Annotated in this window: 48 protein-coding genes, 1 tRNA gene and 1 pseudogene; 40 read left to right on the top strand and 10 right to left on the bottom strand. The window is 41.9% G+C overall.

The genetic code is table 11. From position 1 onward, the window contains the following. The first annotated feature begins 195 nt into the window (after window positions 1-195). Window positions 196-1,218, top strand: a complete 1,023-nt coding sequence (locus I1A59_RS02965) for a hypothetical protein (protein WP_196091329.1) — start codon at window positions 196-198, stop codon at window positions 1,216-1,218. Between the two features lie 71 nt (window positions 1,219-1,289). Here the strand turns inward: I1A59_RS02965 and I1A59_RS02960 are convergent. The 4 genes from I1A59_RS02960 to I1A59_RS02945 form a co-directional block, all read right to left on the bottom strand. Continuing rightward, window positions 1,290-1,362: transfer RNA gene (locus I1A59_RS02960), tRNA-Thr, on the bottom strand. A 68-nt stretch (window positions 1,363-1,430) separates the two neighbouring features. Then, complete coding sequence (locus I1A59_RS02955; protein WP_196091328.1) at window positions 1,431-2,636, bottom strand: ferric reductase-like transmembrane domain-containing protein; 1,206 nt, start codon at window positions 2,634-2,636, stop codon at window positions 1,431-1,433. A 90-nt stretch (window positions 2,637-2,726) separates the two neighbouring features. Next, window positions 2,727-3,830 carry an Mbeg1-like protein gene (locus tag I1A59_RS02950; RefSeq protein ID WP_196091327.1) on the bottom strand — a complete coding sequence of 368 codons (1,104 nt, stop codon included), beginning with the start codon at window positions 3,828-3,830 and terminating at the stop codon, window positions 2,727-2,729. Beyond that, window positions 3,827-4,693 (bottom strand): sulfite exporter TauE/SafE family protein, encoded by an 867-nt coding sequence (locus I1A59_RS02945; RefSeq protein WP_210766431.1) that lies wholly within the window; start codon window positions 4,691-4,693, stop codon window positions 3,827-3,829. The genes I1A59_RS02950 and I1A59_RS02945 overlap by 4 nt, the downstream gene beginning before the upstream one ends. A 270-nt stretch (window positions 4,694-4,963) precedes the next feature. Here I1A59_RS02945 and I1A59_RS02940 point away from each other — a divergent pair, with 270 nt between their 5' ends. The 3 genes from I1A59_RS02940 (at window position 4,964) to smc (ending at window position 10,693) form a co-directional block, all read left to right on the top strand. Next, window positions 4,964-6,355, top strand: a complete 1,392-nt coding sequence (locus I1A59_RS02940; protein ID WP_196091326.1) for an amino acid permease — start codon at window positions 4,964-4,966, stop codon at window positions 6,353-6,355. Between the two features lie 122 nt (window positions 6,356-6,477). Further along, entirely contained in the window at window positions 6,478-7,185 is a 708-nt protein-coding gene (rnc, locus tag I1A59_RS02935; RefSeq protein WP_196091325.1) for a ribonuclease III, read from the top strand. Next, window positions 7,166-10,693, top strand: a complete 3,528-nt coding sequence (gene smc, locus I1A59_RS02930; RefSeq protein WP_196091324.1) for a chromosome segregation protein SMC — start codon at window positions 7,166-7,168, stop codon at window positions 10,691-10,693. Before rnc ends, smc begins: the two co-directional genes overlap by 20 nt. Window positions 10,694-10,730: 37 nt before the next feature. Here the strand turns inward: smc and I1A59_RS02925 are convergent, their stop codons facing one another. Both I1A59_RS02925 and I1A59_RS02920 read right to left on the bottom strand, forming a co-directional pair. Beyond that, a complete protein-coding gene (locus I1A59_RS02925) occupies window positions 10,731-11,141 on the bottom strand; it encodes a DUF4430 domain-containing protein (protein WP_196091323.1) in 411 nt (136 codons plus the stop codon). 10 nt (window positions 11,142-11,151) lie between these two features. Then, window positions 11,152-11,691: an ECF transporter S component gene (locus I1A59_RS02920; protein WP_196091322.1), complete on the bottom strand. Its 540-nt coding sequence runs from the start codon at window positions 11,689-11,691 to the stop codon at window positions 11,152-11,154. 135 nt (window positions 11,692-11,826) lie between these two features. On the opposite strand from I1A59_RS02920, the gene I1A59_RS02915 reads away from it, so the two are divergent. From I1A59_RS02915 to I1A59_RS02890, 6 genes are all read left to right on the top strand, one after another. Beyond that, window positions 11,827-14,196 (top strand): pullulanase, encoded by a 2,370-nt coding sequence (locus I1A59_RS02915; RefSeq protein WP_196091321.1) that lies wholly within the window; start codon window positions 11,827-11,829, stop codon window positions 14,194-14,196. A gap of 43 nt (window positions 14,197-14,239) precedes the next feature. Continuing rightward, on the top strand, window positions 14,240-15,316 hold the full coding sequence (proB, locus tag I1A59_RS02910; protein WP_196091320.1) for a glutamate 5-kinase: 1,077 nt from the start codon (window positions 14,240-14,242) through the stop codon (window positions 15,314-15,316). Between the two features lie 8 nt (window positions 15,317-15,324). Beyond that, complete coding sequence (locus I1A59_RS02905; protein WP_196091319.1) at window positions 15,325-16,563, top strand: glutamate-5-semialdehyde dehydrogenase; 1,239 nt, start codon at window positions 15,325-15,327, stop codon at window positions 16,561-16,563. Window positions 16,564-16,572: 9 nt separating this feature from the next. Then, a complete protein-coding gene (gene proC / locus I1A59_RS02900; protein ID WP_196091318.1) occupies window positions 16,573-17,349 on the top strand; it encodes a pyrroline-5-carboxylate reductase in 777 nt (258 codons plus the stop codon). A gap of 4 nt (window positions 17,350-17,353) precedes the next feature. Further along, window positions 17,354-17,749: a DUF1801 domain-containing protein gene (locus I1A59_RS02895; RefSeq protein ID WP_196091317.1), complete on the top strand. Its 396-nt coding sequence runs from the start codon at window positions 17,354-17,356 to the stop codon at window positions 17,747-17,749. A gap of 243 nt (window positions 17,750-17,992) precedes the next feature. Further along, window positions 17,993-18,499, top strand: a complete 507-nt coding sequence (locus tag I1A59_RS02890; protein ID WP_196091316.1) for a type III toxin-antitoxin system ToxN/AbiQ family toxin — start codon at window positions 17,993-17,995, stop codon at window positions 18,497-18,499. Between the two features lie 414 nt (window positions 18,500-18,913). Here I1A59_RS02890 and I1A59_RS09765 read toward each other — a convergent pair whose 3' ends face one another. After that, complete coding sequence (locus tag I1A59_RS09765) at window positions 18,914-19,213, bottom strand: DUF3021 family protein (protein ID WP_196091314.1); 300 nt, start codon at window positions 19,211-19,213, stop codon at window positions 18,914-18,916. Beyond that, on the bottom strand, window positions 19,210-19,653 hold the full coding sequence (locus I1A59_RS02875) for a LytTR family DNA-binding domain-containing protein (protein ID WP_196091313.1): 444 nt from the start codon (window positions 19,651-19,653) through the stop codon (window positions 19,210-19,212). Before I1A59_RS02875 ends, I1A59_RS09765 begins: the two co-directional genes overlap by 4 nt. 352 nt (window positions 19,654-20,005) lie before the next feature. On the opposite strand from I1A59_RS02875, the gene I1A59_RS02870 reads away from it, so the two are divergent. The 4 genes from I1A59_RS02870 to I1A59_RS02855 all read left to right on the top strand — a co-directional run bounded on the left by I1A59_RS02870 (window position 20,006) and on the right by I1A59_RS02855 (window position 23,523). Continuing rightward, window positions 20,006-20,797, top strand: a complete 792-nt coding sequence (locus tag I1A59_RS02870; RefSeq protein ID WP_196091312.1) for an HAD family hydrolase — start codon at window positions 20,006-20,008, stop codon at window positions 20,795-20,797. Further along, on the top strand, window positions 20,797-21,627 hold the full coding sequence (locus I1A59_RS02865; protein WP_196091311.1) for a Cof-type HAD-IIB family hydrolase: 831 nt from the start codon (window positions 20,797-20,799) through the stop codon (window positions 21,625-21,627). The genes I1A59_RS02870 and I1A59_RS02865 overlap by 1 nt, the downstream gene beginning before the upstream one ends. Beyond that, window positions 21,614-22,900, top strand: coding sequence for a signal recognition particle-docking protein FtsY (gene ftsY / locus I1A59_RS02860; protein ID WP_196091310.1), 1,287 nt, complete (start codon window positions 21,614-21,616; stop codon window positions 22,898-22,900). The genes I1A59_RS02865 and ftsY overlap by 14 nt, the downstream gene beginning before the upstream one ends. A gap of 95 nt (window positions 22,901-22,995) precedes the next feature. Continuing rightward, a complete protein-coding gene (locus I1A59_RS02855; protein ID WP_196091309.1) occupies window positions 22,996-23,523 on the top strand; it encodes a hypothetical protein in 528 nt (175 codons plus the stop codon). 139 nt (window positions 23,524-23,662) lie between these two features. Here I1A59_RS02855 and I1A59_RS02850 read toward each other — a convergent pair whose 3' ends face one another. Both I1A59_RS02850 and zwf read right to left on the bottom strand, forming a co-directional pair. Next, window positions 23,663-24,040 (bottom strand): hypothetical protein, encoded by a 378-nt coding sequence (locus I1A59_RS02850; protein WP_210766433.1) that lies wholly within the window; start codon window positions 24,038-24,040, stop codon window positions 23,663-23,665. After that, window positions 24,028-25,452, bottom strand: a complete 1,425-nt coding sequence (zwf, locus tag I1A59_RS02845) for a glucose-6-phosphate dehydrogenase (RefSeq protein ID WP_196091308.1) — start codon at window positions 25,450-25,452, stop codon at window positions 24,028-24,030. Before zwf ends, I1A59_RS02850 begins: the two co-directional genes overlap by 13 nt. Before the next feature lie 183 nt (window positions 25,453-25,635). Here zwf and I1A59_RS02840 point away from each other — a divergent pair, with 183 nt between their 5' ends. From I1A59_RS02840 to I1A59_RS02715, 26 genes and pseudogenes are all read left to right on the top strand, one after another. Next, complete coding sequence (locus tag I1A59_RS02840) at window positions 25,636-25,920, top strand: hypothetical protein (protein WP_196091307.1); 285 nt, start codon at window positions 25,636-25,638, stop codon at window positions 25,918-25,920. Continuing rightward, window positions 25,913-26,188: a DUF6036 family nucleotidyltransferase gene (locus I1A59_RS02835; RefSeq protein ID WP_196091306.1), complete on the top strand. Its 276-nt coding sequence runs from the start codon at window positions 25,913-25,915 to the stop codon at window positions 26,186-26,188. The genes I1A59_RS02840 and I1A59_RS02835 overlap by 8 nt, the downstream gene beginning before the upstream one ends. A gap of 66 nt (window positions 26,189-26,254) precedes the next feature. Further along, window positions 26,255-26,470, top strand: coding sequence for a hypothetical protein (locus I1A59_RS02830; protein WP_210766430.1), 216 nt, complete (start codon window positions 26,255-26,257; stop codon window positions 26,468-26,470). Window positions 26,471-26,538: 68 nt separating this feature from the next. Next, the gene (locus I1A59_RS02825) at window positions 26,539-28,668 is read left to right on the top strand and encodes a Tex family protein (protein WP_196091304.1); all 2,130 of its coding nucleotides are present in this window, start codon (window positions 26,539-26,541) and stop codon (window positions 28,666-28,668) included. Continuing rightward, a complete protein-coding gene (locus I1A59_RS02820) occupies window positions 28,655-29,098 on the top strand; it encodes a SprT family protein (protein WP_196091303.1) in 444 nt (147 codons plus the stop codon). Before I1A59_RS02825 ends, I1A59_RS02820 begins: the two co-directional genes overlap by 14 nt. A gap of 50 nt (window positions 29,099-29,148) precedes the next feature. Then, window positions 29,149-29,427, top strand: coding sequence for a PspC domain-containing protein (locus tag I1A59_RS02815; protein WP_196091330.1), 279 nt, complete (start codon window positions 29,149-29,151; stop codon window positions 29,425-29,427). 109 nt (window positions 29,428-29,536) lie between these two features. Next, complete coding sequence (hprK, locus tag I1A59_RS02810) at window positions 29,537-30,490, top strand: HPr(Ser) kinase/phosphatase (protein WP_196091302.1); 954 nt, start codon at window positions 29,537-29,539, stop codon at window positions 30,488-30,490. After that, window positions 30,471-31,253, top strand: coding sequence for a prolipoprotein diacylglyceryl transferase (gene lgt, locus I1A59_RS02805; protein ID WP_196091301.1), 783 nt, complete (start codon window positions 30,471-30,473; stop codon window positions 31,251-31,253). The genes hprK and lgt overlap by 20 nt, the downstream gene beginning before the upstream one ends. 10 nt (window positions 31,254-31,263) lie before the next feature. Beyond that, complete coding sequence (locus I1A59_RS02800) at window positions 31,264-31,662, top strand: DUF948 domain-containing protein (RefSeq protein WP_196091300.1); 399 nt, start codon at window positions 31,264-31,266, stop codon at window positions 31,660-31,662. 2 nt (window positions 31,663-31,664) lie between these two features. Continuing rightward, window positions 31,665-32,159, top strand: a complete 495-nt coding sequence (locus tag I1A59_RS02795; RefSeq protein ID WP_196091299.1) for a YtxH domain-containing protein — start codon at window positions 31,665-31,667, stop codon at window positions 32,157-32,159. Between the two features lie 45 nt (window positions 32,160-32,204). After that, window positions 32,205-33,296: an FAD-dependent oxidoreductase gene (locus tag I1A59_RS02790; RefSeq protein WP_196091298.1), complete on the top strand. Its 1,092-nt coding sequence runs from the start codon at window positions 32,205-32,207 to the stop codon at window positions 33,294-33,296. A gap of 253 nt (window positions 33,297-33,549) precedes the next feature. Further along, window positions 33,550-34,599: a sugar transferase gene (locus I1A59_RS02785; protein ID WP_196091297.1), complete on the top strand. Its 1,050-nt coding sequence runs from the start codon at window positions 33,550-33,552 to the stop codon at window positions 34,597-34,599. Window positions 34,600-34,660: 61 nt separating this feature from the next. Further along, window positions 34,661-36,115, top strand: coding sequence for a flippase (locus I1A59_RS02780; protein ID WP_196091296.1), 1,455 nt, complete (start codon window positions 34,661-34,663; stop codon window positions 36,113-36,115). After that, entirely contained in the window at window positions 36,116-37,225 is a 1,110-nt protein-coding gene (glf, locus tag I1A59_RS02775) for a UDP-galactopyranose mutase (protein WP_196091295.1), read from the top strand. Between the two features lie 21 nt (window positions 37,226-37,246). Next, on the top strand, window positions 37,247-38,038 hold the full coding sequence (locus tag I1A59_RS02770; RefSeq protein ID WP_196091294.1) for a DUF4422 domain-containing protein: 792 nt from the start codon (window positions 37,247-37,249) through the stop codon (window positions 38,036-38,038). A gap of 2 nt (window positions 38,039-38,040) precedes the next feature. Beyond that, a complete protein-coding gene (locus I1A59_RS02765) occupies window positions 38,041-39,027 on the top strand; it encodes a glycosyltransferase family 2 protein (RefSeq protein ID WP_196091293.1) in 987 nt (328 codons plus the stop codon). A gap of 2 nt (window positions 39,028-39,029) precedes the next feature. Then, entirely contained in the window at window positions 39,030-40,169 is a 1,140-nt protein-coding gene (locus I1A59_RS02760) for a CDP-glycerol glycerophosphotransferase family protein (protein ID WP_196091292.1), read from the top strand. Window positions 40,170-40,222: 53 nt separating this feature from the next. Continuing rightward, window positions 40,223-41,095: a capsular polysaccharide synthesis protein gene (locus I1A59_RS02755; protein ID WP_196091291.1), complete on the top strand. Its 873-nt coding sequence runs from the start codon at window positions 40,223-40,225 to the stop codon at window positions 41,093-41,095. Window position 41,096: 1 nt separating this feature from the next. Next, the gene (locus I1A59_RS02750; RefSeq protein ID WP_196091290.1) at window positions 41,097-41,816 is read left to right on the top strand and encodes an IspD/TarI family cytidylyltransferase; all 720 of its coding nucleotides are present in this window, start codon (window positions 41,097-41,099) and stop codon (window positions 41,814-41,816) included. Window positions 41,817-41,819: 3 nt separating this feature from the next. After that, complete coding sequence (locus I1A59_RS02745; protein ID WP_196091289.1) at window positions 41,820-42,917, top strand: galactofuranosyltransferase; 1,098 nt, start codon at window positions 41,820-41,822, stop codon at window positions 42,915-42,917. Next, window positions 42,898-43,995: an NAD-dependent epimerase/dehydratase family protein gene (locus tag I1A59_RS02740; RefSeq protein WP_196091288.1), complete on the top strand. Its 1,098-nt coding sequence runs from the start codon at window positions 42,898-42,900 to the stop codon at window positions 43,993-43,995. Before I1A59_RS02745 ends, I1A59_RS02740 begins: the two co-directional genes overlap by 20 nt. 144 nt (window positions 43,996-44,139) lie before the next feature. After that, window positions 44,140-45,369 (top strand): hypothetical protein, encoded by a 1,230-nt coding sequence (locus I1A59_RS02735; protein ID WP_196091287.1) that lies wholly within the window; start codon window positions 44,140-44,142, stop codon window positions 45,367-45,369. A gap of 646 nt (window positions 45,370-46,015) precedes the next feature. Then, entirely contained in the window at window positions 46,016-47,551 is a 1,536-nt protein-coding gene (locus I1A59_RS02730; protein WP_196091286.1) for an IS1182 family transposase, read from the top strand. Between the two features lie 119 nt (window positions 47,552-47,670). Beyond that, a complete protein-coding gene (locus tag I1A59_RS02725; protein ID WP_196091285.1) occupies window positions 47,671-47,877 on the top strand; it encodes a transposase in 207 nt (68 codons plus the stop codon). 259 nt (window positions 47,878-48,136) lie between these two features. After that, a pseudogene (locus tag I1A59_RS02720) lies at window positions 48,137-48,619 on the top strand (IS1634 family transposase); the annotation flags it as partial. A gap of 167 nt (window positions 48,620-48,786) precedes the next feature. Next, window positions 48,787-49,064 (top strand): transposase (locus I1A59_RS02715; protein ID WP_196091284.1); only part of this gene is annotated, 278 nt, incomplete at its 3' end.

Here is a 49,064-nt window from a genome sequence, read left to right as displayed (position 1 = left end):
GGTTGGAGGTAAAATGAAGGGCTGGGTAACAGACTTTGTAATGAAGACTGAGCAACAAGGAGGATAAGAAACAACCATGAGTCCTTTCCATAACTCTATTGTTCTGGGAAACATTGCAATAGTCAAGCATTTATACAATTATTGTTCAAACTGGGTTTTAATAACCCTCTAAACTTATATTACGAGGAGGATCAGATGGAATTTAAGAAAATTCTTTCCGATCCCTTAGAATCGGTTTTTGCAGTGAGCCACCTGCAGCATCTTGATGCAGAATTTCTTTTAGTTGCCTCGGAAGGAAAAGAAGGGGCTTGTTTTGCTTATGATGTAGGGAATCAGTTCTCGAAACAGCTTGTTTGGGAAGGTTTGGGAGGGACTAAGTCTATTGTTCAGGTACCGAATAGTCTTGATTTTATAGCGACTCAAGGATTTTATCCAGAGTACGATGGAGCACATTGTCAGTTGGTATACGGGCATTACCAGGATGGATCTTGGGAAATTCGTCCCTTGATGCATTTTCCTTATCTTCATCGTTTTGATTTGGTACAGGCTGAGGATGGTAAAACCATCTATTTCATAGGTGCAACCATAGCTAATTCTAAACTTTTCCCAGAGGACTGGTTAGATCGTGGGAAACTACATGTTGGTTATTTCGATCAGAAAAGTAGAAGCCTGAGAGGGTTACAAGAGTTACCTGTTCGTTTGTTGAAAAATCATGGTTACTTCTCAGTAAAAGAAGAAGGCTATTCCTTAATTGCATCCGCAGACGGTGTCTTTAAACTAGAATATCCCACTAAAGAGAATCCGGATTGGAATTTAGAACAAGTCTTTCATGAAGAAACTAGTGATGTGGTTGAAGTAGACTGGACTGGCCCAGATGCTAAGGATAAGGCAATTATTCAAGGTTTCTACGGGGACCGTTTTAGAGTTCTGAATGCGGTTTTCCAGCAGGAAGTCTATCGTTTCCCGGGTCCAACTCCTTTTGGGCACGCCCTTTGGGCGGGCTATTTAGCCCAAAAGGCATCTATACTATTTGGTTATCAAGAAGGAAAGGCTGAATTGATTCTCCTCCAAATGAAGAAGGATGGTATTGAGAGCCAGGTGGTAGAAGCAGGTGTTGGAGCCAGCAATGTGCTTGGATTTTCCGTTGAGGGGGATGACTATATTTTTTCTGCTAACCATGGTCAAAATCAGGTCGTTTTATATCAAATACTAGAATAAAAAAAGCTGGCAGGAACTGATCCGCCAGCTTTTTAGAATAGAAAAAAACTCGGAAGGGCTCCGAGTTACAATGCTAATTGCCGGGATTGAACCGGCGACCTCATCCTTACCATGGATGCGCTCTGCCAACTGAGCTAAATCAGCAACTTACCTACTTAGTATACAAGATGACCAAGTAGGTGTCAATAGGTTTTGAAAACTTTTTTGAAAATTTAGCGGAATTTAAACCCCTCATAGATCAACTCAAGTTTTGGGTTTCTCTTGTGGATTTGTTTGCTGAGAGCAGCCATCATAGGTTGAGGGCCACACATGAAGACAGTTCCTGATTCTGGAAGGCTTTCCTGTTCAAAATTGAGGTAGCCCTCAACCTGACTGTTGACGAGGTGTAGGCGAAAATGAGGGTTTGTCTTTGCTTCTTCTTGAAGCAGATCAAGGTGAATCGCATTTTCTTGCCCTGTATAGGCATAGTAAAGATCGATTTCTGCCTCTAGTTTTTGAGCCTGGCGAAGACCTGCTAAGAAGGGGGTCAAACCAATTCCGCCGGCAATCCATACTTGGCGCTTTTGTCCTTGTTGGAGGAGCATATGCCCATAAGCCCGATCGAGTGCAACCTTATGTCCGACTTTCAAGTTGTTATAAAGGTTGGCGGTGTGGTCACCAGAATTTTTAATGGTAAACTGAATGGTTTTTCCATGTCCTCCAGAGATAGAAAATGGATGGGCTCTGGTTTCAAAACCTTCTTCTCGGATTTGCAGAAATGCAAATTGTCCGGCTTCAAAAGGGAAGTTTTTTTGTAATTGCAGAGTTAGTTCAATGGTATCATGGTTTATTTTTTCAATTTTTGCAACTTTACCAAAATAGGAAAAACCAAAGGTTGGGTAATAAATCATGATGTAGAAGGCGGAGGCAAAACCAACAAGTATGAAATAGTTCGTTACAATTCCAAGAGGTGTAAAGGTTAAGACGAGATTCCCCATCAGCATATAGACATGGTGAACCGCAAATAGATATCCAAAAAAGACCAATCGATGAATCCAACGCCATGTTTCGTAAGGGATTTTTTTACCGAGGTAGGCAAGAAGAATGAGGATCAAAAAGATTGCCAGGCTATAATTTCCCATTCGGACACCGACAACTTCTCCTAGACGTGGTGGTACTAGACCGACCATGCCAATTCGATGGAGAAGCATGAGAACCAGGGCGAAGCAAGCTAAAAACTTATGCAAAGCATACATGTTTTCCAGACCATGAAAGAGTTTCTCGAGCCATAAAGCCCGTGTAGTGAGTAAAAAAGTGAGGGAGAGGGCTGTTAGAGCCAGAGCTGGTATGATAAACATCGTTAAGCCAGCCTGCGCCCAAACCCAAGCGGTTATGGCAAAGGAAAAGAGCAGAAGGAAGATTCCTTTTAACGATTTCATGTAATACTCCTATCTAGAATAAAATCTTTTCTAGTCTATCAAAAAAGAATCCCCATAAGCAAGAAATGTGCTTGTGGGGAATGCGGTTCTTTATGGGTCTGTTAAGTCTCTCTCTGAGGTTTCCTTACGAACTTCCTGTCGGAGTTGTAGGAAAAATTGTCCAAATTTAAACAGCAAATCTCTTTGTTCGGGACTCAACGTTTGGCTTCGTTGGATCACTTTAAGAATAGGACTGATGGCGTTTCGTTGGAAAAAGACATTAATGGAGGTGATACCTTCCTCCTCTAAGAGTGAGAAAAAGGTTTGGATAACGTTTGCGAGCTCTTTGTCTGGCACTTGTTCAACCAGGTGAAGCATGGTTTGCGCGAGTTGTTGACTTCCTGTAGAAAGCTTGTTTTTTCGTTTAAACTGATGGTCTTCAATTTCCCAAGTAAAGGTATTGTGTTGAGCCATCCCGTTTCGAACAGAGCTTTGAATGATATGGGCAGGAGCTTGGGAATAGAGGAGGACGCCAACTACTGAGTTTTCTGGAATATACCGTTGAATTTTTGGGTGAATATTCTGGTAACTATTACTGCTGAGAATAGTGGTGTGAAGGCCAGGTCCATCGAAGGAGTAGATATGACTCAGCTTTTTTTGAAACTCTTCCTTGGCTTGACTAGCGGCATAGATAGCTAAATTACCGCCCTTTGAGTGACCTGTAATGACAATATCCCCTTCTAATTTTTGTAAAGCCTGATCTAGATAGGATTTAGCCAAGTATTGGGCGGGGACTTCGTCCAAATAAGACATGAGCAAGTCCTCTTTCCAACCGACCAAACTGTCGTCGGTTCCTCGAAAGGCCAGGACATAGGTTTGGGGTTTGAGGCAAAAGATGATCGCTGAGAACTGAACATTTTCTTCAGACTTGATAATATTTTGAAATCCAACCAGCTTGAGGTTTTTGTAACGCTTGCTTGCGACCATAGCTTCCAATAACGAATAACGCTCCGTCATGAGGGGAGATGGATCATGGGGGAGTTTAGGCGCTAAGTCAACTAGTCTTTTGGCTTCATGTGGCGAAAAGCTTGAAGGGACTAGGTCATCAAAAGGTAGGTAACTCAGCTCAGCTAAAAGGAGGTAGTCGATTTCCCCATAAGGGCGATCGTAGAGATCATCATACTGGACCTCGTTTATATAGTCTAAGGTGTTCATACGGTTTCCACTTTCTGACTAGCTCGAAAGAGGGTGAAGGAGGTGAAGAAACCTACTACGACGATAACCCAGCTCAAAACGGTGAGAGAGAGGCTTTGGACCAGAGTAGCAGCAATAATAACTCCGATAACACCACCAAGAATCATCCAACCAAGCCCTTTTTTATAATAGGAGTCGTTTTTCATAAAGGTCATGCTTGAAACGGGCATAAGGGCTGCACAGGAGGTCATCATGATAGGGAAGGCTGCTAGAGGGTTCATTCCTAGCAGATAGACCATCACCATACAGGGAGAGTATAGCCCCACACCAGCCGACATGAGTGCCCCAAGAATAAAGTTTCCAATGATACCAATAAGGAGCCTCCAACCAGTCAAGCCCATGGCAGTATTGCCAGAACCAAGGGAGTCGACAAGTCCCGTGATTCGTCCTAGCATGATGAGACTCGTAAGAAACATGGCTATGCTGACGGTTGTAAGGATAAACTTCTTGTCTAGATGACTGACGATCTCACTCCCTAGTTTTCCTCCGATTGTAGCAGCGGTAACCATGGAAATCAAGGTTAAAGCATCTACTTGAACCACACTGATGAAAAAGAGGGCTTCAACCAGAGTTGGGAGGGTGTGCATAACATTGAGCGTTCCTGGAAGTTGCCGGTCGTCGTCCAAGTAGCGAGCTGCGCGAAAGAGGGTGGTAGTGGTGAGGAAGGATCCAATTCCAAGAGTGTCTAGAAAATCGGCGATGAATCCAATAAAAAACCCGGTAACAGCCTTAGGGCCAGTTTCAAAAAGTTCCCGAAGGCTGGCTCTCCGACCAAGAGCGGTTAAGTAGATCAGGCATAGGACGATCAGAATCGTCAAGATCATAGTAACGATAAGAATTCTCCTTTCAGAATTAAAAGGGAAAGAGCCGACTTCACAAAATCCTGTTTAGGTAGAGGTAGCCCTCCTTCCACTATAGTGCAATGCAGTATGACTAGAGTATAAGTATACCATAGAATCGACAGTGACTAGTGGGATAGCGAACTCTGCTTCCAGATTCGCAAGGTGGATTGAATTTTATTTTTCAGCTATTTATACGAACAAAAGGGATGGGCATGTGATAGAATAAGGAGTATTTGAAAAAGGGAGTAGAATATGAAAGCATTTCGAAAAAAAGATGGGAGCCAAACTCGAACTGAAATGCGGCGCCATCTGGGTCTGAGAGACCTACTATTTTTAGGCACGGGAGCGATGGTGGGGACTGGGATTTTCACCATTACCGGTATTGGAGCAGCAACCTTAGCTGGACCAGCCTTGGTGATTTCCATTATCATATCCGCCTTCTGTGTGGGCTTGTCCGCCCTCTTCTTTGCAGAATTTGCATCACGAATCCCAGCATCAGGGGGAGCTTATTCATATATTTATGCTGTATTTGGGGAGTATCCTGCTTGGATGGTGGGCTGGTTTACCATTTTGGAGTATATGATGGCTGTGTCAGGTGTGGCTGCAGGTTGGGGTGGATACCTCAAGGGTTTGCTGGCCTCATTTGGTTGGGGATTTCCTCAGGCCTTGAGTGGTACTTTTAACCCATCGGCAGGGACTTACATTGACCTGTTGCCTGTTCTGGTTGTTGCGTTTGTGACGGCTGTGGTCCTCTTGCAATCTAAAACGGCCCTGCGCTTTAACTCATTGCTGGTAATCCTGAAGTTTTCCGCCCTTTTCTTATTTGTTTTGGCAGGAGCTTTTTATATCAAACCTGCTAACTGGGCTGATTTTGCACCTTTTGGTTTTGGTTCTCTCTATGGAGCTAAGACAGGGATTATGGCGGGGGCTTCCTTGATGTTCTTTAGCTTTTTGGGGTACGAATCTTTGTCAATGGCGGTGGATGAGGTGAAGGAGCCACAGAAAAATGTTCCGCGTGGGATTGGTTTGGCCTTGATTTTTGTAACCTTGATGTACATCCTAGTGACCCTTGTTTTGACAGGGATTGTGCCTTATGATCAGCTCAATGTGGCGGATGCGGTGGCCTTTGCCTTGAGGAGTGCGGGGTTAACGTGGGCGGCTAACTATGTTTCCCTGGTAGCGATTTTAACCTTAATCACGGTTTGCATTTCGCTGACCTACGCCCTCTCTCGGATGATCTATTCCATTGCGCGTGATGGTCTTTTGCCTCAGGCTTTTAGGAAACTAAATCCTGTCAGCAAGGTGCCGACCAATGCAACTCTTTTAGTGGGAGTTTTTGCGGCCATTTTTGCGGGAATTTTCCCTTTAGCCAGTCTAGCTTCCTTCCTAAATATTGTGACGCTGGCTTATTTGATTATTTTGGCTTTGGGTCTCATTCGTTTGCGTCAAACGCAGGGGATGCCGAAAGGACAGGAGTTTAAGACGCCACTTGTTCCTTTGCTACCCATTTTATCGATCCTTATCTGCCTGTCCTTTATGGTGCAGTATGATGGCCTAACCTGGGTTGCTTTTGGAATTTCGATTATTTTGGGAAGCCTGATTTATTTCCTATACGGACAGAAGCATTCGAGCTTAAATTCATAATTGAGCTAAGAAACGTCGATCTTTAGAGATTGGCGTTTTTCTCTTTCAGGAATCTCCATTCTTTTTTGCCTGGATAGCCTTAGCATGATACAATAGTAACAGCAGGTTGAAAGGAGTTTTTTATGAATCAGTTAACAACCATGTTGGATCAAGAGTTTGGTCTTACCTTTCAAGATACAACACTCTTAGAAACAGCTTTTACTCATACTTCCTATGCCAATGAGCACCGTCTCTTAAACATTTCACATAATGAACGTTTGGAATTTTTAGGAGACGCTGTTCTACAGCTTTTGATTTCCGAATATCTGTATGCTCGTTTTCCGGAAAAACCGGAAGGGGAGTTGTCTAAACTTCGGTCGATGATGGTCCGAGAAGAAAGTCTTGCTGGTTTTTCCCGGGATTGTCAATTTGACCAATATATCCGCTTAGGGAAAGGGGAGGAAAAAAATGGAGGCCGTTCCCGCGAGACGATCTTAGGCGATCTCTTTGAAGCCTTTCTAGGTGCCCTGCTTCTAGACCAAGGTGTGGAAGCCGTTCGAACCTTTATAGCCACTTATATTATCCCCAAAATCGAAAAAGGACAGTTTGAGCGCGTGGTGGACTATAAAACTCACCTTCAAGAACTGCTCCAGGCTGGGGGTGATGTCCAGATTCGCTACCAAGTTCTAAAAGAATCGGGGCCTGCTCATGCCAAAGAATTCCTAGTTGGAGTCTTTCTGAATGACCAAGAATTGGCTAGAGGGTTGGGACGTTCCAAGAAATTAGCCGAACAGGAAGCAGCTAAAAAGGCTGTTGCAGAAAGGGAAGCGCATGTACTTAAAGGAAATTGAAATCCAAGGTTTTAAATCCTTTGCCGACAAGACCAAAGTGGCCTTTGACGATGGCGTAACCGCCATCGTCGGGCCCAATGGCTCTGGAAAAAGTAATATTACAGAGAGTCTGCGTTGGGCCTTGGGAGAATCCAGTGTCAAAAGCCTCCGTGGAGGCAAGATGCCGGATGTTATTTTTGCGGGAACGGAAGCTCGTTCCCGCCTTAACTATGCCCGGGTGCGGGTAACCTTGGACAATCAGGATCAGTACTTGGCTGGTCAAGGGGAGCAGGTTCAGATTGAACGGCAGATTTTCCGGAATGGAGATAGTGAGTACCGGATTGATGGACGTAAGGTGCGTTTAAAAGACATTCATGAGCTTTTTATGGATACCGGTTTGGGAAGGGATTCCTTTTCGATCATTTCCCAGGGAAAAGTCGAAGAAATCTTTACGAGTAAGCCAGAGGAGCGTCGGGCTATTTTTGAAGAAGCCGCGGGTGTTCTCAAGTATAAAACGCGTCGTAAGGAAACAGAAAATAAACTCAAGCAGACCCAGGAAAACTTGGACCGCTTGGAGGATATTCTCTACGAACTTGAATTGCAGTTACCTCCCCTCAAAGAGCAGGCGGAGGTTGCCCGCCGTTTTCAAGACTTAGATGGTCGGCGGTACCAAGCCACTTTGGATTTTATCCTAGCGCAATTGGATCAAGGGAAACGCGAACTAGATCAAGTGGTTGCAGCTTTAACGGAGGTTGAGGGCAAGTTGACGTCTTTCAAGGAGCAGCGTTTGAGCTTGGAGGAGGAGCTACAGGTTTGTCGAACCAAGGCGCAAGCTGTTGAAGGGGAGATGGCTAAGAAGCAGGAAGATTTATTGGCCTTGACTTCTTTGGTTGCGGATTATCAAACCAAGCAAGCCTTGCTGAAGCAGGAACGTCAACAATCGGGTCAGGCGGAAGCTGAAGGGCGCAAGCGTCTCGCTGAACTGACTCAGGAAGAAGCTACTCTCAACCAAGCCCTTCAAGACTTAGAGGAGGGATTGGCTTCGGAGGCTCAAGCTTTGGCTTTACTGAAGGATGAGGAGAAGGGACTTCGTGACCGTCTCAGTCAAGCAGATGACCCAGAAAGTCATTTGGAGCAACTGCGCGAACATTACTTGGAACTCCTACGCAAAGAAGCAGATTTGAGCAACCAGGCGACGAGTTTAGAAACGCAATTGGAAGCTCAGGAAGCCCAGGATTCTCAGCGAAGTCAAGAGCGGCAAGAGCTGGGGCAACAGTTGCAGGAGGCAGAAAGTCAAACCCAGCGTTTGAAGACAGAACTAGAAGCTATCGAAAGGGAATTAGGGGCTGCGCTTAAGGACTATCAAGATCGTGAGTCAAAACTCGTCCAGCTTCGTCAATCCTATCAGCAGCAACAGGAAACTTATTTCGGTCAGATGGAAACCGTCCGCAAGTTGGATGCCCGTCGGGAGAGTTTAGGAAATATTCTCGCCAATCATTCCAATCTCTACGCAGGTGTTCGCAGTGTACTGGCTGCCCAAGACAGACTTGTGGGGATACGTGGGGTGGTTAGTGAACATTTAACCTTTGACCTACGCTTCCAGCAGGCTTTGGACGTGGCCTTGGGAGCTAGCAGTCAACACCTGATTGTGGAAGATGAAGAAGCAGCGACCCAGGCCATTCGCTATCTTCAGGAAAAGCGGGCCGGTCGGGCAACCTTCCTGCCATTGACACGAATTCAAGCACGGACCATCTCAGATCAGCAAGCAGCCACCCTGGCTCAGGCACCCGGATTTTTGGGGATGGCGGTTGATGTGATTCACTTTGATCCGGAATTGGCGGGGATCTACGGCAATCTTTTGGGAACCATTGCGATTTTTGAAAGTATTGACCAGGCTCGCCAAGCGGCCCGTAGTCTCAACTACCGCCTGCGTTTGATCACCCTGGATGGTTCGGAAATTCGTGCTGGTGGCGCCTATGCCGGAGGAAGTCAGCGGAACAACCAGAGCCTGCTGCTGAAGCCAGAATTGGAGCAGGTTCAAGCGCAGCTGCAAGCAGCCCAAGTTGATTTACGACAGTTAGAACAATCCTTGGCCCAAACCAAAAAAGAGGTCGACGCTGGTCAAGCTGACCTCGAACAGCTCAAAACGGATGGCGAAGCTCTTCGGCTTCGGGAACAAGCGACTCGCCTCAATTGGGAACAGGCTCAGAGTGATTACCAACGCCTGAAGGAGCTTTTGCGAAATCAGCAAGAAAGACTTGGGGAAAATGCGCCTGCCCAGTTGCAAGAAAGACTGGAATCGTTACAAGAAACTCTCAGAGAAGTCGGACTAGACAAGGTCAAACTGGAAGCCGATCTAGAAGCGCTTCGTGAAAACAAGGACGCTCATCGTGATCAGGTTAAGGCCTTGGAAGAGAAACTTCAGAACTTGCTAGTGGAACAGACAGGTAAAAAAGGCCAGCTCAATCTCCTTCAGAGTCAGAAAGATGCCAAGCAGGCTCAGTTAACAAGTCTTGAACAAGAGCAGGCTGATCTAGAAAGACGCCTTCAGCAGTTGGCTACTCTTGAAGACTTGCAAGGCCAAGCCAGTGATTTGGAAAGTCGCTTGCAAGAAGCTCAAGCCGAAAAAGATGCTTGTCAGCAGGCCCTCATTCGACTTCGGTTTGAGAAAGAGGACTTGGAAGCCCAAGTGGAAGACTTGAATGATCACCTAGACCAGGCTCGTCGGGAAAATGAAGGCCTCATTCGGCAGGAAGCTCAGCTAGATTCCCAACGATCTAGTTTAGAAGCTGCCTTACGACGGGATTTGCAGCGCTTGACAGATGATTACCAGATGACCATCGAAGCTGCGCGTGAACAGGCTCAACCGGTTGAAGACCTTGAGCAAGCACGGGAAGAACTCAAGCAGTTGGAACGAGCGATCAAGGCATTAGGACCTGTGAACTTGGCAGCCTTGGAGCAATATGAAGAAGTTAAAGAGCGGCATGATTTCTTGAATAGCCAACGTCAGGACATCCTGGACGCTAAAACCTTGTTGCTGGATACTATGGATGAGATGAACCAAGAAGTTCGCGAACGATTCCAAACGACCTTTGAAGCCATTCGTCAGAGCTTCAAAGAGACTTTCCGTCAGATGTTTGGTGGTGGTCAGGCAGATCTCGTGTTAACGGATCCGGACCTGCTGGTCGCAGGGGTGGAGATTTCAGTTCAACCTCCTGGTAAAAAGATTCAATCCCTAAATCTAATGAGTGGTGGGGAAAAGGCTCTCTCAGCTTTAGCCTTGCTCTTTGCAATTATACGTGTTAAGACCATTCCTTTTGTCATTTTGGACGAAGTAGAAGCGGCCTTGGATGAAGCCAATGTGAAACGTTTTGGGGATTACCTCAAACGCTTTGACCAACGGTCTCAATTTATTGTCGTAACCCACCGTAAGGGAACCATGGCAGCAGCTGACAGCATCTACGGTGTCACCATGCAGGAATCCGGTGTATCGAGTCTGGTTTCTGTTCGTTTAAAAGATATGGAATAACAAAAAAATTCGACCCCAGGGTCGAATTTTTTTGTGACTATTCACCTTGATATGCTTCCAACTTCCAATCAATCTTATCGCCATCTTTGAGTTCAACATCTTGAGCTCCCTTGTCGCTCATTTGGCCATTGACGTCAAAGAGCCAGTATTTTTGCTCATCTGGTTGTTGTTCCACGCCGTTGATAGAAGTTACCAATCCGTTTTCTTCTTTGATGTCCATTTGCGCTTTCATGACATCTAGCAATTTATCGCCTTCTTTGAAAGAAAGTTCAAAAGGACTGTTTTCAATGGCTTTGCCGTCTTGGGTCACAGAAACTGTAATGTTGGACTCCACAACCTGGCTGCTAGACGCAGACGATGATGAAGAGGATTCTGTGGCAGACTGGTTGTTCGTAGCACAACCTGTAAGGGCTAGGGCAGTAAGGGCGAGCAGGGCAAATTTCTTCATAAAAAACTCCTTAAAAATGATATTGTTTGCGTAAAACCTTTATCAGGGGACTTAAAATAGGTTCCAAGATCAGGTAGAAAAGAGCGTTGCCTAGAGCGTGCAGGAGGTCGAAGGGCAGTCCTTGCAGGTAGTAGGCCCAAAAGTTGCTGACGCTATAGGTTTGAGCGGAGAAAAAGGAAATGACGAAACCGTAGAGGAAGCCGAAGAGAAAGGCGATCATGCTAAACAGAATTAGCCTAATTTTGGGCTTGGAAGCTAGGCTTCGATAGAGTGGGCGGAGGCCATAGAGGCCTGCCATGAGGATCGTATAAGTCAGGATCTGATAGATGGTCCAAGGACCCATCCCCAAGAAAATGTTGGAGATGACAATCGTCAGGGCTGCTACGATAACGCCATCTGCCAAGGTCAATTGCAGGGTTAACATCATTAAGATGGCGGTGACGGGCTGAATGTTGGGTAGGGCAGCCGTCACTTGGCGGCCAACAAAACAAAAAGCTGCCATGACGGCCAAAAAGGCCAGACGGCGACTGGACCAAACTCGTTTATCCATGGGGATACCTCTTTTTCCTATTTCATATTCATTTTAACATAGGTTTTTATTTTCTGTCTATCAAAATCCCTTTACAGCTGGTCTTTTTGAGTCTATAATAGAAAGCGATTTCAACAAGATGAAGGAGCAGGGAAAATGAAAGTCCATACTGTGAAGAGTGCCAAGCAAATCAGTGAAAAAGAACTAGTCGTCTATCTAACCGAGAAAACAGACTTGGATTTGGATTCGCTACTGGAATTGGTGGAGATTCGGGATTCAGAAGGAGAGGCGATTTTGGTTAAGGAGGCCGAGTGGCAAAAAGAAGGACAATCCTTCTCCCTTAAAGCGAGTTTGCGAGTGGATGCTGCAGCACCTTATCAGGTTCAAGTTGGGGATTCCCTTGTGGATAGCTTTCTGGATTGGAAATTGATGGATCAGTTCTCGGCCTCCGCGGCCCGATTGGGGCTTGTAGTTGGAGAAGATGGGAGTCACGTTCGCTTTGCTTTTTGGTCTCCTTCCGCCCGGTTGGTTGAGCTTATCTTATACGATAAGGAAAATGCCGATTTAGAGCTTGCTCAGATTTCGATGAATCTTGAAGAAAAGGGAGTCTGGGCCTTGGATTTGGACGCCAACAAGGAGTTGGGAATCACCGATTTACGGGGGTATTTTTATCATTTCCAAATCCATCGTGGCGACCAGACTGTACGAGTTTTGGATCCCTACGCTCCGTCCTTGGCAGCCTGGTCTAGTGAACAGAGACATAGGGGACTGGCCTACCAAGTCGCTAAGGGAGCTATCCTGGACCCCAGAGCAACTGGTCGTAGGGATTTAGATTATGTGAAAATACCAGGTTTCAAAAAACGGGAAGACGCCATTATTTACGAAGTCCATGTGCGTGACTTCACCTCTGATCCTGAAAGTCTGGAAGAATTAGAAGCTCCTTTTGGAACCTTCGAGGCGATGGAAGAGCGTCTGGATTACATCCAGTCGCTAGGAGTGACACACGTCCAACTATTACCTGTACTTAGTTATTATCTGGCTGATGAATTTCAAGCCCGGCAAGGTCTGTGGGATTATGCATCTGGAGGAACCAATTACAACTGGGGTTATGATCCGCAACATTATTTTGCTTTGACAGGGATGTATTCCAAAAATCCAGCTGATCCAGCACTCCGAATTCAGGAGCTTAAAAACCTGGTGGCAGCCATTCATGATCGGGGCATGGGGGTCATTCTGGATGTCGTCTACAATCACACTGCCCAGCTAGAGATTTTTGAAGATTTGCAGCCCCATTACTACCATTTCATGGATGAGGATGGCCAAGCCCGGACCAGTTTTGGTGGGGGGCGCCTAGCTTCGACACATGCCATGACTCGTCGACTCATGATTGAATCCATTGTCTACTTGATGGATGTTTACAAGGTCGATGGTTTCCGCTTTGATATGATGGGGGACCATGATGCGGAGGCACTGGATCAAATTTCGCGTATTGTTCTGGCTGTAAATCCCTGGGCTCTGATTTTGGGTGAGGGCTGGCGAACCTATGTTGGAGATGAGGGGGATACAAGCCCTGCTGCCGATCAAGACTGGATGTCCAAGACAGATAAGGTGGCTGTCTTTTCAGACCATTTCCGTAATAGCCTCAAATCTGGTTATCCAACCGAAGGGGAATCTGCCTTCTTAACGGGCGGTCCAACCGATATTGACGACCTCTTCCAGTCTCTTAAGGCTCAACCTTCCAACTTTGAGGCGGATCAACCAGGGGATGTTATCCAATATATTGAGGCTCATGATAACTTGCCATTATTTGACATTATTGCCCAATCCATTCGTAAGGATCCAGCTCATCCAGAAAATATGGCGGAAATTCACCGCCGTATTCGTTTGGGGCAACTGCTCTTATTCACTTCTCAAGGGACAGCCTTTCTGCATGCTGGACAGGAGTATGGTCGGACCAAGCAATTCCGCCACCCTGATTTTGAGCAGCCGGTTGCCAAGAACTTGGAGCCTCATAAATCCTATCGACTTGAAGATGCGGATGGAACTCCCTTCCAGTTTCCTTATTTTATCCATGATTCTTATGATGCTTCAGATGCGGTGAACCGCTTTGATTGGGCTAAAGTTCGAAATAAGGAGCTTTATCCCCATGCAGTGCAGACTCTTGACTATACCCGTGGTCTGATTGCCTTGCGAAAAGCAGAAGAGGTCTTTCGTCTGTCAGATCGGCAGCAAGTGGATGAAAAGGTGCACCTCCTCACCCCAGGGGTAGGCGAAGATCTGTTCTTGGCCTATCAACTAAATGCCAGCCTTGAAGAAATTTTGATGGTCCTGGTCAATGCGGATGATCAAGCTCGGGAAATCAGTCTGCCTCCGTTAGAAGTCGCAAAATCCTGGCAAGTTCTAGTGGATGGTGAGCAGGTGAATATGACTGGAATTCCTGTAGATCAACAACAAGGGCTGACCTTTAAGGGAAATAGGGTCGTCTTGGATCCCTTGACTGGAGCGGTTCTGAAAATCTGTCTCTAATTGTGGTATAATTTTTCCAATCAGAAAAAGGAAAGAGATGACTATGGCAGAGAAAACCATTGTATTTAAAGTCGGTACATCTTCCCTGACCCAGGAAAACGGCAATCTGGATCGGATTAAGATAGCTCGGATCACCAATCAACTAGCCCAGTTGCATCAGCAAGGCCACCATATTGTTTTGGTGACCTCGGGATCCATTGCGGCAGGCTTCCGTCGCTTGGGCTTTGACAAACGACCGACAAAGATTGCGGAAAAACAGGCTTCTGCTGCTGTAGGGCAAGGGCTCTTAATTGAAGAGTACACTCAGAATCTGATGAAGGACGGGATTGTCACAGCCCAGATTCTCTTAACCCAGGATGATTTTGCGGATGCCCGGCGTTATCAGAATGCTTCGCAAGCCCTGCAGGTTTTACTCAAGCAGCGGGCCATTCCGATTATTAACGAAAATGATACCATCGCCATCGAGGAGATTAAGGTCGGGGATAATGATACCCTATCTGCTCAAGTGGCTTCCTTGTTGAAGGCAGATCTTTTGGTTCTACTTACGGATGTGGATGGACTCTACACCGCTAATCCCAATCAGGATCCCAATGCCCAGCATTTGCCAGTAATTGAGTCCATTGGGGAAGAACTCTTTGCCATGGCGGCTGGGACTGGCTCCTCCAATGGAACAGGGGGGATGACGACCAAACTCCAGGCGGCTCAAATTGCTACCAAGTCTGGAGTTCCAGTCTTTATCTGTTCCTCTAAAGAAGATACAGCCCTTTTGCAGGCTGTGACACAAGAAAATCGCGGAACTTACTTCTTAGAAAACAGCCATGCTATGAATCAGAGGAAACAGTGGATGGCCTTCTATGCTCGGGTGGATGCTCTAGTCGAAGTTGACCCAGGAGCTGTCGAAGCACTCTTACATAAGGGGCGGAGTTTGCTGGCGGCCGGAGTGGTGCAGGTGGAAGGTGAATTTGAAGTTGGACAGGTGGTTGAAGTCTACAGTCAAGAGTCGCATCAATTGATTGGTAAGGGGCGCGTGCGTCTGTCGTCTGCGGATTTGGAGCAGGCCTTGAAAGACGGTAAGGCCGAGGGACTTTTGATTCACCGCAATGATTGGGTAACCCTATAGGAGGACGTATGAAAACGACACAAGAATTATTGGATTCATTATTGGAGCACAAGGCCTCCATCAATTTGGCCAGCAGTCAGGTGAAGACCCAGGCGCTTGCAGCTATGGCGAACCAACTTGAAGCTCAAGCAGATGCCATTCTAGCCGGGAACGCCTTGGATATGGAAGCGGCCCAGGGAAGAATCAGTCCTGTTATGCAGGACCGGCTCTTGTTGACCAAGGAACGCATTGAGGCCATGGCGGCAGGAATTCGGGTCTTGATTGATTTAGAAGATCCTGTTGGCCTAGTCTTGGAAGAGCATGTTCGTCAAGATGGGTTGCGGATTCAAAAACGGTCGATTCCTTTTGGCTTGGTCGGGATGATTTATGAGAGTCGTCCCAATGTAACGTCTGATGCGGCGGCTCTAGCCATTAAGAGTGGCAATGCGGTCATGTTACGGGGAGGAAAAGAGGCCTTTCATTCTGCTCAAGCGATTGTAACTGCTTTGAAAGCTGGTTTAGAAGAAGCTGGCGTCCACCCAGGTGTTATTGAATTGGTTCAGGACACCAGCCGTGCATCAGCCCAGGAAATGATGACGGCCAAGGGTAAGATTGATCTATTGGTTCCACGGGGAGGTGCTGGACTCATCCAAGCAGTTGTAGAGCAGGCGACAGTTCCAGTGATTGAAACAGGGACAGGAATTTGCCACGTTTATATTGATCAGGATGCAGATCTAGACATGGCGGTCTCCATTGCTGTTAATGCTAAAACCAGCCGCCCATCCGTCTGCAACTCGGCTGAAGTTCTAGTTGTTCATAAGAACATTGCTCCTGAATTTTTACCAGCTTTTGAGGCAGCCTTGGAGGGGAAAGTGGAATTGCGAGCAGACCAAGAAGCCCAAGTTTTCTTGAAACAATCGACCCAGGCAGGTGAACAAGATTTTGACACCGAATTTTTGGATTACATCATGGCGGTGAAAGTGGTCGACGATGCGCAGGCTGCCATCGCGCACATCAATGAGCACTCAACCGGTCATTCTGAAGCCATTGTGACCAATCATTCAGAAACAGCGGACCTCTTTACCTTGATGGTGGATTCTGCAGCTGTTTATGTCAATGCCTCCACCCGCTTCACGGACGGAGGCGAATTTGGCCTCGGTTGTGAGCTCGGCATTTCAACTCAAAAAATGCATGCGCGTGGTCCGATGGGACTAAGAGAAATGACAACCTACAAGTATGTTGTCAGCGGCCAAGGCCACATTCGATAGGAGAGAGTCATGAAAATCGGATTTATTGGAATTGGCAATATGGGTGGTTCCTTGGCTAAGGCAGTAGCCGAGGCTAAGGACACAGAGCTTTTCCTCAGTAACCACAATCCAGCCAAGGCTCAAGGACTAGCAGAGGTGTTAGGGGCAAAACTAGCTAGCAATGAGGAGATTGCTGCTCAAGCAGAGGTCATTTTCCTTGGCTTGAAACCCTACTTGATAGCAGACTTGGTTTCCCAACTTGCACCTCTAGCAAAACCGGGAACAATCTGGGTATCCATGGCTGCCGGCGTGACGTTAACCAGTCTTTCTCAGTACCTACCTGAGGAAAATCTCGTTCGGATCATGCCCAACACACCAGTAGCCATTGGCCAGGGCATGACTACCTACAGTTTAACGAATGCAGAGTTGGCACCTGTGGTGGAAACCCTATTAGCTCCAAGTGGTCAACTCATGCAAGTGCCCGAAAAACTGATGGATGCTGCCACAGCTTTAGCAGGCTGTGGTCCAGCCTTTGTCTATCAAATGATTGAAGCTCTTACCGATGCCGGAGTGGAACAGGGCATTCAAGCTACGGATGCTAAATTCCTAGTGGCTCAAACCCTTTTAGGATCTGCCCAGATGGTCCTTGATTCGGACAAGCACCCAGCCCAACTCCGACAAGAAGTGACCTCACCAGGAGGATCCACGATTGCTGGGGTTGCCAGTCTGGAAAAAAATGGATTCCGCTCTGCCCTCATGCAAGCCATCAGTGCAGCAGTCCAACGAACACAAGAATTAGGTAAATAGACGAATGGCAGAAAACAAGTTCGCCCCAACGGGACAGGATGTAGAAGAGATTTTTCAAAACATCTCATCCGTAAAAAAACAAGCTGATGCCTACTTACTTCTGGAACTCTATACCAGTATCAGTCAAGAAAATCCTCTTGTATGGTATCCTGGAATTATTGGTTTTGGAGAGACTGAGTATCTCCTGGACTCTGGTCGAACAGGCATTACACCACGCTTGGCCTTTGCGCCCAGACAGACAAAATTTTGCCTTTACTTTGATCCAAATTTTCTTGAGGAACAAGCTTCCCTGCTTCAGTCCTTAGGAAAATACAATACTGGCAAGGGCTGTGTTTATATTAATAAACTGGCCGATATTGACCTCGATGGATTGCAAGAGTTGCTGAAGCAGTCACTGTAGAAATCTTTTAATGAAACAGGTTTTTGTTTGACTTGTTTCACACATTTGATATAATTTAAGTAGAGATAAACGAGTTTGTATATGATACTTGTTGTCTTCAAGGAGATTCCGTGCCATACTGGAAGTTTTAATTTTGGAGATTCCGTGCCATACTGGAAGTTTTAATTTTGGAGATTCCGTGCCATACTGGAAGTTTAAAATGGGTTGTCGTTTGACAACCTTATTTTTGTCAGGAGGGGAACGATGCAAGAAATGAAGTTCTATCAAATTGATTCTTCATATTTGAATATTTTGAGACAAGTTGATGAAAGAGTTCCACTCAATAAAGAATTTTATGGCCGTAAAGGGGCTCGTCCATACATTGGCATTATGTTAACAGTTGAGAATATAGATTATTTTGTTCCTTTGAGTTCTAAAAAGAAACGCACTAGTTTTGTTGTAATGCCAATATATGATTCAAATCGTGTTCAAATTGCATCGTTACTGTTAAATAATATGCTTCCGGTACCACCAAAATTTCGAAAATTGTTAAATATGGATGGTGTTAAAATTACGAATCCAAAATATTACGATCTTTTGTTGAATGAATTGAATTATTTAAGACCACGTACTAAGGCAATAAAATCAAGGTGTGCTATCATACGATCGGTTATAGTTGAGGGAGATGAAAGACCGCAGATAAATGATAAAACTAAAGATTATTGTCTAAATCTAGCTGAGTTAGAAGTTGAATATCGTAAAATTTCCTAATTTGTGTCGCTTTATTCATCTTAGTGTATGAAAAGGCTGCAATTGTATTAGCAAATTCCATGTCGATCAACGATTGCCCCTTTGGAAATAAGAAACAGACTAAAAAGGTAGGAATCCAAATCCACTCAAGTGGACTGGATTCCTACCTTTTTGTCTGCTATGGTTCCTGTTGGAGGTTTTGGTTGATCAAACCAATCTCTTTTTTCATTTTCTGATAATTGAAGAAGTAAATAAGGATATAGATGAAAATGTAGATGGTCTCAAAAAGAAGGATTGCTTGCCATTTGAGAGGGAACCAGCCTGCAAGTAGAGCTAGGGAGGTATAGTCTTTTAGTTTGCTTTTAGTACAAGGCAGCGAGTCGCAGACAGTACTGAAGTACGGCAAGACGAGCTAACACAGTAATAAAAGATAAACTAAAAGAGTATAAAACCAAGACTAGTAACGATGAAGTGGGTCAGGGTCATTCGAAGGAGACTCCAGTCTTTGTGGAAGAAAGTATCACTCCAGGAAAATAAGAGACCAACTCCAATCCAAATCAGGATTGATATGACAAAGGTGCCAACTTCATTAAAGTGAGCTAGATAAAATTTTCCACTTTCTGAGAAAGGGTTGAGGGGATAGTAGTCCCCTTGACCGAATAGGGCAGATGTAAGTAGAGAAATGACTAACCCCATAAAAATGGAACGGGTTACAATAGCAAACAATTTCTTCATAATCCTAAGACCTCCTTGATGGTTTTCAGATAGCGACGAGAAGAATAGGCTTGATCACCATCCAGAAAATGAATGAGAACCAAGCCATTCGTGGTTAATTCTAAGTGTTTAATCTGATCCAAGTTTACGACCTCTGACTGAGAAATCTGTAAAAAATGAGGGGGCATGATTTCTTTTATCCGGTAGAGTCGTAGTTGTGCATGAAAGACTTGTTGCTTGGCACGAACTTGCAAGATTCGATTTTCCAGATAGATTCTAGTAATCTCTCTCCATTTTAAGAAATAAATTTCTTGGTCTAATTTGACAGTCAATTGATCTTTTGATTGTTCAATGTGATTGGCGTAGGCAATGAGTTCAGAGAGTTGAGGAGTAAGAGAGCGAATCTTGAAATTCACTAAATCTTCGAAAAATGATGGATCAATGGTTTTTTTTACCTTCATAACATTTCCTCCTCGTAATATAAGTTTAGAGGGTTTGTCTATGTGGTCGAAATGGGTGTCCAATCGGTTGAAATCCTATTGTTAGCGGCTATTTTGTGTTCGTTGCGGTAACGACTTTCTACTCAAATCAAGTATTGTCTCAAACCTTATCCGTGTATGTAGAGAGCTGATTGTCTATCTAATTACTAGTAGGGTCTCCCTGCTGTTATTCTCATCTTTTGACTATCAAGGAATCTGTTTTATGTTGGGCAGATTCCGTTTTCTATTTCCTGTTCCCCAGCCTCTAGGATTGTTTGGTATAATAGGAACGTATGAACTCAATGAAAATTTCAAGAAGACAAGGGAGTGGGTTATGAAAATCATTGCGACAGACTTAGACGGTACGTTTTTGGATGGCAATCATCAATTTGACCAGGAACGTTTTTCGAAGTTATTGGATCGTTTAGAGGAGAAAGGGATTGTGTTTGCGGCAGCGTCTGGTCGGGGAATTGCTTCCATGCGGGAACTGTTTGCACCCTTTCGGGATCGGATTTATTTGATTGGTGAAAATGGGTCGATTATTGAAGAGCGGGGGCAAGTCATTTGGTCTCGCACGATGGATGAGCTGGCGGTGGAAGAATTATTTGCGATTTTGGAATCCAGTCCTTATGTCGATAAAAATCAGCTGATTTTTTCTGCGGAGAATGAGGTTTATGCCTTAAATACGGTTGATTCGGAATACTTAGCCTTTTCACGTCGTTACCATCCCAATGTTCAGTTGATTGGAGATTTAAAGGAGATGCGGGAACCGATTTTCAAGGTTACGCTGAATTTGAAACCGGCAGAAATGGTCGAAGGTTTGGCTTGGATTGCGCAGGCTTTGCCAGATTATTCGGTGATGACAACGGGCTTCCAAACCTTAGATATTGTTCCTACAGGGATTGATAAGGGGGGGGCTCTTGGGCGCTTGTTGATTATGAAGGATTGGCATCCGGATGATTTAGTGGCTTTCGGAGATCAGTTTAATGACCGTCAGATGTTGGAATTGGCTGGTTTGGCCATTAGTCCGGAAAATGCGAAAGATGAAATTAAGGCTTTGGCAGACCGAGTGATTGGCCCTGCGAGCGAGGGCTCTGTTCTTACATATATGGAGGAGTTGGTTTAATGGATATTCGTTTAATTGCCCTTGATTTGGATGGAACCTTATTAACGAGCGACAAAAAGATCAGCCCGCGAACCAAGATTGCCCTAGCCGCTGCACGGGAGCAAGGTGTTAAGGTTGTTTTGACGACAGGACGTCCGCTTAAAGCCATGGATTTTCTGTTAAAGGAGTTGGAGCTGGATGCTCAGGAAGAAGAGTATGCGATTACCTTTAATGGTGGTTTGATCCAACGCAATACAGGGGAGATTTTAGCAGAGGCTCGGTTTAGCTACGACCAAGTTCAGGAACTATACCAGCTTAGCCGTGACTTGGGCTTACCCTTGGATGTTATCCAGGAAGGGACAGTCTTTAATATTGAAGGTCCGATTGCCTCACGTTACCAGTCTTTCAACCCAAGCTTAGATTTCACCTTGATTTCCTTTGCCGATTTAAATGAGCAAGCTTTTTATAATAAGTGTATCTCAGCTCATGACGCAGCTGCTTTAGATGGGGCCTTAGAACAAATCCCAGCCCCATTTTTTGAAAAATATGGAATCTTTAAGTCCAGAGATCAATTGCTAGAGTGGTTGCCAAAAGAGGCGGATAAGGCAAGAGGGTTGGAGAAATTGACGGCTCTCCTAGGCTTAAGCAGAGATCAGGTCATGGCCTTTGGGGACGAGGCCAATGACCTAAGCATGATTGAATGGGCAGGTTATGGGGTTGCCATGGGCAATGCAGTGCCAGCCTTGAAAGAAGTGGCTTGGAAGGTCTTGGATTGGACCAATGACCAGGACGGGGTCGCTCGTGCCGTTGAAGAATATGTATTGAAGGAGAAAGAACATGGGGCTATTTGATCGCCTATTTGGAGTTGAGAAAAAGGAACCAGCTGAGGAAGAAGTTGAAGAGACAGTGGCAAGTGAGGCGGTCGAGGCAGACGAAGTGGAAATGGCATCTGAATCTGAGTTGCCCACTGAAGAAAAAACTGAATCTGAAGACTTAATGGAGAGTCAGGTCGAAGTAGTTTCTGAGTCAGACTCTGAAGAAATGACTTCAGAAGTTGAAAAGGTAACAGCCGACACCTTACCAGATTACTACGTACAAATGCGCGCTCAACTGGATGCGGCTAGCCGCAAGGTTGAGGAAGAACAATTTCAGGAGGCCTTGGAAGAAGTCCGCAAACGTCGGGAAACCGAGACTGAAAAGTACAATCGAAGCTTGCAGAAAACCCGCTCAGGTTTCTTGGAAAGCCTCAATGCTTTCTTTGCCAATTTCCGAACGGTGGATGAGGAGTTCTTTGAGGAATTAGAGGAGCTCTTGATTACCAGTGATGTCGGTGTCCAGGTCGCAACGCAATTAACGGAAGAGCTTCGTCAAGAAGCACGTCTGGAAAATGCCAAAAAACCGGAAGATCTTCGCCGGGTCATCATTGAAAAATTAGTAGACATCTATGATAAAGATGGCCATTACGAAGAAGAAATCAACTTCCAAGAAGGTCTCACTGTCATGCTCTTTGTAGGTGTCAATGGAGTCGGGAAAACCACCTCCATTGGAAAATTGGCCTATCGCTATAAAGAAGAAGGTCGTAAGGTCATGTTGGTGGCAGCGGATACCTTCCGCGCCGGAGCTGTGGCTCAGTTGGTTGAATGGGGTAACCGCGTCGATGTTCCGGTTGTAACTGGACCTGAAAAAAGTGATCCCGCCAGCGTCGTTTATGATGGCTTGGAGCGAGCTCAAGCTGAAGGTGTTGATGTGCTTCTGATTGACACAGCTGGTCGCTTACAAAACAAAGACAATCTGATGGCTGAGTTGGAAAAAATTGGTCGGATTATCCAGCGCGTGGTTCCAGATGCACCTCATGAAACCCTCCTAGCCTTGGATGCTTCAACGGGACAAAATGCCCTAGTCCAAGCTAAAGAATTTTCGAAAATTACCCCGGTGACAGGGATTGTCCTCACCAAAATCGATGGTACCGCCCGCGGTGGCGTTGTGCTAGCGATCCGTCAAGAATTGGATATTCCCGTTAAACTAATTGGTTTTGGGGAAAAATTGGACGATATTGGTGACTTCAAGTCTGAACAATTTATGCGTTCCCTCTTGGATGGCGTTTTTGTATCAGATATAGATTAGACAATTCTAATGGAATTCTGTTTCTCTAATATGAGGCTGGAACTTAGTGTGCCAGCCTTCTCTTTTTGCTAGATGTGATAGATTGGAGACTTTAGATGGCACTCCTAGGCCTCTTACTCTTATTTGCTTTTTCAGGTTACCTGGCGAACTTGGAGAAAGGCAAGCGTTTTAATCTTTTCAAGGCATTGTTACTGGTGGCAGGTGAAGCCTTCATTGGAATGATCTTATTTACGCTGTTTGCTTTTCTCATTACCATTTCAGACGTATCCCTTGTTTTGTTAGATTCAGGAAGTTCATTGTTTGTGGTGGTCTTGTTACTGGCGGTTCTCAATGGTTTTATTCTCTACTGGATCAATCGTTGGTTTTTCCCCACCTTTTCCATCTCGAACCAGATACAAACCCTTTGTGAATACATTATCCAGTGGCTCTTGATTTATGTGACGGTTTATCAGGACCTTTTTAACAATTTGAACAGCTTTTTAAAACTGGCGGAATTATCCGCTAGTGAATTTGGCAAGTGGGATCTAACGCACCCCAGTGTTTTGACTTTACTAGTCCTCCCTTCCTTAATCTCCGTTTGGGTCGGCATTATTTTGTATAAAACCAAAGAGGATACGATTTAAAAAAGGATTCGCAGCGCGAATCCTTTTTACGATTATATATATAATAATTCCCCTTAAAATTAAAGTTCTAAAATCTTTCAAAAAAGCGACTAGATTTCTCTAATCGCTTCAATAGACTTGTTTAGGTAATCAAATCTTACTAAATGATTTGAAGATACTCAGGTTTAATATTATGCATGATGATGTTTGCAATGGAGTTAACCCCAACGTGCATCAAATTTGGATCATCAAAATCCACCTGATTTGCAGATTGTCTTGCAATTTGATGAGCAACAATCGCCTCAAGTTTATAATTAGAAACTTCCAACAAAGCCTGAGCTAATTCGTTGCTATATAAATCAACAGAACTTATCCTTGTTTTTTTCCATTGGTTTAACTCCTTTACATCTTTTGATAAGTATATTTTACTTACTTTGAGTATATCACAAAACTCTTGATTGTGAATGGATATCTGTTTAAATTGGGAATTATAAAAAGGATTCGCAGCGCGAATCCTTTTTACGATTACCAAATCCATTTGGCATCAAATTGGGCAAGAAGCTTGTCTGCAGCTTCGGGTCCATGGGAACCGGCTGGGTAGAAGTGGAGGGGACTTTGGTCCTCGCGCCAGCTTTGTTCGATTTTGTCGATCAACTTCCAGCTGGCCTTCACTTCATGCCAGTGGCTGAAGTTGGATGAATTGCTTTGAAGGGCTTCGAAAATCAGTTTCTCATAGCCTTCAGGTCCTTCAGCTCGGTCGAAAGAAGTGATGGCTTGAGGAACAATCTTGAAATCATAGCCAGGTTCTTTTTGGTTGAAGCGCAAGGAGATGCCCTCTTCAGGTTGGATGTAGAGGGTTAAAATGTTTGGTTCTAAACTCTCATTGAAAATGGTCTGTTCTTGTTTAAAGACAATATCCACTCGTGTAGCCTTTTCAGCCAAGCGTTTACCGGTGCGGATAAACATAGGGACATTGCGGAAACGGTCGCTGTCGATAAAGAAGACACCGGCGAAGTAAGTCTCGGTCATGGATTCTGGATTTACTTTAGGCTCTTCGCGATAGCCTGCTAAATCCTGGTTAGCGGTGTATTGTCCCCGTACAAAGTGGCTGGCTAGCTCTTTTACACCAGGCTTCTTCAAGGATTGGAAGACCTTGACCTTTTCTGCCCGGATATCATGCTTGCTGAAGGAATGGGGTTTATCCATAGTTAAAAGGGACAAAATCTGTAGGGCATGGTTTTGAACCATATCCCGAAGGGCGCCGGATTGGTCATAATAATCTCCGCGCTCTTCTACACCTAGCTGCTCGGCTAGTGTAATCTGGATGTTGTGAATGGAGTGGCGATCCCAGATGCGATCGATAATGGGGTTGGCGAACCGCATAGCATAAATGTTTTCGACCATCTCCTTGCCTAGATAATGGTCAATCCGGAAGATCTGATCTTCACGGAAGGAATCCATCAGTTCCTCGTTGAGCACACAAGCAGATTCTAAATCGGTTCCAAAAGGTTTCTCGATAATGAGGTGTTCAAAACCAAGTCCATCGATGATGCTCTCGGATTTAAGGTGTTTGGCGATGGTTCCAAAGAACCGTGGAGACATGGAGAGGAAGAAGAGTTTGTTATTTTCTGCCCGGTAACGATCATTGAGCTGGCTTTGGAGAGCTCGGATATTCTGATAATCTGCTACATTGGTCACATCGTGACTTTGGTAGTAAAAACGAGAAGCAAATTCTTGAGCTTGAGCTTGTTCTGTCACTAAATCTTGAATGGATTCCAAAACAACTGCTTCATATTCTTCTTTGGACCAAGGACGGCGAGACGCTCCAATAACGGCGAAATTGTCTGCTAGTTTTCCAGCTTTGAAGAGACGAAATAGGGCTGGATACAGCTTACGCTTGGCCAGATCTCCGCTGGCACCAAAAATAGTAATGATAGCTTTGGCAGGCATAGGGAACCTCTTTCTGTGTTTTTTAAAATTATACCATATTGAGGTAGATGAAACAGGACTAAGAGTCGGCTAAATCATCAAAAGGAGTCAGTTTATATTGGAAAGAATCCTTTTTTTGATAGTATGAAAGTGGGAAAAGCAATAGAATTGGCAATTCTTAAATATGAGGGAAAGGAGTTGTGTATGGATTGGTATGAATATATGGTGAAGGCTGCAGAAAACTCTCGTTTTAATACTGCTCATTGGTTTCGATATCTTAGAAAAGTCATTTTTGAGGCTTCCACTTATTTAACTGCAGAAGATGTTCAGAGATTAATTGAATCTGAAAGCTTAACGAATTTTCAAAAGGTTAGTTTACAACAGGCAGTTTCAATAGGTTCTCCAACTCATGATTATATCGTTGCTTTGAATAAAAAAAGTCCCTTAAACAATGTGCGACATTTAATGGAGAAGTATAAGCATGGATAAAATGAAAGTAGTTTTCCAAGCTCTAGATCAAGAATTAACCCAAGCTAATCTCGATTTATCAATTATCTGTGTTGGAGGTTTTGTACTTGAATACCATGGTCTTCGAGCAACGCAAGATGTGGATGCATTCTATGAGGAATCACACGAAATAAATAGGATTATTGCAAAAATTGGGAAACTTTTTCATATTAATACGCGTGAGGAACTGTGGTTAAATAATGAGGTGGCCAATTTAAACCCGGCCCCGGATCTTGAGATCTGTGAATGATTATACTCTTTTCAATCTTTAACTGTATATATTGTTCCCCTAACCTATGTGATGGGGATGAAGATTATGAGCTCTCGTGAACAAGATGTGCTTGATATTGGTAAAATTATTAAAATGGAGAAAATGACTTCTCCTTTTGAAACCTTCCGAGCATTGAAAGAGTTAGGATTTGAGAATATGGATTTTTCTGTGCTACTTGAAGGATTCAGTTATGCGTATGGATTGGAATGGCTAGAGAGCTTTTTTGTGGAAAATCAGGAAAAGCTACAGAGATTTTTTTAAAGTTAGCGACCCGAACTTGGGTCGTTTTTTCATGCCCAAAATCTCCAGCCTATGCTATACTTAAGGTTATGGATAAAAATATCACAAGAATTGCAGAAGAATTAACGATTACCCAAACCCAGGTCCAAACTGTTTTGGACCTCCTTGCTGAAGGAGCAACCATTCCCTTTATGGCTCGTTATCGGAAGGATAAAACAAAAGGGTTGGATGAGGTGGAAATCAAGACCATTGCGGATCGAATGGCTAGTCTGACAGCCTTGGACGAACGAAAAGCAACCATCTTGGGCAAAATTGAAGAACAAGGAAAATTAACTCCAGAACTTCAGTCCGCAATTGAAGCAGCTGAAAAAATGACGGAATTGGAAGAGCTTTACCTTCCCTATAAGGAGAAAAAACAAACCAAGGCCAGTCTAGCTCGCGAAGCTGGTTTATCTCCGCTCACACGTCTGATTTTTCAAGGTGCAGACAATCTGGAAGATGCGGCAGAACCTTTGACATCTGAGGCCTATCCAACAGCGACGGCGGCCATCGAAGGGGCTAAGGAAATTGCCATTGAAGCTATTTCTGAAAATCATGGTCTCCGTTCCTGGCTCTACCAAGAAGTCCGTGACAACTCGACTCTGACCAGTCAGTTGAAAGATGAGGAAAAAGATCCCAAGCAAGTCTTTGAAAACTACTATGACTTTTCAGAAAGTCTTGCTAGTCTCCCACCTCACAGACTTTTGGCCCTGAATCGAGGTGAAAAACTTGGAGTCCTTCGCATCAAGTTTGATCACCAGCTAGACAAGATGCAACGCTTTTTCTTGGCTCGCTTTGTCAAAAAAACGGATTTGTTGGCTCAAGTGGTCGATGAAAGTCTGAAAAAACGTCTGCTTCCTGCCATGGAGCGCCGCCTTAAGTCTGAAATGTTGGAAGTGGCAGAAGAGGGAGCCATCGAACTCTTTTCAGACAATCTCCGCCACTTATTATTGACAGCTCCGCTGAAAGGGAAGATGGTCCTAGGTTTCGATCCCGCCTTTCGAACAGGGGCTAAGTTAGCGGTCGTTGATCAGCTAGGAGACCTCCAGACCACAGAAGTTATCTATCCGGTTAAACCCGCTAAAGCCTCTGAAATTGAGGCTGCCAAGAAGCGTCTGAGCCAACTCATCACGGAGTGGAAAATCGAGATTATTGCCATCGGAAATGGAACAGCCAGTCGCGAAAGTGAAGCCTTTGTAGCAGAAGTCTTAAAGGACTTCCCAGAAGTGGCCTATGTCATCGTCAACGAAAGTGGAGCATCGGTATACTCCGCCAGTGAATTGGCCCGTCAAGAATTTCCAGATTTACCGGTCGAGAAGCGGTCGGCTATTTCCATTGCCCGTCGTCTACAGGATCCACTAGCAGAGTTGGTGAAAATTGATCCTCAATCCATTGGTGTGGGCCAATACCAGCATGATGTGAGCCAGAAAAAATTACGAGAGAAGCTAGACTTTGTGGTCGAAACCGTGGTGAACCAAGTGGGAGTCAACGTTAATACTGCTAGTCCGGCACTTTTAAGTCATGTCTCCGGGCTCAACAAAACCTTAACGGAAAACATTGTTCGCTATCGCCAAGAAGAAGGGGCCTTTACCAGTCGCAAGGACTTGAAGAAGGTTCCTAGACTTGGGGCTAAGGCCTATGAGCAGGCAGCTGGTTTCTTGCGGATTCCGGATGCGGCTAATGTCTTAGACCGGACGGGAGTTCACCCGGAAAATTATACGGTGGTGAACAAACTCTTTGAGAAACTTGCCATTGTAGATCTAGACGATACGGCTAAGAGCAAACTGTCCAGTCTTTCTATTTCAGAAATGGCAGATGAACTGGGTGTTGGACCTCTAACCTTGGAGGATATCATTCAAGATTTGTTGAAGCCTGGACGTGATTTACGGGATTCCTTTGCGGGTCCACAATTGCGGTCAGATGTCTTGGATATTAAGGATTTGAAACCAGGGCAAAAACTCGAAGGTGTTGTTCGCAATGTCGTGGACTTCGGAGCCTTTGTAGATATTGGTGTTCATGAGGATGGCTTAGTTCACATCACCCAGTTGAGTAAAAACTTTGTCAAACATCCAAGTCAAGTCGTTACTGTCGGAGACTTGGTGACGGTTTGGGTCTTGGACGTACAGGTCCCTCAGAACCGGATTAGCTTGACCATGGTGGAAGAAAATGGATCTAACTAGCTATGTTCAAAAAGTTTCCCTAGAAGATTTTGGGAAACCATTCAGACACGAGGCCGTGTGGAATCGGCGGCTTCGCACTTCGGGCGGCCGCTTTTTCCCGAAAGACGGTCATCTGGACTTTGCCCCGAGAATCCTTGAGGAGTATGGTGAGGCCGTTTTTCGTCAGGTAGTTCGGCATGAGCTGACCCATTACCATCTTTATTTTGAAAAAAAGGGGTATAAACATGGGGATGCGGATTTTAAGCGCCTGTTGAAAGAGGTGGATGGCTTACGCTATGCACCGCCACCAAAAAATAGCAAGCGACACACCTATGTCTGCTCCGTTTGCGGCCAGCATTTCCAGCGTCAACGGCGCATCCAGCTGGACCGCTATCGCTGTGGCGCTTGTGGGGGCCGCTTGATGGAGGAGATAAATCCGCCTCAAGGCTGATGAAGTCGAACTGGGAACTTGCTATAATGGCAATAGAAAGTGAGGAGATCATCATGACCAAGTATTATAAAATGCGGAAAGGAAAGATTGTTAGTGGTGTATTGGCCGGATTGGCGGATAAATTCAAGATTGATCCGACTCTAGCTCGCGTTCTATACGTGCTCTTCCTGTTACTGACAGATGGATGGGCCCTATTTCTTTATATCCTTCTCTCTGCGATCCTGCCTTATAAAGAAGATTTGATTGAATATGATGAAGAAGTGACCTACAGGGATGGTCGTCGCCGCAAGACTGCGGAACCGATTGAGGAAGACGACTGGACATGGTAGGTCAGAAGGTCGAGACTGGGCGCTGCCCAGTCTTTCTTTTTAGGAAAAGGAAAAATTGTCAGAGGGCTTCTGAGATGCTATAATAAGGGAAAGAAAAGAGGAGGTTGCCATGGCTGTCAAAGTAAGAGAAGTGATGGAAAAGGTTCGCCTGGAACATATTTATGGTCCGGAAAAACTGCTGGAAAAACCGATTTTGACAGGGGATATTTCAAGGCCTGGACTGGAAATTACGGGTTATTTTGATTATTATTCCCCAGAACGCATTCAATTGATTGGGATGAAGGAGTGGTCCTATCTGGGTCACATGACAGCTCACAACCGTTACCAAGTTTTGAAGAATATGCTGCGGGATGAGACACCAGTAGTGATTGTAGCACGTGGTTTACGAATTCCGGATGAGCTCTTGATTGTGGCTGAAGAAAACCAGGTGCCTGTTCTGCGCTCGACCACGGCGACCAGTCGCCTATCCGGTGAGTTGTCCAGTTACTTGGATTCCCGACTAGCTGAACGGACCAGTGTCCACGGAGTCCTCATGGATATCTATGGCATGGGTGTGCTGATACAAGGAGATTCTGGTATCGGTAAAAGTGAGACAGCCTTAGAGTTGGTCAAACGGGGCCATCGTCTGGTTGCGGATGATCGGGTAGATATTTATCCGCGGGATGAAATGACCCTCTGGGGAGAGCCAGCTGAGATCCTCCGTCACCTCTTGGAAATCCGGGGAGTGGGGATTATCGATATCATGAGTCTTTACGGGGCTAGCGCGGTCAAAGATTCTTCCCAGGTCCAATTGTCTGTCTACTTGGAAAACTTTGACATCAATAAGCAATTTGATCGCCTGGGAAATAATCCAGAAGAATTTGAGGTAGGAGGCGTTCGCATCCCCCGGATTCGAATTCCCGTTAAAACCGGTCGCAATATCTCGGTGGTCATCGAGGCAGCGGCCATGAACTACCGGGCTAAAGAAATGGGCTATGATGCGACCGAGACCTTTGAGAATCGTTTGACCCAATTGATTGCGAAAAACGAGGAGGAAGAAGCCAATGAATCCCATAGCCATTGAGCTGGGCCCCTTTAGCATTCGCTGGTATGCCATCTTTATCATTAGTGGCTTAGCCCTAGCGGTTCTTTTGTCCATGCGGGAGGCCAAGTACAAAGGTTGGGATCCAGACCTGATTCTAGACTTTGTCCTCTGGGGTTTCCCAATTGGAATTATCGGAGCTCGGATCTATTATGTTCTCTTCCAATGGTCTTATTACCAAGAACATCCAGAGGAAATGTTAGCCATCTGGAATGGAGGGATTGCCATTTATGGTGGCCTGATTGCCGGGGGGCTCTTCCTGATTTGGTATGCCCGCCGCAACCTTTTATCCCCTTGGACTTTTTTAGATATCGTAGCGCCAGGAGTTCTGATTGCGCAGTCCCTGGGCCGTTGGGGCAATTTTGCCAACCAAGAAGCCTATGGAGCTGTGGTTGAGAATCTGGACTACCTCCCTCAATTTATTCAGAACCAGATGTTTATCGAAGGCGCCTATCGCCAGCCCACCTTCCTGATGGAATCTATTTGGACGGCTTTGGGCTTCCTTATCCTCATTAGTCTGCGCCACCGCCCTCGATTATTTAAAGAAGGTGAATTAGCCCTCTTTTATCTCATTTGGTACGGAACAGGTCGTTTCTTCATAGAAGGCTTACGGACGGATAGCTTGCTCTTAGGACCCTTGCGCGTGTCGCAAATCCTATCTCTCATCTTGGTAATCCTTGGCCTCAGCCTCTGGATTTACCGCCGCAAAAACAGAAACCTCGCTTGGTATCAAGCAGAAAAGTGAAGGAGTTTATATGGTAGAAATTGCTTTTAGTCTCGTAGGCTTGGCCCTCGCCGTTTTTTTCGTCTATTTGACTATTTTTATTCATAAATTGGGAAAAACGGTCGATGAGACCAATCGAACGATTAAGTTGCTCACAACGGATGTTAATGTTAGCCTGTATCAGGTTAATGAACTCATGGCCAAGGTCAATGTGCTAACCGATGACGTCTCTGGTAAGATGGAGACCATCAATCCCCTCTTTGTGGCAGTTGCTGACCTGTCTGAGACGGTCTCAGACCTGAACAACTCTGCCCGCAATCTGGGTGACAAAGCTGTTGCTACAGGTGGAGGAGTCAGTTCTGCTATCAGCCGGACCCTCTTGCGCACGGCCCTTTCGGGACTCGGATCAAAAAAGAAAGCAGGTAAATAACAATGGGTAAATTGTCATCACTTTTATTAGGAGCCGCTACAGGCGCTGCCGCAGCCCTTTTTGTCCAAAGTAAAAAAGGACAAAAAGTCGCACAACAAGCCAAAGATTGGTATGCTGATTATCAGGCTGATCCAGAAGCTACCAAAGAAAAAGTCAGCCAAGCAGCAGCGGATTTGGGACAAAACGTAGCCCAACGCTACGACGAATTCAAGTCAGGTGTGCAATCCGGTGATATCACCGTCCAATCTGTTATGGATGATGTCAAAGCCTTCTCTGAAAAACAAGTGGAAACCTTGACCGAAAAATTCGGGACCAAGGAAGAAGTTGTGGCCAAGGTCAAAAAAGCTGTGACCCCAGAAGAGGAAATCATCATTGACATGGATGAGGAAGACGATGTCGTTGAGGAAGAAAAACCCCTCAAGACCCTTCCCAAAGTATCTGCAGTGCCAGCAGGTTACTATGAGGAAAAAGAGGCTGAAGCTGAGAAAGAAGAATAAATTGAGGTTTGGCCGCAAGGCCAAACCTTTTTCGGAGGAGAAAGTATGACACGTGTAGCCATCATTGGTGCTGGGATAGTCGGTGCCACCGCAGCCTTTTATCTCAGTCAAGAAGAAGGAGTCGAAGTAACTGTCTATGACCATGGAGTTGGCCAAGCCAGCAAGGCGGCAGCTGGGATTATCAGCCCTTGGTTTTCCCGCCGCCGCAACAAGGCCTGGTACCGCCTGGCCCGCCTTGGAGCGGATTTTTACCCCCGCTTGATGCAGGACTTGGAGCAGGCCGGCCAGCCTAGCCAAGCCTATGAGCAGACCGGTGTTCTTGTTTTGAAGAAAAAAGAAGAGTATCTGGATGAAGTCATGGAGCGTGCTCTGGCTAAAAAGCCCGAGTCACCCCTTATGGGAGAGTTAGAGTTCTGGACACGCGACCAAGTGCAGCAGCGATTCCCTGGACTCACTGGTTTTGACCGAGCTTTCTGGGCTAGCGGTGGAGCGCGTGTGGATGGTGGTGTCCTTGTGGAAGATTTGCTGCAGGCCGCAGGACTAGAACCCATCCGTAAGCAGGTAAGTCTGACTTGGCAGGAAGAACAAATTTTGGTCGATGGACAGGCTTACGACAAGATACTCTTAACCACAGGAGCCTGGTTGGGACAAGTATTGGAACCTCTGGGCTATCAGGTGGATGTCCGCCCACAAAAGGGTCAAATCCTGGACTACCAACTAGACGAAGTGACAGACACCTATCCCGTGGTCATGCCAGAAGGTGAGGCTGACCTGATTCCTTTCCGGGATGGAAAAGTTAGCCTAGGAGCCAGCCATGAAAATGACATGGGCTTTGACCTGGAGGTCGACCCGCAAGTGCTTCAGGAATTGGTCGACCAAATGCAGGCCTATTACCCGCGTGTGACAGGCCTAGAAGCGACCGGAGTCCGCGTCGGCATCCGTGCCTACACCAGTGACTATTCCCCCTTCTTTGGTCCCTTACCAGACCAAGATCATGTCTGGACTGTCAGTGGACTCGGCTCAACCGGTCTCACCATTGGCCCACTTTTGGGCCGAGAATCGGCCCTCGGAATTCTTGGAAAAACAGGTGATTTAGACCCAGCAGATTACCCCGTTAGCCGGTATGTAAACCGTTAAAATCATAGTTTCAAAAGGCTCATTTACAGGGCCTTTTTTCTTTAGTTCCACATGGGGTAGAAATAATCACTTAATTTATGGTATAATTGGATGGTTATAGACACGTTTTCATACTCATTTCCTTTCAAATTCTTGCGACTATAAGCATTTTCGGTGACCGTTCATTCAACCGTCATCGACTTTCTGAGTTCCTTAGTTGAAAGGTTCGAGTATACCGATATTGAGATTCGTTAAGTATAAGTTACAGAAAATTATGATAGGAGTTACTATGAGTGCAGACAAGTTAGATCAGGATCCTGACTGGTTGTCCGCTGTCCTTGCCACCTCTGAAACAATCGGACCAAAATCCATCTTATTAATCAGCCAATCTGACCGTTTTGAGATGCTGAAACAGGCTTTGGACAAGGCTAACTACACACTGAATGGTTGTTATTTCCTCGACCAACCTAAGGGAGATTTAGATCAGGGGCAACTCAGTCCCACCAACTTGATAGAATTCGCTCTGAGAGCTACTATTGATGAAGTGCTTATTTATCTTCCAGAAGAAGAAGCGGACGTCACCTCATGGATTGAGAGCTTTGAATCCATGGGGATGACGGTCCATGTCGCTATACCAGGCTACACTTATCCAGATGGACTTAAGCGAGAAGCTAGTATCGCTGGCATCCCTGTTACGACCTATGCGCCGACCTACCACAAGACTAGTCATTTGATTTTTAAACGGCTTATAGATATAGCAGGCGCCCTAGTAGGTCTTCTTATTTGTGGCTTTGTGGGTGTGATTCTTTATCCCCTCATCCGTCGAGATGGAGGTCCAGCCATTTTCGCCCAAGACCGCGTCGGTCGCAATGGCCGGATCTTTAAATTTTATAAATACCGTTCCATGTATATGGATGCGGAAGAAAGAAAAAAAGAACTCATGGCCGAAAACATTATGGAGGGTGGCATGTTCAAAATGGACAATGATCCCCGCATCACCCCCATCGGGAAATTCATCCGCAAGACCAGCTTGGACGAGCTACCACAGTTTTATAATGTCTTGCGAGGTGACATGAGTCTAGTCGGCACACGCCCACCAACCAAACAGGAGTTCTTGGATTACACACCTGCTCAAAAACGCCGTTTGAGCTTTAAACCTGGAATTACAGGCCTCTGGCAAGTCAGCGGACGTAGTGAAATTACAAAGTTTGAAGACGTGGTCGCACTAGATGTGGAGTACATCCAAGACTGGACCATTATGGATGATATTAAGATTCTGCTTAAAACCATTAAGGTAGTGGCTTTTGGAGATGGAGCGAAATAGTTGACTAATATCTTTAACTTCGAATTTTTATGCATAGAGTATTAATTGAGGTATTGAATTCATGAAAAAAGAGGGTTCGGTAAGGATAAACTTCATAATGAACTTTATCCTTACTATCTCAAATTTCTTGTTTCCACTTATAACATTTCCATACATCTCGAGAGTTTTAGGAGCTGCGGGTGTAGGTACGATAAATTTTGCAACATCGATTGTAACCTATTTTTCAATGGTTGGTATGCTTGGGATTCCAACATATGGTATCAGAGCATGTGCAAAAGTCAGAGATGATCAAAAAGAATTAAGTAAAACAGTTCAAGAAATTATGTCTTTAAATGCGATTGTGATGAGTCTATCAATACTGTTGTATTTAATAACAATCATGGCTGTTCCACAACTACGTCAAGAAAAATTACTTTATTTGATTCTATCGTCAACTCTAATCTTTAATGTATTGGGAGTTGATTGGTTGTATAAAGCCTTGGAGAGATACTCCTACATTACAGTCAGATCAATCATTTTTAAGTTTCTATCAGTTCTGTTCATGTTTTTGTTGGTTAGATCAGAGCAGGATTATGTTGTCTACGGGGCATTGACAGTGTTTGCGGCCGTAGGTTCAAATGCCCTTAATTTTATTAATTTAAGAAAAATTGTTGATTGGGTACCTTTAGGTGAATTGAATATAATAAGGCATTTACGACCTACACTGACGTTTTTTTTGCTGACAGTATCGACAACTATCTATCTAAATGTTGATACAACAATGCTAGGTTTCATAAAAGGTAGCGAAGAAGTTGGTTATTACTCAGCTGCTGTAAAAGTTAAGCAAATACTTGTAAGTGTGGTGACTTCATTGGGCGCAGTTTTGTTACCGCGCCTCTCCTATTATGTTGAACAGAACAGAGAGGAGGAATTTAAGCGTTTGACAAAGAAGGCTTTGAACTTTGTAATTGTACTCTCGTTTCCACTAGTGGTGTATTTTATATTGATGAGTCATCAAGCTATTTTGTTTTTATCTGGACCGGAATTCTTACCTGCAACGCTTCCAATGCAATTAATTATGCCAACAGTCTTATTCATCGGATTATCAAATCTGATGGGGATTCAAATTTTGGTACCTACTCACAGGGAGAAATTAGTGGTTTATTCAACTATGATAGGTGCATTGGTAGATATTCTTATAAATTTAGTTGGAATACCATTTTTTGGAGCAGCTGGAGCAGCGTTTGCAAGTATGATTGCAGAATTTTCTGTTGTGTTGGTGCAAATTTTATTTTTGAAAGATTTTATCATTCCACTCTTTAAAGAAATACAGTCTTTAAAGATACTGTTTGCCTTAATAATTTCTACAGCATTCACATCGATTTGTCTAGGAATGTTCGATTTATCAAACTTTTTAACACTTTTAGTTTCCTCTGTAGTATATTTTTCTGTTTATTTAGTAATGTTAATTGTTTTAAAAGAGAATTTCATATTTGATATGATTCACTCTAGTCTAAAGAAAGTAGGTAACATTTAAATGAGTTCATTCGATTATTTAGTAGTTGGTTCTGGTCTGTTTGGAGCAGTGTTCGCATATGAAGCTGCTAAAGCAGGTAAGAAGGTTAAAGTGATTGAAAAACGAGATCACATTGCTGGAAATATTTATACCAATGAGGTTGAGAATATTCAGGTACATGAATATGGGGCTCATATTTTCCATACTTCTGATAAGGAAATTTGGGACTATGTCAATCAATTTGCTGAATTTAACCGCTATACAAATTCACCAGTGGCGAACTATAAAGGTGAAATTTATAATTTACCTTTTAATATGAATACATTTAATAAGCTTTGGGGAGTTGTAACCCCAGAAGAAGCACTGGCTAAGATTAATGAACAAAGAGCTATCTTAAATGGTAAGACTCCTGAAAATCTTGAGGAACAAGCTATTTCATTAGTTGGTACTGATATCTATGAAAAATTAATCAAATCCTATACTGAAAAACAATGGGAAAAGCCAGCAACTGAATTGCCAGCTTTCATTATTCGTCGTTTACCAGTGCGGTTAACCTATGATAATAACTACTTCAATGATACCTATCAGGGAATTCCTATTGGTGGCTATACTCAAATCGTTGAAAAAATGCTGGATCATGAGAATATTGAGGTCGAGACAGGAATTGATTTCTTCAACAATAAAGAAGAATATCTAAAAAGTTATCCGAAGGTCGTGTTTACGGGTATGATTGATGAATTCTTTGATTACGAGCTAGGTGAGTTGGAGTACCGCAGTTTACGATTTGAAACTGAAGTACTTGATATGGAAAACTACCAAGGAAATGCAGTTGTCAACTACACTGATAAAGAAACACCATTTACTCGTATCATCGAACATAAACATTTTGAATTTGGTACCCAACCTAAAACGGTTATTACTAGAGAATACTCTAAAACCTGGAAAAAAGGAGATGAGCCTTATTATCCAGTAAATAATGATCGGAATAACCGATTGTATAAGGCCTACAAAGAACTCGCTTCCAAACAAGAAAATGTCATTTTTGGTGGTCGACTAGGTCATTATCGTTATTATGACATGCATCAGGTTATTGCTGCAGCTTTGCAATGTGTTCGTAATGAATTGAAGTAATAGTATAGAGAGGTCATACTAGTGACAAATATTAAACTGATTGTTGCTACACACAAGAAAGCGGTGATGCCATCAGATAGTGAGCTATACCTTCCAGTTCATGTTGGTAGAGAAGGTAAGGAAAGTATTGGATATATTGGTGACAATGAAGGCGACAATATTTCTAATTTGAATGCATATTATAGCGAACTAACTGGTCTATACTGGGCTTGGAAAAACTTAGACTGTGATTATCTAGGACTTGCACACTACAGGAGATATTTCACATCTAAAAGTAGATTCTTCAAAGATGGCATCAATATTGATGAAGTAGTTCTTAGGCGAGAACAGATTAAGAAACTGATTCATGAAGCAGATGTTATAGTACCCAAAAAAAGAAAATATTATATTGAGACCCTATATTCACACTATGCGCATACCCTTGATGGAGAACATCTTGATATCACTCGAAATATGATACAAGAGATAAGTCCGGAGTATCTGGGTAGTTTTGATAAGGTAACAAAACAAAGAAGTGGATATATGTTCAATATGTTTATTATGAAAAAAGAGTATGTAAACTCTTACTGTGAGTGGTTATTTCCTATTCTGGATAGGTTGTTTGAACAAGTGGATAGAAAGGATATGACTCCATTTGAACAACGTTTTCCAGGACGTGTTAGTGAAATTTTGTTTAATGTTTGGTTAGCACAAAATAAACTAACGGTAAAAGAAGTTCCATTTATGTATCTTGAAAAAGTTAATTTATTCGAAAAAGGAAAATCATTCTTAGCTGCAAAATTTTTTGGAATGAAGTACGGAAAGAGCTTTTAAATATGAATGCAACGCAACCTTTAATTAGTATGGTTTTACCAGTCTATAATGTGGAGAAGTATCTTGAAAAGTGTTTGGAAAGTGTTATAAATCAAACCTATTCAAATTTAGAGATTATCTTAGTAAATGATGGTAGTACTGACTCTTCATTAGAGATTTGTAATGCATTTCAACAAAAAGATAGTCGAATCAAAATATTCACAAAAGAGAATGGTGGTTTATCAGACGCCAGAAATTATGGATTAACAAAGGTAACTGCTAAATATGTCACCTTTGTAGATTCAGACGACTCCATTACTGAAGATTATGTGGAATATTTGTACTATTTACTGGATAAATATCGAACAAAAATGTCAATCTGCTCAATTTTTACGCATTTTCAAACCAATGGGAAGTTAATTGATAATGGGAATGGAACTGAAGGATTACTAGCTGCAAATAAGGCCATTGAGATGATGTGTTATCATGATCTTGTTGACACTTGTGCCTATGCAAAGCTATATTCTATTGAATTGTTTGATAGTATTCAATTTCCAAAAGGTAAATTATTTGAGGATATCGGGACTATTTATAAATTATTCGACAAGTCAAAAGACATTGCCTTCGGTTTTAATGCGAAATATTATTATGAGATTAGACCAAACTCCATTGTCACTTCAAGATTCTCGCATAAAAAGTTTGACTTACTAGATATGACAGATCGGATGAAGAGTTTTGTAGATGAAAAATATCCAGGTATCGAGCAAGCGACTTTAAGAAGAGCAGTTTATGCAAGATTTAGTACTTTAAATCAAATGCTAAATATAACTGAATTTGAAGATGAAAGAAATGAGATTATCGATTATATAGTCTCAAATTATGATTTAGTTATGAAAGATGCTAAAACACCTAAACGTGACAAGGCTGCACTATTCATTTTAAAAAATCTTGGTTTTGGTTTTTACAAAAAAATTTGGGATACATATTTTTATCTACAGCGAGGTATTTAATAATGTTCAAGGAGACGATAAAATATAACTATATTGCGTTTTTAAGAGCTATATTAAAGCCATTTACTGTTATCCCTGTGAAGCAGAATCGTGTTATTTTCGAGTCGTTTGCAGGAGAAGGTTATAACTGCAATCCAAAATATATTAGTTTGGAGCTTCTTGAGCAGTCAAATGGAAGTGCCGAAGTTATTTGGGCATTTACAAATCCAGAAAACTTCAAGTCAGCTCTACCTGAAGATGTAAAAGTTTGTAAGTATAGAAGTCTAAAACATATCTATTACAGATTAACTTCAAGAGTATACGTTTCCAATTTTTTACAGGCTATCGAAGTACCTAAAAATAAGAAACAGATTGTGATTCAAACCTGGCATGGTGGAGGAAGCTATAAAACAGTAGGTTCTGCTGAAAAGGGTCGTCAGTCACCATACATTAAAAGACAGAACATTCAATTGAAAGAAACGGATTACTTTGTTTCAAGTAGTAATTATTTTCGAGATGAAGTAGTTAGAGAGCAGTTCGGTTTTAGAGGCGAGACGATTAATAAAGGAATGCCTAGAAATGATATTCTCATTAATCCAAGAAGTGATGACCGGAATAGTAAGATTAGGGAAAAATTAGGGATTGCTGAGGATAAAATAGTTGTTTTATATGCTCCGACTTGGAAACAAACAACAGGATACTATGAAGAATTGAATGTAATCAGATTAAAGGATTCAGTTAAGGAAAGATTTGGTAGAGAATGTGAGGTTCTATTTCGGACTCATATTTATGGAAATCAAAAACTGAATAATGTTAAATCTGTGTCTGATTATCCAGATATGCAAGAACTTTTGTTAATTTCTGATATTTTAATTTCAGATTACTCATCCTCAATTTGGGATTTTTCATTTACTGGAAAGCCATGTTTCTTGTTTACACCCGACTTAAAAGATTATACTGAGAATCGTGGATTTGATAAGGACATATTCAGTTGGGGATTTCCTGTTTGTTCAAATAATGTTCAATTGGATGAAGCCATCAAATCTTATTCTGAGGAGAACTTTCTAAAAGCAATGGAAAAACACCATACAGATTTAGAATCAACAGAAAGTGGAGTTGCATCGAAAGAGATTACTAGTCTTATTTTCTCAAAATTTCAGTAACAGAGAGTGAGAATTACATGTCAAGGATTAAGTACTTATATACAAGATACGGATTGAAAAATCTGTTATTACGAATTATAAATGATAAATCTCCTGTTCTAACAGTTACCCAAAATGATCATTTGAGAAGACTGATTTGGCAGGAAAAGTATAAGAAAACTTTAAAAAAATTTATTGTCATTTCTAATGATGAGCCAATTAACAAAGAAAGTAACTTTGTTTTTTCATTATGGTTTCAGGGATTTGAAAATGCTCCAAAAATTGTCAAACAGTGTAAAGAACGTGTAGCTGCCTATTGTTCATCAAACGGAAAAGAATTTGTTGAATTGGATGAGAATAATCTTTTTGATTATGTTGATTTACCTGAAACTATCATCACAAAGTGGAAAAATGGTGTTATTTCAAACGCTGCTTTTTCCGACATCTGTAGAGTTTCGCTATTGACAAAGTATGGTGGGCTCTGGTTAGATTCAACAGTTTATTTAACTGATAAAATTGATGAGGAAATTTTAGAGAGTGAGGTTTTCGTTTATCAAGCGTCACCACTAGATTTTTCATCTACTAAAATTAGTAACTGGTTAATGTTCTCTAAGTATCCCCAAAATAGGTTGATTAGGTCATTGTATCTTACAATGCTGAATTTCTATGAAAAAAATAAGAAAATTGGTGACTATTTCATTTTTCATTTGTTTTTTTCATTATTGATAAATGAAGGAGAACTTAAGCGAGATTTTGAATCTATACCTTTTATTTCTAATACATATCCACATCAACTGATGAAGGTGCTCAATAAGTCTTACAATGAAGCTGAATTTCAGAGAATTAAAGATAAGTCTAATATTCACAAATTGACTTATAAGGAACTGGATGAAGGAATTCCAGGAACTTTTTACAAAAAAATCGTAGCTAGGGAATTAGAGGAATAATATGAATATTGCAGTAATTTTTGCTGGCGGTGTTGGAACAAGGATGCAGACCGTCTCACGACCAAAGCAGTTCTTATTGGTTCATGGCAAGCCAATTATTGTTCACACGATTGAACTATTTCAGCAACATCCGGATATTGACTCAATTATCGTTTCATGTATTGAGGATTGGATTCCGTACATGGAAGAAATGAAACATCGTTATAGACTTGATAAAATCAAAAAAATTGTTCCTGGATCAACAACTGGGCAGTTATCAATTTATAATGGCTTAAAAGCCGCTGAAGAAGTTCACGGGACAAAAGATAATGTTGTTTTGATTCATGATGGTGTTCGTCCCTTAATTACACCAGAAACTATCAGCGATAATATTGAATCAGTTAAAAAATACAATTCAGCTGTTACTTGCACAGTTGCTAAGGAAACAGTCATCCTTGTAGATGATAATAATGAGGTTGCAGAAGTACCAGATAGACAAAGTTCAAGATTAGCAAAAGCTCCACAAAGTTTTTGGTTGGAAGAAATTCTAGCGGCTCATAGAAAAGCTCTAAGTGAGGGTGAAGATAACTTTATTGATTCCTGTACTATGATGAGACACTATGGATACTCTTTGCGTGTCGTAATTGGACCTAACGAGAATATTAAGATTACTACACCTGATGACTTCTATACCTTTAGGGCACTGTACGATGTTCGTGAAAACAATCAATTGGAGCAATAGAGCATGAAATACTATGTTAAAGAATTACAGCTAGTTGAAAATGTACAAAAAACAGCTGGACTAAAAGCCCGAGACGATGTTGAGAAGATTTTAAGTAATAATGGTTTTAGTGAAATTATTGCATCTGCAGAGGCAAGTGATCGTAAAGGAATGGGAGTTGTAAAAACTTTTCAACATCACCTTTCACTAAAAAAAGTTTGGGATAAAACTTTTGAACCACTAGTAGAAAATGACATTGTGGTTATTCAGTTCCCCTTGATTAATCATACAATTTTCTTTAATAAAAATGTAAAAGCGTTGCGAAAAAAAGGTGTAAAAGTCTATCTATTGATTCACGACTTAGAATCCATGAGATGGATGAAACTAGATAGCGTACCTTGGAAAAGTAAGTTTCGGTTGGGAATCGAAGAAATAAGTGTGTTAAAAGAAGCTGACGGTATTATATCTCATAATCAGTCAATGACAGATGTACTTGTCGAGAAGGGAATTTCAGCTAGAAAAATTGAGAATCTTGAAATTTTTGATTATTTGATACCTGACTTTGAAGTTAAGAAGGATTCAGACAATCATCTCAAAGTTATGCCTATAATTGTTGCAGGTAATCTTAAACCATATAAAGCTGGATATTTGTATAACCTACCTAATCATCCAAATTTTAATCTATATGGTATAGGATTTGAACATAAAGAACAAGGAAATATTTTCTATAAAGGCTCTTTCCTTTCTGATGACTTACCTTTCGTTTTAGAGGGGGGCTTTGGATTAATTTGGGATGGTCCGTCTATTGAAACATGTGAGGGTGTTCATGGTGATTATTTGAGAGTAAACAATCCTCATAAAACATCACTCTATTTAGCATCAGGTATTCCTGTAATCATTTGGTCACAGGCTGCACTTGCAAATTTTGTTGAAAAGAATAATTGTGGGTTTGTTATAGACACAATTCATGACATCGAATCAAAAATTGAAAAGATGACAACGGAGTCCTATAATGAACTAAAAAAGAACGCGGAGTTAGTTGGATCAAGTCTAAGAAATGGTTCTTATACGATAGAAGTTTTAAAAAAATTGAGGAAAAAGCATGAACTTAGATTTTATTAGTAACAATGTACTTGAAGAAGATTTTAAAGAGATTGCAGATAGTAATTTTCCCTTTAATAAATTTCGGGAAAAAAATTTTTTTATTTCAGGTTCAACAGGTCTAGTAGGTTCTAATTTGGTAAAAAGCTTAGTTTATTTAAATAGATATCATGACTTAAATTTAAAAATCTATTTGCATGCAAGAAATTTCAAAAAAATTAATGAAATTTATGGAGATTTGTCGAAATATCCGGAAATGAAAGTAGTTCTCGGTGATATTACTTCTCCATATAATAGCTATATTTCAAGTAACTTACAGATCGACTATATTTTCCATGCTGCTTCAGTCACTACATCACAGATGATGGTGAATAATCCAGTTGATACAATTAAAGTCTCTCTTGAAGGAACAATGCAAATGCTCGAGTTAGCAAAAGATAAACAGGTTGAAAGTTTCGTATATCTATCATCGATGGAAGTTTATGGTGAATTCAAGAATAAAGAGACAGTATATGTTTCTGAAGATATGCTTGGGTTTATAAATCCTCTTTCATTGAGAAGCAACTATCCGGAATCCAAACGAATGTGTGAGAATCTTTGTGTTGCATACAACAGTCAGTACGGAGTTCCAACAAAAATTGCTAGATTGTCGCAAACTTTCGGAGCAGGTATCCTACCAGGAGAGAATAGAGTTTTTGCACAATTTGCGAGAAGTGTTTTAAATCAAGAAGATATTATTCTACATACTGAAGGGAAGTCTGAAGGAAATTATTGTTATTTAAGTGACTGTATTCGTGCACTGTATTTAATTTTGAGCGACGGAGAAAATGCGACCGCTTACAATGTTTCAAATGAAGCAAATCATATTTCCATCGCTTCAATGGCAAAACTAGTTGCTGAGGAGTTAAGTAATAATTCTATTAAAGTTGTTTTTGATATCCCTGAAACCAATCTTTATGGTTACGCGGTCCCAAGTAGATTCAAACTTAACACAGAGAGATTATTAAATCTTGGTTGGAAACCGAAGTACGATTTGGTTACTTCATACAAGCGAATGATTAAGAGTATGGAATTGTCTTCAAATGATGGTGACTCATAGAAAGGGAAATTTCTCTTTTTTAAGGACCAGGCAGCCAAGTAGTAATTAAACACTTTACATTTTATGTATTTTTTACTTGATTCTGCAATATTATTTATCGTTGGAATTCAATCTAATATTTGTGCATTAAGGAAGGGATCTACATTGACTTTTACATTTTCACCTAGAGAGTTTGTAAACTCATCATTTTTATATATGATAGCACTTTCTGTCATTCTTAACACAAGAAGCATTTGGATGCATATATATGGGACGGGGAATCGGTTTTCAGACTATGTTTTTATGCTATTGTCTTTAGGAGTATTGGGATACTTCTTTACTAAACCTCAGGTATCAAGAAAAAATGTTCATAGTGCAATTGCAATCGCTGTTGGAGTTTTTTTCTACATTGGATTTTGGATTTTGGTTACAAGATACAATATGCTGCCTGCACTAAAGTTTGCTGCATCAGCCCTAATTCTTGTTTTCTTTTTTCTTATACAAGAGTCTATTGAACGTCATGAACTACTATTAAAATACAGAAATGTGATGATAATTATCGCCAGCTTATCTTTGATTATTTGGATGTTCGGATCCTTATTTCATCTGATTCAACCTACTGGTGTAGTACAGACTGTTTGGACGAATACTGGGCTTCCAAGATCAGTTCCTAGTTATTTTAATCTGTATTTTGAAACTCAGAGAATTTCTGATATTACAAGAAATACAGCAATCTTTACTGAAGCTCCAATGGCCTCACTCCATTTCTCAATAGCACTATTAATTGAAGCCTATATTCAAAAGAATTTTTCCTCAATGAGATTTGGTCTATTTTCTATAGCTATTCTAAGTACATTTTCTACTACTGGGATTGTTTCACTTATTCTAGTTTTTCTACATAAATATTTATTCACACGAGGTAGGTCAAATCTGTTACAAGTATTAAAGATTGTTATGCTTCCGTTAATCCTTTTCGTAGCGATTTATGTAGTTTGGTGGCTTATAGAAACTAGGCTGGGAACAAGTTCCGGTTCCGTTCGTATGGATGATTTTATCATCGGTATTAGAGCTTGGTTATTGAATCCTTTCTTTGGAAACGGGTATTTAAACACTGCTTTTATAAAACAATTTATGGGTATGTGGCGAAGTGAAAATACTGGATTTAGTAATTCAATTACGATGCTATTGGCATCTGGAGGTGTTTACATGGCAATGCTCTATATTGTACCAATCCTATCAAATCTTAAAAATATGAAAAAAGCTATGCTAATACCATTTTTGCTTGGTAGTATCTATCTATTTATTTTTACAATCATACCATTTGAGTACTTAACGATAGTATTGATTGTGTTTTTAAGTTCATATAAGTTAGATAAAACTGCATATTTGATGTAGCAAAGTTGAGAGAATTATTAATTCAGTGCTTAATCTAAAGTATAGAATCAATTGTAATTTGTTTGAATGTTTTATTTCTCATTCTTAGAATGAATATAAATGGAATTGTTTTGATGATGTTATTCAGTTGACTAAAAAAGATCACACTGAAACAGCACCTTGACTTTCCATTTTTTTCGCAAGGGGCTACAATGGTATGTCATAAATTGCTTGTAAGCGTCCAATAACAAGGTGTCTTCAAATCAACTAGAAATCTAGCTATACTATTCTTATAAATCATCAGGTTGGAGATTGATATGCTAGAATCTAGCTTGTTGGTTATGATAAATCTACCCGATTTTGGCCGGGTTCATCTGTTAACTGGTAAAACAGGTTAGAGTCAAGGAATCGACTCCTTTCCTTACTTAGTTCGAGTTGAGTGGTTCATGAAAAGATTTTCAATCACTCCTGCTATAAAAACCATGAGTCCGGGACAAAAAGGCTCTGATTAATGAAAAAGGATTGGAAATCACATCAATTTCCAATCCTTTTTGTTAGCTCTAAACACAAAGAAACAGCGACCAAAAGTACCGCTGTTTCTTTGCTTTTTAAGGTTAGCCTTAGTAAAATATAAGTAAGCAAAAATAATAATAGAAAGGCTTTCCTTATGTACATTCACTATAACACAAAACAAACAACATTACCACTTGAAATTTCATCCTGTTTACCAAATGACCACATTGTCTTTTCAATTGAAGAATTTATGGAACAGTTTGAATGTCCTGAATTGGATCAGATGTTCCGTATTCATGGGAGACCCTCATACCATCCTAAAATGATGCTTTCTGCCATCCTTTACTCCTATTCTAGAGGTATCTATTCAGGAAGAAAAATAGCGGAATTGATGGCAGATAGTTTGTCCATGCAGTATCTGACAGGGCAATTGATAGCTTCTTATCGAACTATCAATCGTTTTCGTGTACTCCCTGGTATGGAAAAGGTGATTGAAGAGCTATTCGTTAATTTTAATTGTTATGCAAAAATGAAAGAATTAGTCACCTTGGATACAATGTTTGTGGATGGTACCAAGATTGAAGCAGATGCCAATAAATACACGCATGTCTGGAAGAAGGCCACAGATAAATTTCAAACAAAATTACAACATACCCTCAAAACAGATTTTGTGGACGAAATTCAACCCCTTATCGATCAAGCTATTAAAGATGAGATGGAGGAGGAAATCACTCCCGAACATTTGAAAGAGTTCGCTCAGCTTCTTGAAGAAGAAATCCAACATTTGGATAAGGATATTCGTGAACAACCGACTAAAGGAAAGGATCCAAGAAAGACCAAACGCAGAGCCGTCAAAAAAGTTTTGAACAAAGTCCAAAACGATTATTTGGTGCGCCTAGAAAAATACAATCATTACCAGTCCATTTTTGATGGTCGAAATAGTTTTTCAAAAACCGATACGGACGCTACTTTTATGCGTATGAAAGATGATCATATGAAAAACGGTCAATTGAAGCCAGGATATAATCTCCAAATAGGGACAGAAAATCAATTTGTCCTACACTTTGATGTGTTTCCAAATCCTACCGATACTCTGACTCTATTACCTTTCCTTGATTCCTGTCATCTGGATATTAAAACTCTTGTAGCGGACGCGGGATATGGAAGTGAGGAAAATCTCTTAGCTTTAAATGATAAAGGGATTGAACACTACATTAAGTATAATACCTTTGACAAGGAACAAACTCGAAAACATCAAAAATCCAGCAAGAATATGGATAATTGGACTTATGATCAAGAACAAGATAGTTATACTCATCCAGAAGGGTTCATTTATACTTTTAGCCACGTTGAGCATAGAAAAACTACAACAGGGTTTCTTCAAGAAATAAAAGTTTATAAAACAAACCAACCAGATCAAGCTCCTCAAAAGGGGTTATACATAAATGAACGGTATCAAATCTTAAAAAACGAAGCAAAAGAAGCGCTTTTATCAGCTCAAGGACAACAAATTTTTGCAAAACGCAAAATTGATGTCGAACCAGTTTTTGGGCAGATAAAGGCTTGTTTGGGTTACACAAGATGTAATCTTCGAGGAAAAAGGAAGGTGAAGATTGATATGGGACTAGTTCTCATGGCCAATAATCTTAAGAAGTTAAATAAACATGAGGGAAAAAGACTAATAAAATAGAAGGAGGCATCACTCAGTAATACGAGTTAGCACCTCCTTCTATTTTTATGATTGATGAAATCTTTTTGTCCCGGACTCTTTAGCTATAATTAGATTATCAATAAAGGGAGAATCTTATTTTGGAAGAACTATCGGATTTTATCCAAAAACAAGAAGTTATCAACGAAAGTCTAGTAGATGAAATCTTTCTTCTAAGTGAACAAGTGGCTTATTTAACCCAGAAACTACAAGGTAACTCATCTGAGAAGAATTCTGTTCAGTTAAGTCAAATGAGTCTTTTGGGAGAAGAAATACCTATCCAAGAAGATTCTGACTTATCCAATTGAAACAGAGACGATTACTTACAAACGAAATAAAACAAGCGGACGTAAGTAAGCGATCCTTGACCAACTTGAACCAGAAGAAGTTCATCATCGCTTAGAAGATTGTGTTTGTCCTGATTGTGCTGGTGAATTGAAAGAAATCCCGAGTTTATCACTTTGTGTTGTAACCAATCCAGTTCAATCGCTTGATAGAACTGGATTTTTTTAATATTTTTTGCACAAAACGCTTGTTGTATACGGTTATGTATGGTATAATGGAAGTATGGCTTTTATTAAAACAACTACGAATAAAGAAGGTCGTACTCACGTTTATCTTGTTGAAGGATATCGTAAGGACGGGAAAGTAAAACAAAGAATACTTCACAAATACGGTTTGCTTGATGAAATGGAAGAAAGCGAACCAGGTATCTTGGATCGACTGAAGAAGGAGGCTAAAGCTGGCCTTTTAAATCCAGAAAAAACTATCCAAGTTACCTATGATCTACTTGCTCCCATGAATGAACCAGACAAATCTTATGGCTGGATGGTATTTGATGATATTTTTGAAGAGTTACGGCTTCCCAATTTTTTGAAGCAGCTAAAAACAAATGCCAAATTCGATTTGACAAAAGCACTAAAACTCCTTGTCTTCCAGCGAATTTTAAAACCAGACAGTAAGTTAGCGACTTTTGAATCTCAAGAAGATTTATTTGGAGATTGGGATATTAACTTGAATGCAGTTTATCGTCTCCTTGATAAACTAAACCCAAATTATTCATACCTAACTTAAAAACCTTCCAGAAACCGTATTGATCACAGGGTTTCTGGAAGGTTCTGCTTTTCACCCATTGGGTGAAACATTCGACTAGACAAAAAAGGATTTCCCCTTTATGATATAAGTGCATAAAAAATATAAAAAGAAAGGAAATCCACATGTTCAGTCTAACAAATAATAATGCTAAAAACAATAATTTTTCTTTTGAGGGAGGAAATCTTACGAATTATGGCGGACTGATTCTCTTTAAAGAATTGTTTGAGGTCTTGAAGCTGGCTGAGTTAATTTCCAAATATTTAGTCACTAATGATCAACGCCATTCCCCTCTTTACTCAGACACAATGATTGTTATCCAACTCATTTTTCAAATTCTAGCGGGTCATGATACAGACTATGCCTGTCAAGAATTGAAAGATGATGCTTATTTCTATCAGCT

Origin of the sequence: Streptococcus sp. NLN76, from assembly GCF_015686645.1 — a bacterium.
Lineage (GTDB): Bacteria > Bacillota > Bacilli > Lactobacillales > Streptococcaceae > Streptococcus.
The sequence above is the reverse complement of the archived record's forward strand: the minus strand, read 5'-3'. Positions and strand labels throughout refer to the sequence as shown.

What these genes read in the sequence shown, in the direction of transcription:
- I1A59_RS02965 (WP_196091329.1), top strand. Translation starts at nt 196, where the DNA reads ATGGAATTTAAGAAAATTCTTTCCGATCCCTTAGAATCGGTTTTTGCA.
- I1A59_RS02955 (WP_196091328.1), bottom strand. Translation starts at nt 2,636, where the DNA reads ATGAAATCGTTAAAAGGAATCTTCCTTCTGCTCTTTTCCTTTGCCATA.
- I1A59_RS02950 (WP_196091327.1), bottom strand. Translation starts at nt 3,830, where the DNA reads ATGAACACCTTAGACTATATAAACGAGGTCCAGTATGATGATCTCTAC.
- I1A59_RS02945 (WP_210766431.1), bottom strand. Translation starts at nt 4,693, where the DNA reads ATGATCTTGACGATTCTGATCGTCCTATGCCTGATCTACTTAACCGCT.
- I1A59_RS02940 (WP_196091326.1), top strand. Translation starts at nt 4,964, where the DNA reads ATGAAAGCATTTCGAAAAAAAGATGGGAGCCAAACTCGAACTGAAATG.
- rnc (WP_196091325.1), top strand. Translation starts at nt 6,478, where the DNA reads ATGAATCAGTTAACAACCATGTTGGATCAAGAGTTTGGTCTTACCTTT.
- smc (WP_196091324.1), top strand. Translation starts at nt 7,166, where the DNA reads ATGTACTTAAAGGAAATTGAAATCCAAGGTTTTAAATCCTTTGCCGAC.
- I1A59_RS02925 (WP_196091323.1), bottom strand. Translation starts at nt 11,141, where the DNA reads ATGAAGAAATTTGCCCTGCTCGCCCTTACTGCCCTAGCCCTTACAGGT.
- I1A59_RS02920 (WP_196091322.1), bottom strand. Translation starts at nt 11,691, where the DNA reads ATGGATAAACGAGTTTGGTCCAGTCGCCGTCTGGCCTTTTTGGCCGTC.
- I1A59_RS02915 (WP_196091321.1), top strand. Translation starts at nt 11,827, where the DNA reads ATGAAAGTCCATACTGTGAAGAGTGCCAAGCAAATCAGTGAAAAAGAA.
- proB (WP_196091320.1), top strand. Translation starts at nt 14,240, where the DNA reads ATGGCAGAGAAAACCATTGTATTTAAAGTCGGTACATCTTCCCTGACC.
- I1A59_RS02905 (WP_196091319.1), top strand. Translation starts at nt 15,325, where the DNA reads ATGAAAACGACACAAGAATTATTGGATTCATTATTGGAGCACAAGGCC.
- proC (WP_196091318.1), top strand. Translation starts at nt 16,573, where the DNA reads ATGAAAATCGGATTTATTGGAATTGGCAATATGGGTGGTTCCTTGGCT.
- I1A59_RS02895 (WP_196091317.1), top strand. Translation starts at nt 17,354, where the DNA reads ATGGCAGAAAACAAGTTCGCCCCAACGGGACAGGATGTAGAAGAGATT.
- I1A59_RS02890 (WP_196091316.1), top strand. Translation starts at nt 17,993, where the DNA reads ATGCAAGAAATGAAGTTCTATCAAATTGATTCTTCATATTTGAATATT.
- I1A59_RS09765 (WP_196091314.1), bottom strand. Translation starts at nt 19,213, where the DNA reads ATGAAGAAATTGTTTGCTATTGTAACCCGTTCCATTTTTATGGGGTTA.
- I1A59_RS02875 (WP_196091313.1), bottom strand. Translation starts at nt 19,653, where the DNA reads ATGAAGGTAAAAAAAACCATTGATCCATCATTTTTCGAAGATTTAGTG.
- I1A59_RS02870 (WP_196091312.1), top strand. Translation starts at nt 20,006, where the DNA reads ATGAAAATCATTGCGACAGACTTAGACGGTACGTTTTTGGATGGCAAT.
- I1A59_RS02865 (WP_196091311.1), top strand. Translation starts at nt 20,797, where the DNA reads ATGGATATTCGTTTAATTGCCCTTGATTTGGATGGAACCTTATTAACG.
- ftsY (WP_196091310.1), top strand. Translation starts at nt 21,614, where the DNA reads ATGGGGCTATTTGATCGCCTATTTGGAGTTGAGAAAAAGGAACCAGCT.
- I1A59_RS02855 (WP_196091309.1), top strand. Translation starts at nt 22,996, where the DNA reads ATGGCACTCCTAGGCCTCTTACTCTTATTTGCTTTTTCAGGTTACCTG.
- I1A59_RS02850 (WP_210766433.1), bottom strand. Translation starts at nt 24,040, where the DNA reads ATGGATTTGGTAATCGTAAAAAGGATTCGCGCTGCGAATCCTTTTTAT.
- zwf (WP_196091308.1), bottom strand. Translation starts at nt 25,452, where the DNA reads ATGCCTGCCAAAGCTATCATTACTATTTTTGGTGCCAGCGGAGATCTG.
- I1A59_RS02840 (WP_196091307.1), top strand. Translation starts at nt 25,636, where the DNA reads ATGGATTGGTATGAATATATGGTGAAGGCTGCAGAAAACTCTCGTTTT.
- I1A59_RS02835 (WP_196091306.1), top strand. Translation starts at nt 25,913, where the DNA reads ATGGATAAAATGAAAGTAGTTTTCCAAGCTCTAGATCAAGAATTAACC.
- I1A59_RS02830 (WP_210766430.1), top strand. Translation starts at nt 26,255, where the DNA reads ATGAGCTCTCGTGAACAAGATGTGCTTGATATTGGTAAAATTATTAAA.
- I1A59_RS02825 (WP_196091304.1), top strand. Translation starts at nt 26,539, where the DNA reads ATGGATAAAAATATCACAAGAATTGCAGAAGAATTAACGATTACCCAA.
- I1A59_RS02820 (WP_196091303.1), top strand. Translation starts at nt 28,655, where the DNA reads ATGGATCTAACTAGCTATGTTCAAAAAGTTTCCCTAGAAGATTTTGGG.
- hprK (WP_196091302.1), top strand. Translation starts at nt 29,537, where the DNA reads ATGGCTGTCAAAGTAAGAGAAGTGATGGAAAAGGTTCGCCTGGAACAT.
- lgt (WP_196091301.1), top strand. Translation starts at nt 30,471, where the DNA reads ATGAATCCCATAGCCATTGAGCTGGGCCCCTTTAGCATTCGCTGGTAT.
- I1A59_RS02800 (WP_196091300.1), top strand. Translation starts at nt 31,264, where the DNA reads ATGGTAGAAATTGCTTTTAGTCTCGTAGGCTTGGCCCTCGCCGTTTTT.
- I1A59_RS02795 (WP_196091299.1), top strand. Translation starts at nt 31,665, where the DNA reads ATGGGTAAATTGTCATCACTTTTATTAGGAGCCGCTACAGGCGCTGCC.
- I1A59_RS02790 (WP_196091298.1), top strand. Translation starts at nt 32,205, where the DNA reads ATGACACGTGTAGCCATCATTGGTGCTGGGATAGTCGGTGCCACCGCA.
- I1A59_RS02785 (WP_196091297.1), top strand. Translation starts at nt 33,550, where the DNA reads ATGATAGGAGTTACTATGAGTGCAGACAAGTTAGATCAGGATCCTGAC.
- I1A59_RS02780 (WP_196091296.1), top strand. Translation starts at nt 34,661, where the DNA reads ATGAAAAAAGAGGGTTCGGTAAGGATAAACTTCATAATGAACTTTATC.
- glf (WP_196091295.1), top strand. Translation starts at nt 36,116, where the DNA reads ATGAGTTCATTCGATTATTTAGTAGTTGGTTCTGGTCTGTTTGGAGCA.
- I1A59_RS02765 (WP_196091293.1), top strand. Translation starts at nt 38,041, where the DNA reads ATGAATGCAACGCAACCTTTAATTAGTATGGTTTTACCAGTCTATAAT.
- I1A59_RS02760 (WP_196091292.1), top strand. Translation starts at nt 39,030, where the DNA reads ATGTTCAAGGAGACGATAAAATATAACTATATTGCGTTTTTAAGAGCT.
- I1A59_RS02750 (WP_196091290.1), top strand. Translation starts at nt 41,097, where the DNA reads ATGAATATTGCAGTAATTTTTGCTGGCGGTGTTGGAACAAGGATGCAG.
- I1A59_RS02745 (WP_196091289.1), top strand. Translation starts at nt 41,820, where the DNA reads ATGAAATACTATGTTAAAGAATTACAGCTAGTTGAAAATGTACAAAAA.
- I1A59_RS02740 (WP_196091288.1), top strand. Translation starts at nt 42,898, where the DNA reads ATGAACTTAGATTTTATTAGTAACAATGTACTTGAAGAAGATTTTAAA.
- I1A59_RS02730 (WP_196091286.1), top strand. Translation starts at nt 46,016, where the DNA reads ATGTACATTCACTATAACACAAAACAAACAACATTACCACTTGAAATT.